This is a genomic window from Shimia sp. (assembly GCF_039969785.1).
GTDB lineage: Bacteria > Pseudomonadota > Alphaproteobacteria > Rhodobacterales > Rhodobacteraceae > Shimia.
On the sequence record NZ_JBDVNC010000051.1, the window covers coordinates 1 to 57,033 of the forward strand.

52 protein-coding genes (1 of these 52 only partly in view) are annotated in these 57,033 nt (G+C 56.4%); 29 read left to right on the forward strand and 23 right to left on the reverse strand.

The genetic code is table 11. From position 1 onward, the window contains the following. Positions 1-301 precede the first annotated feature (301 nt). Positions 302-1,120 (forward strand): hypothetical protein, encoded by an 819-nt coding sequence (locus ABJI08_RS22370; protein WP_348404067.1) that lies wholly within the window; start codon positions 302-304, stop codon positions 1,118-1,120. Between the two features lie 77 nt (positions 1,121-1,197). Beyond that, entirely contained in the window at positions 1,198-1,830 is a 633-nt protein-coding gene (locus tag ABJI08_RS22375; protein WP_348404068.1) for a hypothetical protein, read from the forward strand. 950 nt (positions 1,831-2,780) lie between these two features. Here the strand turns inward: ABJI08_RS22375 and ABJI08_RS22380 are convergent. Further along, positions 2,781-3,647, reverse strand: coding sequence for a LysR substrate-binding domain-containing protein (locus ABJI08_RS22380; protein WP_348404069.1), 867 nt, complete (start codon positions 3,645-3,647; stop codon positions 2,781-2,783). 151 nt (positions 3,648-3,798) lie between these two features. Between ABJI08_RS22380 and ABJI08_RS22385 the strand changes: the two genes are divergently transcribed. The 8 genes from ABJI08_RS22385 to ABJI08_RS22420 are packed head-to-tail and all read left to right on the forward strand — an operon-like array spanning position 3,799 to position 13,286. Further along, positions 3,799-5,007: an aminomethyltransferase family protein gene (locus tag ABJI08_RS22385; protein WP_348404070.1), complete on the forward strand. Its 1,209-nt coding sequence runs from the start codon at positions 3,799-3,801 to the stop codon at positions 5,005-5,007. An 8-nt stretch (positions 5,008-5,015) separates the two neighbouring features. Beyond that, positions 5,016-6,038: a GlxA family transcriptional regulator gene (locus ABJI08_RS22390; protein WP_348404071.1), complete on the forward strand. Its 1,023-nt coding sequence runs from the start codon at positions 5,016-5,018 to the stop codon at positions 6,036-6,038. Continuing rightward, on the forward strand, positions 6,035-6,982 hold the full coding sequence (locus tag ABJI08_RS22395; RefSeq protein WP_348404072.1) for a hypothetical protein: 948 nt from the start codon (positions 6,035-6,037) through the stop codon (positions 6,980-6,982). The genes ABJI08_RS22390 and ABJI08_RS22395 overlap by 4 nt, the downstream gene beginning before the upstream one ends. Then, entirely contained in the window at positions 6,982-8,595 is a 1,614-nt protein-coding gene (locus ABJI08_RS22400) for an AMP-binding protein (RefSeq protein WP_348404073.1), read from the forward strand. Before ABJI08_RS22395 ends, ABJI08_RS22400 begins: the two co-directional genes overlap by 1 nt. After that, entirely contained in the window at positions 8,592-9,383 is a 792-nt protein-coding gene (locus tag ABJI08_RS22405; protein ID WP_348404074.1) for a crotonase/enoyl-CoA hydratase family protein, read from the forward strand. The genes ABJI08_RS22400 and ABJI08_RS22405 overlap by 4 nt, the downstream gene beginning before the upstream one ends. Next, positions 9,376-10,980 (forward strand): AMP-binding protein, encoded by a 1,605-nt coding sequence (locus tag ABJI08_RS22410; RefSeq protein ID WP_348309627.1) that lies wholly within the window; start codon positions 9,376-9,378, stop codon positions 10,978-10,980. Before ABJI08_RS22405 ends, ABJI08_RS22410 begins: the two co-directional genes overlap by 8 nt. Before the next feature lie 15 nt (positions 10,981-10,995). After that, on the forward strand, positions 10,996-12,429 hold the full coding sequence (locus tag ABJI08_RS22415) for an aldehyde dehydrogenase family protein (RefSeq protein ID WP_348404075.1): 1,434 nt from the start codon (positions 10,996-10,998) through the stop codon (positions 12,427-12,429). A gap of 2 nt (positions 12,430-12,431) precedes the next feature. Next, positions 12,432-13,286 (forward strand): crotonase/enoyl-CoA hydratase family protein, encoded by an 855-nt coding sequence (locus tag ABJI08_RS22420; protein WP_348309631.1) that lies wholly within the window; start codon positions 12,432-12,434, stop codon positions 13,284-13,286. A 285-nt stretch (positions 13,287-13,571) separates the two neighbouring features. Here ABJI08_RS22420 and gyrB read toward each other — a convergent pair whose 3' ends face one another. The 6 genes from gyrB to ABJI08_RS22450 all read right to left on the reverse strand — a co-directional run bounded on the left by gyrB (position 13,572) and on the right by ABJI08_RS22450 (position 21,246). Further along, complete coding sequence (gyrB, locus tag ABJI08_RS22425; protein ID WP_348404076.1) at positions 13,572-15,989, reverse strand: DNA topoisomerase (ATP-hydrolyzing) subunit B; 2,418 nt, start codon at positions 15,987-15,989, stop codon at positions 13,572-13,574. Between the two features lie 93 nt (positions 15,990-16,082). Next, positions 16,083-17,189, reverse strand: a complete 1,107-nt coding sequence (recF, locus tag ABJI08_RS22430; RefSeq protein ID WP_348404077.1) for a DNA replication/repair protein RecF — start codon at positions 17,187-17,189, stop codon at positions 16,083-16,085. A gap of 53 nt (positions 17,190-17,242) precedes the next feature. After that, on the reverse strand, positions 17,243-18,361 hold the full coding sequence (gene dnaN / locus ABJI08_RS22435) for a DNA polymerase III subunit beta (protein WP_348404078.1): 1,119 nt from the start codon (positions 18,359-18,361) through the stop codon (positions 17,243-17,245). Positions 18,362-18,654: 293 nt separating this feature from the next. Next, positions 18,655-20,019, reverse strand: a complete 1,365-nt coding sequence (gene dnaA / locus ABJI08_RS22440; protein ID WP_348404079.1) for a chromosomal replication initiator protein DnaA — start codon at positions 20,017-20,019, stop codon at positions 18,655-18,657. A 473-nt stretch (positions 20,020-20,492) separates the two neighbouring features. Then, the gene (rpsT, locus tag ABJI08_RS22445; RefSeq protein ID WP_348404080.1) at positions 20,493-20,756 is read right to left on the reverse strand and encodes a 30S ribosomal protein S20; all 264 of its coding nucleotides are present in this window, start codon (positions 20,754-20,756) and stop codon (positions 20,493-20,495) included. A gap of 349 nt (positions 20,757-21,105) precedes the next feature. Next, positions 21,106-21,246: a hypothetical protein gene (locus tag ABJI08_RS22450; RefSeq protein WP_348404081.1), complete on the reverse strand. Its 141-nt coding sequence runs from the start codon at positions 21,244-21,246 to the stop codon at positions 21,106-21,108. Between the two features lie 200 nt (positions 21,247-21,446). On the opposite strand from ABJI08_RS22450, the gene ABJI08_RS22455 reads away from it, so the two are divergent. Then, the gene (locus ABJI08_RS22455) at positions 21,447-22,916 is read left to right on the forward strand and encodes a winged helix-turn-helix domain-containing protein (protein ID WP_348404153.1); all 1,470 of its coding nucleotides are present in this window, start codon (positions 21,447-21,449) and stop codon (positions 22,914-22,916) included. Positions 22,917-22,986: 70 nt separating this feature from the next. On the opposite strand, the gene ABJI08_RS22460 is transcribed toward ABJI08_RS22455, so the two are convergent. Both ABJI08_RS22460 and mutM read right to left on the reverse strand, forming a co-directional pair. Next, on the reverse strand, positions 22,987-23,763 hold the full coding sequence (locus ABJI08_RS22460) for an enoyl-CoA hydratase (protein WP_348404154.1): 777 nt from the start codon (positions 23,761-23,763) through the stop codon (positions 22,987-22,989). A gap of 63 nt (positions 23,764-23,826) precedes the next feature. Next, positions 23,827-24,678 carry a bifunctional DNA-formamidopyrimidine glycosylase/DNA-(apurinic or apyrimidinic site) lyase gene (mutM, locus tag ABJI08_RS22465; protein WP_348404082.1) on the reverse strand — a complete coding sequence of 284 codons (852 nt, stop codon included), beginning with the start codon at positions 24,676-24,678 and terminating at the stop codon, positions 23,827-23,829. 140 nt (positions 24,679-24,818) lie between these two features. Here mutM and ubiE point away from each other — a divergent pair, with 140 nt between their 5' ends. From ubiE to ABJI08_RS22480, 3 genes are all read left to right on the forward strand, one after another. Next, on the forward strand, positions 24,819-25,571 hold the full coding sequence (gene ubiE / locus ABJI08_RS22470) for a bifunctional demethylmenaquinone methyltransferase/2-methoxy-6-polyprenyl-1,4-benzoquinol methylase UbiE (protein ID WP_348404083.1): 753 nt from the start codon (positions 24,819-24,821) through the stop codon (positions 25,569-25,571). Continuing rightward, positions 25,568-27,100 carry a 2-polyprenylphenol 6-hydroxylase gene (gene ubiB / locus ABJI08_RS22475; protein WP_348404155.1) on the forward strand — a complete coding sequence of 511 codons (1,533 nt, stop codon included), beginning with the start codon at positions 25,568-25,570 and terminating at the stop codon, positions 27,098-27,100. The genes ubiE and ubiB overlap by 4 nt, the downstream gene beginning before the upstream one ends. Before the next feature lie 222 nt (positions 27,101-27,322). Beyond that, entirely contained in the window at positions 27,323-29,260 is a 1,938-nt protein-coding gene (locus ABJI08_RS22480; protein WP_348404084.1) for a DUF3604 domain-containing protein, read from the forward strand. A gap of 70 nt (positions 29,261-29,330) precedes the next feature. On the opposite strand, the gene dapA is transcribed toward ABJI08_RS22480, so the two are convergent. Further along, on the reverse strand, positions 29,331-30,206 hold the full coding sequence (gene dapA, locus ABJI08_RS22485) for a 4-hydroxy-tetrahydrodipicolinate synthase (protein WP_348404085.1): 876 nt from the start codon (positions 30,204-30,206) through the stop codon (positions 29,331-29,333). Positions 30,207-30,367: 161 nt separating this feature from the next. On the opposite strand from dapA, the gene ABJI08_RS22490 reads away from it, so the two are divergent. Beyond that, a complete protein-coding gene (locus ABJI08_RS22490; protein WP_348404086.1) occupies positions 30,368-32,314 on the forward strand; it encodes a lytic transglycosylase domain-containing protein in 1,947 nt (648 codons plus the stop codon). 97 nt (positions 32,315-32,411) lie between these two features. Next, positions 32,412-32,705: an antibiotic biosynthesis monooxygenase gene (locus tag ABJI08_RS22495; RefSeq protein ID WP_348404087.1), complete on the forward strand. Its 294-nt coding sequence runs from the start codon at positions 32,412-32,414 to the stop codon at positions 32,703-32,705. Between the two features lie 21 nt (positions 32,706-32,726). On the opposite strand, the gene ABJI08_RS22500 is transcribed toward ABJI08_RS22495, so the two are convergent. Next, positions 32,727-33,593, reverse strand: a complete 867-nt coding sequence (locus ABJI08_RS22500; RefSeq protein WP_348404088.1) for a DMT family transporter — start codon at positions 33,591-33,593, stop codon at positions 32,727-32,729. Further along, on the reverse strand, positions 33,590-34,267 hold the full coding sequence (gene mnmD / locus ABJI08_RS22505; protein ID WP_348404089.1) for a tRNA (5-methylaminomethyl-2-thiouridine)(34)-methyltransferase MnmD: 678 nt from the start codon (positions 34,265-34,267) through the stop codon (positions 33,590-33,592). Before mnmD ends, ABJI08_RS22500 begins: the two co-directional genes overlap by 4 nt. Positions 34,268-34,327: 60 nt before the next feature. Between mnmD and ABJI08_RS22510 the strand changes: the two genes are divergently transcribed. Further along, positions 34,328-35,362, forward strand: coding sequence for an FAD-binding oxidoreductase (locus tag ABJI08_RS22510; protein WP_348404090.1), 1,035 nt, complete (start codon positions 34,328-34,330; stop codon positions 35,360-35,362). On the opposite strand, the gene ABJI08_RS22515 is transcribed toward ABJI08_RS22510, so the two are convergent. Continuing rightward, positions 35,359-36,162: a MaoC family dehydratase N-terminal domain-containing protein gene (locus ABJI08_RS22515; protein ID WP_348404091.1), complete on the reverse strand. Its 804-nt coding sequence runs from the start codon at positions 36,160-36,162 to the stop codon at positions 35,359-35,361. The two genes, ABJI08_RS22510 and ABJI08_RS22515, sit on opposite strands and share 4 nt — an antisense overlap. Here ABJI08_RS22515 and ABJI08_RS22520 point away from each other — a divergent pair. From ABJI08_RS22520 to ABJI08_RS22535, 4 genes are all read left to right on the forward strand, one after another. Then, positions 36,161-36,607 carry a VOC family protein gene (locus ABJI08_RS22520; protein WP_348404092.1) on the forward strand — a complete coding sequence of 149 codons (447 nt, stop codon included), beginning with the start codon at positions 36,161-36,163 and terminating at the stop codon, positions 36,605-36,607. The two genes, ABJI08_RS22515 and ABJI08_RS22520, sit on opposite strands and share 2 nt — an antisense overlap. 169 nt (positions 36,608-36,776) lie before the next feature. Beyond that, positions 36,777-37,958, forward strand: coding sequence for an acetyl-CoA acetyltransferase (locus ABJI08_RS22525; RefSeq protein WP_348404093.1), 1,182 nt, complete (start codon positions 36,777-36,779; stop codon positions 37,956-37,958). Continuing rightward, complete coding sequence (locus ABJI08_RS22530) at positions 37,955-39,520, forward strand: acyl-CoA synthetase (RefSeq protein WP_348404094.1); 1,566 nt, start codon at positions 37,955-37,957, stop codon at positions 39,518-39,520. Before ABJI08_RS22525 ends, ABJI08_RS22530 begins: the two co-directional genes overlap by 4 nt. A gap of 41 nt (positions 39,521-39,561) precedes the next feature. Then, a complete protein-coding gene (locus ABJI08_RS22535; protein ID WP_348404095.1) occupies positions 39,562-40,353 on the forward strand; it encodes a hypothetical protein in 792 nt (263 codons plus the stop codon). A gap of 47 nt (positions 40,354-40,400) precedes the next feature. On the opposite strand, the gene ABJI08_RS22540 is transcribed toward ABJI08_RS22535, so the two are convergent. After that, complete coding sequence (locus tag ABJI08_RS22540; RefSeq protein ID WP_348404096.1) at positions 40,401-41,054, reverse strand: OmpA family protein; 654 nt, start codon at positions 41,052-41,054, stop codon at positions 40,401-40,403. 160 nt (positions 41,055-41,214) lie between these two features. Continuing rightward, positions 41,215-42,060 carry a bifunctional helix-turn-helix domain-containing protein/methylated-DNA--[protein]-cysteine S-methyltransferase gene (locus ABJI08_RS22545; protein WP_348404097.1) on the reverse strand — a complete coding sequence of 282 codons (846 nt, stop codon included), beginning with the start codon at positions 42,058-42,060 and terminating at the stop codon, positions 41,215-41,217. 192 nt (positions 42,061-42,252) lie between these two features. Here ABJI08_RS22545 and ABJI08_RS22550 point away from each other — a divergent pair, with 192 nt between their 5' ends. Genes ABJI08_RS22550 through ABJI08_RS22560 form a run of 3 tightly spaced genes read left to right on the forward strand, consistent with a single transcriptional unit; the run spans position 42,253 to position 44,726 of the window. Continuing rightward, positions 42,253-43,035, forward strand: coding sequence for an ion transporter (locus ABJI08_RS22550; RefSeq protein ID WP_348404098.1), 783 nt, complete (start codon positions 42,253-42,255; stop codon positions 43,033-43,035). 60 nt (positions 43,036-43,095) lie between these two features. Continuing rightward, a complete protein-coding gene (gene nth, locus ABJI08_RS22555) occupies positions 43,096-43,740 on the forward strand; it encodes an endonuclease III (protein ID WP_348404099.1) in 645 nt (214 codons plus the stop codon). Continuing rightward, on the forward strand, positions 43,737-44,726 hold the full coding sequence (locus ABJI08_RS22560) for an adenosine kinase (protein WP_348404100.1): 990 nt from the start codon (positions 43,737-43,739) through the stop codon (positions 44,724-44,726). Before nth ends, ABJI08_RS22560 begins: the two co-directional genes overlap by 4 nt. An 86-nt stretch (positions 44,727-44,812) precedes the next feature. On the opposite strand, the gene ABJI08_RS22565 is transcribed toward ABJI08_RS22560, so the two are convergent. After that, positions 44,813-45,220 carry a DUF3052 family protein gene (locus tag ABJI08_RS22565; RefSeq protein WP_348404101.1) on the reverse strand — a complete coding sequence of 136 codons (408 nt, stop codon included), beginning with the start codon at positions 45,218-45,220 and terminating at the stop codon, positions 44,813-44,815. Continuing rightward, a complete protein-coding gene (locus ABJI08_RS22570; RefSeq protein ID WP_348404102.1) occupies positions 45,220-46,038 on the reverse strand; it encodes a sulfotransferase family protein in 819 nt (272 codons plus the stop codon). The genes ABJI08_RS22565 and ABJI08_RS22570 overlap by 1 nt, the downstream gene beginning before the upstream one ends. Before the next feature lie 145 nt (positions 46,039-46,183). On the opposite strand from ABJI08_RS22570, the gene ABJI08_RS22575 reads away from it, so the two are divergent. Next, complete coding sequence (locus tag ABJI08_RS22575; protein WP_348404103.1) at positions 46,184-47,761, forward strand: DUF5928 domain-containing protein; 1,578 nt, start codon at positions 46,184-46,186, stop codon at positions 47,759-47,761. 52 nt (positions 47,762-47,813) lie between these two features. Here ABJI08_RS22575 and ABJI08_RS22580 read toward each other — a convergent pair whose 3' ends face one another. Then, positions 47,814-48,746, reverse strand: coding sequence for an ABC transporter ATP-binding protein (locus ABJI08_RS22580; protein WP_348404104.1), 933 nt, complete (start codon positions 48,744-48,746; stop codon positions 47,814-47,816). Between the two features lie 106 nt (positions 48,747-48,852). On the opposite strand from ABJI08_RS22580, the gene ABJI08_RS22585 reads away from it, so the two are divergent. Next, positions 48,853-49,035: a zinc-finger domain-containing protein gene (locus ABJI08_RS22585; RefSeq protein ID WP_348404105.1), complete on the forward strand. Its 183-nt coding sequence runs from the start codon at positions 48,853-48,855 to the stop codon at positions 49,033-49,035. 20 nt (positions 49,036-49,055) lie between these two features. Here ABJI08_RS22585 and ABJI08_RS22590 read toward each other — a convergent pair whose 3' ends face one another. Beyond that, positions 49,056-49,715, reverse strand: coding sequence for a histidine phosphatase family protein (locus ABJI08_RS22590; protein WP_348404106.1), 660 nt, complete (start codon positions 49,713-49,715; stop codon positions 49,056-49,058). 141 nt (positions 49,716-49,856) lie between these two features. On the opposite strand from ABJI08_RS22590, the gene ABJI08_RS22595 reads away from it, so the two are divergent. Beyond that, on the forward strand, positions 49,857-51,053 hold the full coding sequence (locus ABJI08_RS22595) for a hydantoinase/carbamoylase family amidase (protein ID WP_348404107.1): 1,197 nt from the start codon (positions 49,857-49,859) through the stop codon (positions 51,051-51,053). Here the strand turns inward: ABJI08_RS22595 and ABJI08_RS22600 are convergent. Beyond that, on the reverse strand, positions 51,050-51,277 hold the full coding sequence (locus tag ABJI08_RS22600; RefSeq protein ID WP_348404108.1) for a WGR domain-containing protein: 228 nt from the start codon (positions 51,275-51,277) through the stop codon (positions 51,050-51,052). The genes ABJI08_RS22595 and ABJI08_RS22600 overlap by 4 nt on opposite strands. Positions 51,278-51,347: 70 nt before the next feature. After that, entirely contained in the window at positions 51,348-51,629 is a 282-nt protein-coding gene (locus ABJI08_RS22605) for a DUF1330 domain-containing protein (protein ID WP_348404109.1), read from the reverse strand. 62 nt (positions 51,630-51,691) lie between these two features. Here ABJI08_RS22605 and ABJI08_RS22610 point away from each other — a divergent pair, with 62 nt between their 5' ends. Continuing rightward, positions 51,692-52,600: a LysR family transcriptional regulator gene (locus tag ABJI08_RS22610; protein WP_348404110.1), complete on the forward strand. Its 909-nt coding sequence runs from the start codon at positions 51,692-51,694 to the stop codon at positions 52,598-52,600. 325 nt (positions 52,601-52,925) lie between these two features. Here the strand turns inward: ABJI08_RS22610 and ABJI08_RS22615 are convergent, their stop codons facing one another. Further along, positions 52,926-53,630, reverse strand: coding sequence for a response regulator transcription factor (locus ABJI08_RS22615; protein ID WP_348404111.1), 705 nt, complete (start codon positions 53,628-53,630; stop codon positions 52,926-52,928). Between the two features lie 5 nt (positions 53,631-53,635). Further along, positions 53,636-55,552 (reverse strand): PAS-domain containing protein, encoded by a 1,917-nt coding sequence (locus ABJI08_RS22620; RefSeq protein ID WP_348404112.1) that lies wholly within the window; start codon positions 55,550-55,552, stop codon positions 53,636-53,638. 169 nt (positions 55,553-55,721) lie between these two features. On the opposite strand from ABJI08_RS22620, the gene ABJI08_RS22625 reads away from it, so the two are divergent. Beyond that, positions 55,722-57,033, forward strand: partial view of an AMP-binding protein gene (locus ABJI08_RS22625; protein WP_348404113.1) — the 5' portion only. The gene runs 686 nt beyond the window's last position; only the first 1,312 of its 1,998 coding nucleotides appear in the window; it begins with the start codon at positions 55,722-55,724; its stop codon lies off the right edge, out of view.

The following is a 57,033-nucleotide window of genomic DNA, read 5'->3' on the forward strand; positions in this document are numbered from 1 at the left end:
GCGTCGAATGACACTCAAAAATCCCATGTCGATCACTCCAAATCTCCCTGAACAAAAACGTCAGGGCCATGTGTTCACATGGGTCAATTCTCAGTGACAATTTGGGGGGCTACCGGGTCAGTTCTCAATGACATTCAACAGTGGGCCTTTTTCATTTGGCCGCGTTTGTGAATAGTCCGCGCCACTGGGTTGGCTTGCTTGTCCACTCGCATACTTTACCCTTTCCTGATTCTGTTAGTAATACTAACATCAACATCAGATCTTTCGGAGATTTCGAAACAAACCGGTTTGAGAGCCCAAAATGACCGTGCAACAACCACTCGAAGACATTGCCGCTGAAACGAACTGGATCACGTTCGCCAAGAAGCTTCGCACCGCTGTGAATATTCGGGAGGATTACGGCTTCAAAGATCTCGATGGCATTCTCGACAGGGTTGCAGAGCTTCGTGGTCAGGACCGTGCCAGCCTAAGAAATCCGGTCTACGCCGAAAAATGGCTCGAGAAGAACGCACCTGATGTCCATGCAGCGGCACCCGAACACATCGCCATGACGTCCGTACTGAAATTGATCCAACTTGAACGCATGTCGGAGGCTGATACTGCGGACGTTGTTCAAAGTGTATTTGATGGCACGATGACCCGCTTAGGACTCAACAAAAAGATCGAACAAGCAAAACGAGAGACTGATCAGTCTGCGGGCGTTGGGCACGACCGATGGCACAGAAAGCGGGAGTATGAGGATTCTATCAAACGGTATCTTGAAAACAATATTGGCGTCTTGAACAAAGGTGGAAAGACAGTGCTGCGCCCTCGGGATAGATCGAAGCCAGTTCCCTGCGACTTTGAGCTGCTGCGAGGCGGAAAGCCAATTGCGGCAATAGAAATAAAAAGTCACCGGCAGAAAATCACGCGCAAGTTCCAAGTGGAAACTTTGGCGGTAGCGTCCCTTTTGCTCCGGGAGTTTCCAGAGACCTACATAATTGCACCGACCAGCTGGGAACGCTCAATGCCATCGTTGATGGATTTACGCGAACAGCTCAGCTTGCAGAACGTCAAGTTCGCAATCTTTGACGCAGAAATTGCCAACGATCATCCCGAGAAGGCGCTGCAAATACGATAGAGGCGCCGAACTGCATGGCCCGAGACTTATTGTGAAAACCTCGCACATCTGAGCGGACAACTTACACGGTGAGAACGATGGACAAAGAAGAACTCAACGAGATTGCCAAAATATTGGGAGAACCCGGTCCCAATGAAGAGTTATTCTTTGCTCGACGTCGCGCGCTTGGCATTGGAGTTGGTCTCGATGAAAACGGCGAGATAGTGAGTGTAGGAGGGCCGGTCTTTATCGATTTTGAGGCATCCTCGCTGAGCCAAGATAGCTGGCCGATTGAAGCCGGGGTGGCGTGGCTTGACGGGACGAAAGTTGTCGTTGAAAGCAAGCTCATTCAGCCCAGGCCGGATTGGCTGGAAAGTGACTGGAACGCTGAAAGTCAGAACATTCACGGCATTCAGAGATCTGAGCTTGATGATGCATCACCGCCGGACGACGTGGCCAAATGGCTGTTGGAAACAGTTGGAGGCAGGCCATTATTTTCAGACGCGCCTAAATTCGATCAGCGCTGGCTGAATCGTCTACTCAACCAACCAGGCCCAGAGATCTCTGACTTTGACGGAGCGGTCTGGGCCGCGTTTTCAAGTGAAGGCTGCATGGCGCCTGGGCATCTTCACCGGGTCTATCGCAACATGCAAGACCGGCCCTCTTTGCACCGTGCTGGCGCGGATGCCGCCAATTTGGCCTACGCATGGAGAGCGGGGATTTGGAAGTGAGCGAAAACGCAAAACTGCCAAGGGCGAAGACCAGGATGATGAGTTCTTTGGAGATATCGATGACGTGCTACCTTCGGTTGTCGAGAGCCAAGAGAGAAACCAGATTTCTGAGTTGGTCGAAAGAGATCGCCCGTTCGCGTAAGAGGGCGCCAGGAAGCTCTGTATTTTGCGCGATATAGTTCAAGACAAGTTCGGCGCATCAGTCGTCTTTGAACAACATTATCCGCCAAAAATCGACGTGGTTTCATCCTTCGCCGTCCTTCATGGTGAAGAGGACGTCCGGTCGCGGGCAATAATGTTTGTGATGGATGGACTGATCAGAAATCGCACTCCCAGCATACGGCCCGTTGAATTGATCGGCGACGACCCTGTTTGGCCTCAGGATTGATTGGGAGGGCCGGGACGTGATTGACATTCCGATCTGGAAAGAGGGCGCTTCCACTCATGAGAAAGTGGAAATGCTGGAACAGCTGAAATGACCGAAGCCCAACCGCCCTTCCAGTAGAGTGACGTGAGTGGCTCGAAGTCGAAGGCGGCAACATTGACGAATGTCGGCGACACGAAACTCCACGAAGCTGGGATCGAAGGGCAAAGGGCCCGCATCAAGCAGCGGCACTGACACACAGAGGGAGAAGTTATCCATAGTTATCCAGGCGCGGGATAACTTTGGATAACTTCCGTCAAAATACATAGGGCGGCACGAAAAGCCGCCGACCAAGACGTCAATAACGAAAGTCGGCTTCGGGAACTAAAGAATCTAAACTGTAAGGAACGAAACCGACAGCGCCGAAGCTGACATCCGCGCAAAAAAAGCAACGAACGACCGCTTGCCGCCCAACCTGTATGAGCACCCATGTGAGCCCAGCAACTAAATGTAGGTTCGTTTCGGGCTGACTGCCGTCATTTAAAAGTTTCCGTCGGGTACTCTGGTCGCCGTTGGGTGTATGACCTTATCCTGCTTCACTCCAGAGCCAATCCAAGAACGCTTCTGCTCCTGGCGAGAAAGGGGCTTTCTGGAAGACGACATAGTAGCCAGACGTTCTCACCCAAACATCTGACACTCTGACCAGAGTTCCGGCTTCTATTTCCGGGATGACCAGATCATCCCACAAAGCCACCCCCTGGCCGTCAACAACTGCTTGAACTCGGCTGTTGGAGTCCGGGATCGCCAGGCTTGACCGGCTGGGTTCATAAGGAAGCCCAGCCGCATCATGCCAGGCCCGCCAGCCCGCATCGCCAGAGCTATCGCCAAGCAATGGAAGCCTGCGCACAGCATCCTCAATTCCCATCTTCTCAATTTGGTCGGCAACAGCCCGGTTGGCAGTGGGGACTGCAGGACAAGGCATGAGAAGCTCGCTGTTGTAATTCGCCCAGCCGCCGAGCCCCCAAAGGATTGCCAGATCCACTCTGGCAGTCTCCAGCATCTCTATGGAATTGATCGGTTCAATCCTCAAACTGACGCCCGGATTGGCCTCAAAGAAGCGCGTGAGTCGTGGGGAAAGCCATCGGGAAGAAAAGTAGGTCAGCGCGCCAATGTTCACCGTAGCTGAAGAGACGCCACGCAGATCTGAAATTTCCCGGTCAATCTGGCCCAGGGCAGATTGGGATACATGCCACAACCTGCGCCCGGCGTCAGTCAGGGTCAGTTTGGCGTTGCCTCTTTCAAACAGCTGAAACCCAAGATCTCTCTCGAGCTTGTTGATCTTATAGCTGACCGATCCTTTGGACTGATGCACCTCTTTGGCCGCCGCAGTCATCGAGAGCGTGCGGGCGACAACATCAAAGGTCTTCAAGGCGTCATAGGAACGGAAGCGCATCTAACCTGTCTAATATTTTCGAACGGCTTGTGCAATTCATTGGGTTTGCGCCAGTCATATTAGCCGAGATAGGCATCATATAATGCGTGGATACTGTACGCCGCCCGGCAAACACCCGCAGGTGTCTAACAACTCTGAACGGTGAAAAAACATGACAACCGACCTCTCCCACTATCGTTTCGTCGCAAAGGCCCTGCACAACAAGGGTGCGCGCCCACGCGAGTTGGCACGCACCATGCCGGCACATCCATTGAGCTACATGGAGCTGCCTTATGATCCGGAGTACACGCTCTATAATTCGCGCCTGACACCGGAGAAACTTGATACGGCAACAGATGACGAGATGTACTGGGCCGTGCGCACAAATGTCATCTTTCGTCACACCGGTGAATTGCCGCTCGAAATCAGCGGCCCTGACGCCGAAACCCTGCTGAACAAAGTCTTCACCCGCAGCGTCAGCAAAGTGAAGTCTGGACGCTGCTCCTATCAGTTTGCCTGTTATCACGATGGCGGCATGATCACCGATGGGGTGCTGTTGCGGCTTGCGGAAGACAGATTCTGGATGGCGCAGGCGGATGGCGACCTGTTCAGCTGGTACAAGGCGCATGCCCAGGGCCTGGATGTGAAAATCCACGACCCGAATGTTTGGGTCAGCCAAATCCAGGGCCCGCGCTCTCTGGAACTGCTGGCAGCTGTGCTTGACGGGCCAATGCCTGATCCTTTCCGCTACTTTGATTGTGCAGAGGTTTCAATTGCAGGCCAGACTTGCTGGATCAGCCGATCGGGTTTCACCAACGAGTTGGGTTGGGAGGTCTATCTGCTGCCTGATACGGAGATCCCTGCAATCGGCGACAAGATCATGGAGGTCGGCGCGGCATTCGATATCTTGCTGACCGGCACGCCGGTGTTCCGCGCACGGCGTATCGAGGCAGGGCTGCTCAATGCTGGCTCGGATTTCGGAGCGGAGACCACACCGTTCGACGCGGGTCTTGGCGATTTTGTCGAGTTTGACGACCGTGACTTTGTTGGCCGCAAGGCGCTGGAAGCCGCGGACAGATCTTGCCGTACCTGGGGGATGCGTGTGACCGGAGGTGTGGCACAGTTGGGCCGTGTGATGACCATCGATGGCCAGGGAGCCGGCCGAGTTTGCTCATCGGGCTACTCTCCGTATCAAGACTGTGGTGTTTGCATCGTGCGCATGGATGACCCTGCGCAGGGTCCGGGCACGCAGGTCGATGTACTCTGCGCCGATGGATCCACCCAGAGCGGAGAGCTCTGCACCCTGCCTATGTATGACGCCGACCGCCTGATCCCGCGTGGCAAATTGGTGGATATTCCAACCAAACCGAATGCAGCTTAGTGACCTTCATGCCCGGCGTTTCAACAGCACGCATCGGGAGTTGCGAACCAGAGGCGGCTTCGGCCGTCTCCATGCACTTTGCTTTTCTACTGTTGAGGTCGTTCTCTTCCTTGGATCTTTGTGCTGCGCTGGACGTGTTTAATGAAGCTAACCAGTTTGACCAGACGCCCAGATATTCGTGGTCTCTGTTCAGTGAAGACGGAAACGCTGTGTTGGCGTCTAACGGTTTGTCCATGAATGTGGATGGTCCGATGATGCCGGTCAGCAGAAGAGACACGGTGATCGTGCTGGGAGGCAAAGAATACGTCGACGCATCTACTTTGCCAGTTCTGGCTTGGTTGCGAAGTGTTTCCCGGAAAGGTTCGCGCATAGGCGCGGTGGGAAGCGCTGTCTTCACCTTGGCCAAAGCCGGGATAGTTTCAAACGAACCGTTAACTGCTCACTGGAGGTACAGGGGGGCAATTACCGAACATTGCCCAGATTTGGAGTTAGAGCAGAACATCTTCTGTATTGGCGAAAAAAGCCTGACCTGTGCTGGAGGGGCTGCGACCTTGGATATGATGTTGCAGCTGATCGCTGAAAACAGTGGTAGCTGTATAGCCAGCAGGGTGGCAGACAGGCTTGTTTGCGGCTCTTATAGAACTGGGCAAGAAGAGCAGTCGGTTGCTGAATTCCTGCATACCGGAGAGCGAAATGCCAAGCTCGCAAGCGCAATCGGATTTATGCGGTCGAACTTGGAGGAACCTATTCCAGTTCAAGAAATAGCTGCCTCGGTTGGTATTTCCGTGCGGCAGCTTGAACGTCTCTTCAAGGCGCTTTTGTCTACAAGCCCAAAAGCATTCTACAGAAAACTAAGGCTCGAACATGCGCGGCGTTTGCTTCATCAAACATCGTTGCCAATCATCGAAATTTCCATTGCCAGCGGCTTTAGCAGCCAATCCCATTTTTCCAGACTTTTTCGCAGGCACTTCGGCGTCTCACCTCATCAGGATGCTGCAATCTCGTTGGGCAACAGGTCGAGGAATCTATGAAGAGCCGGATTGCGTGCTTCCTTGAGCCAAACCGCCGAAATGTCGACCACTTTTTCTACATCCCGGATGCGCACAGCGCTGAGTCCTGCCCGGCGCGCACGCACAACGTTCTCTGGATAAATCAGGACACCCATGCCCAGCAGCACAAACGTAAAGAACTCATCCCGGAGATATGCGGCCTGCCCGGTCTTTGGGACAAATCCCCGTTCGATGCAAAGATCCCTAACAAGGTTGGTGAACGGAAGCCAAGGCGTGTCACCGATCAGAAAAGTCTCATCACGCAACTCCACCAAATCAATCGTGTCGCGCGAGGCCAGAGGATGATGATCGGGCAGAACGACGGCCAGCCCTTCGCTCGAAATCGGCTGGCAGTTGAGAACTGGCGGCACTTGCCCCATGAAATGCCAGATGAACGCGATATCGACCTGCCTATTCAGAACCAGTTCAATCTGGCGAGGGCTTGGATAGAACCGGACACCGATCTTGACCCTTGGCTGTTGCCGCCGGAAGAACTCTATGGTTTCCGGCAGTTGACCGAGAATGGCAAAATCGGTGTAGGTGATGGAGAGGCTTCCGCGCTGTCCTTCGGCTACATCCCGGGCATTGCTTGCGATCTGATCGACAAGGTCAAAAAGTTCACCAAGGCGTTCGTAAAACGCTTCACCGGCTTTGGTCATTTCTACTGCCTGGGTGGATCTATCCAAAAGCGAAAAACCAAGTTCGGCTTCCAGCGATTGAATGGTCTTGGACAAGGCTGGTTGCGACGTATTCAGAACCTCTGCCGCTTTCCGGAAGCCGCCGCTTTCGACGATGGTTTTGAACACCAAAAATTGGCGCAGGGTGAGATTCAAGGTGATAGCTCCAAGTTATCGCTTGATGACGCATTGATATTATTCAAAGCGATCAGACCGTGCAATGATCTTGCTGTATCAGGGAGCCCTTAATGTATCTGCCAAACCTTTCGACCTCACATTTCCCCGCTCAGGGCGACGCAGAAATTCGCAACATAACTGTTGGCGGCTTGCTGCGGGAAATCGCAGACAGACACGCACTTTCAGTTGCGATGGTTGACGTTTCTGACAATGGGAGTTGCGACCGTCAGTGGACCTATGGCGAACTTCTGGAAGAGGCTGAGCGACTGGCGTTGGCCCTATCCTCCCGCTACGCCCCGGGCGAGCGGATTGTAGTATGGGCGCCCAATATCCCCCAGTGGATATTCATGGAGTATGCCTGCGGCCTGGCGGGGCTGGTTCTGGTTACTGCCAACCCGTCCTTTCAGGCCTCTGAGCTAAAGTATGTGCTGGAACAATCCAACGCAGCCGGCCTGTTTATGGTCGATGAATTCCGTGGCAACCTGATGGTTGAAATCGCGCAGGAAGCAACCGGCGGGAACAAACACCTGCGCGAGATCATAAATCTGGAGGATGCGGGCGCTCTCTACGCCACCGGGGAACGGCCTGCTGTGCTTCCTGAGGTCCAGCCGGATGATGCCGCGCAGATTCAATACACCTCTGGGACAACCGGATTTCCCAAGGGCGCGGTGCTCAGCCACAAGAACCTCGTGAACAACGCCCGGCTCTTTTGCGGACGGGCACAAGTCGGCGCGCACTCCGTTTGGGCCAATTTCATGCCGCTGTTTCACACTGCAGGTTGTGCAACTGGAGCGCTGGGGTGCCTCCAGGCAGCCTGCAAGATGCTGCTGATCAAGCGTTTCAATGCGGATGTCTTTGCCCGGCTGATCGAGGAACAGGGGGTCACAACCTGTTTTGCGGTCCCGACCATGCTGTTCAACCTTCTGGAATCCCTCGAACAAACCCCGCGTGACATGTCTTCGCTGGAGGTCATCACAACCGGTGGCGCTCCTGTGCCGCCTGATCTGGTTCGCCGGGTACGGGACCGCTTGGGGTGTCACTTGCTCAGTGCGTTTGGGCAGACGGAACACAGCCCGATGATCTGCCTGAACCCTGTCGAAGCCACCCTTGAACAGATCGTGGAAACAGCAGGCCAGCCGCTGCCGCAAACGGAGGTTTCAATCCGCTCTCCAGAGGACAATCGCGTGCTCCCAGTCGGCGAAGCGGGTGAGATCTGCGCGCGTTCTTACGCTGTGATGATCGGCTACAACGACAATCCAGCGGCCACCGCCGCCGCAATTGATGACGACGGCTGGCTGCACACCGGCGATCTGGGCACAATGGACGCACAGGGTTTTGTGCGGGTGACAGGCCGGGTCAAGGACATGATCATCCGCGGTGGTGAAAACCATTTCCCGGCCGAGATCGAAGCAGTTCTTGTTACGCACCCGGACGTGGCGCAAGTGGCCGTGGTCGGCCTGCCGGATGAGAAATGGGGGGAAATCATTGCAGCATTCATCTTGTCCGGCACTGCACCGGACGTAGCCGACCTGCGCGCTCATTGTCGCGTTCATCTGTCGGCGCAGAAGACCCCTTCGGTCTGGGTGCAAGTTCCGGAATTCCCCCTGACCGGCTCCGGCAAAGTACAGAAGTTCGCTATCCGGGAACAGTATCTCGCAAGTAGCTATGGGGAGCTGTTGGCATGAGTGTTCGCGTCGAAAAGGATGGTCCGGTCTGGACCATCATTCATTCCCGCCCTGAGGCGCGCAACGCCATGGATCCGGAAAGTGCCACGGCACTCTTTGAGGCCTTTCGATCGTTTGATGCAGACGAAAGCGCCAGGGTTGCCGTGTTCTGGGGGGAAAACGGAGCCTTCTGCGCCGGGTGGGATCTGAAACACGCTGCTTCGCTTGCCGGGGCAGAGGCACTCGACCCATTTGACTTTCCCGACAGTGGGGAACCGCCAATGGCCGCCATGGGCCCAAGCCGACTGGAGCTCTCCAAACCGGTGATTGCGGCTGTTGCAGGGGCGGCAGTGGCCGGGGGCATGGAATTGGCGCTCTGGTGCGATATCCGGGTAATGGAAGAAACGGCCTTTATGGGGATTTACTGCCGCCGCTGGGGCATTCCGCTGATAGACGGAGGTACTGTTCGCCTGCCGCGGCTGGTTGGGGAAGGCCGCGCCACGGACCTGATCCTCACCGGCCGACGTGTAGATGCAGAAGAGGCCTTGCGAATTGGTCTGTGTGAATATGTGGTGCCCGAAGGTGACGCGCGCACAAAGGCCGAAGCCCTGGCCCACGACATCGCTCGCTTCCCCCAAAGCTGCATGCGCGCGGATCGCCGTTCTGTGCGGGTGCAACACGGGTTGCCTTTGCGTGACGCTCTTCGACAGGAATGGAGTGGCAGCAAGGCAGAAGTCACCAAAGGTGTCGAAGGCGCGACCCGTTTCGCCAGCGGCAAGGGACGAGGCGGAGATTTCGGCGATGTATGATCTGAACCTCACGATGTCCTGCGTCCCGGCCCAGTCCGACATGGATACACGCGAGATAACAATTGGAGCGATGCTGCGCGAGATCGCTGAGGCGCGGCCAGCCTCCGGAGCCCTAACGGAGATTCGGCAGGATGGGTCGCCGGGACGGAGCTGGACATATGGCGAACTGCTGGCAGAGGCTGAGAAACTGGCGCGGGCTCTCTCGACCCGGTTCACTCCAGGGGAACGCGTCGTCGTCTGGTCCCCCAACAGCCCGGAATGGGTGCTGATGGAATATGCCTGTGCCTTGGCCGGGCTGGTACTGGTGACCGCAAACCCGGCCTTTCAAGCGCGCGAACTGGAGTATGTCCTGAAGCAATCCGGCGCGGTTGCCTTGTTTCTGGTGGAAGAGTTCCGCGGCAATCCAATGCGCAGTTTCGGGGCGGACGTTGCTGCTGGCATCCCGGCTGTGCGGGAAGTCACTGACATGGAGAGTCCGGCCCTGTTTGCCTTTGGATCCCGCCCAGTCTCTATGCCAAACATTGCTCCGGGCGACGCCGCAATGATCCAGTACACCAGCGGAACTACCGGCTTTCCCAAAGGAGCCGTACTCAGCCACCGCGGACTGGTCAACAATGCCCGTTTCTACGCCACCCGATGCGGAGCGACCGAAAAATCATCCTGGGTCAATGTTATGCCGATGTTTCATACGTCTGGCTGTGGAATGGTCACGCTGGGATGCCTTCAGGCAGGCTGCCGGATGGTATTGATCAGCTTGTTTGACCCGGAAGTGGTTCTGGATCAGCTTGAAGCGTGCCGAGCCGACATCATCCTTGGCGTTCCGACCATGGTGGTGGCGCTTCTGGACGCGCAGGAAATACGCCCGCGCGACCTGTCTGCGCTGAAGGTGGTCAGTTGCGGCGGCTCCATGGTAGCCCCGGAACTGGTCCGCCGGGTGCAAACCCTGATGGGGGCCGGGTTCTCGACACTCTATGGGCAAACCGAACACTGCCCGGTGATCACACAGCACCACCTGTCTGATAGCATTGAGGACATTTGCAACACAGCGGGGCAACCGGTTGCGCAAACCGAGGTCTCGATCCGCAGTGTCGATGATAACAGTGCAGTCGCCATAGGGGATGTCGGAGAGATCTGCGCCCGCGGCCCCTGTGTGTTGCTGGAATACAACGACAATCCCAAGGCCACATCCGAGACGGTGGATGCCGCAGGTTGGCTGCACACCGGCGATCTGGGCCGGATGGACGCGCGCGGATATGTGACCGTCACCGGCCGGGTCAAAGAGATGATCATCCGGGGCGGCGAGAACCACTTCCCTGCGGAAATCGAAAACTGTCTGCTGGAGCACCCTGACGTTGCCGAGGTTGCAGTCGTCGGCTTGCCGGACCCTAAGTGGGGTGAGCTGATCGGCGCATTCATCCGCAGCAGCAAACAGCTCAAGAAGACAGAACTTCACACGCATTGCCGCGCAAACATGTCACCGCAGAAAACCCCGAATGTCTGGGTGCAGGTGGATGAGTTTCCCCTCACCGGTTCCGGCAAGATCCAGAAATTTGTTCTCCGCGACCGCTTTGCCGCTGGAGATTTCCATGAACTCTGACCGAAAGGGAACGCCATGAACATCATGACAAAGCACTACATCAATGGAGATTGGGTTGCCTCGGTTGACGGGAGCGGGATGGCCGTGGTGAACCCCTCGACCGAAGAACAGATAGCCAAAATCTCGCTGGGTGGTCCCGCAGATACCGATGCGGCAGTTGCGGCGGCCAAGGCTGCCTTTCCGGGCTGGGCGGCGACTGAACCCCAGGAGCGTATCGCCGCGTTAGAACGGCTGTTGGAAGCTTACAAAGGGCGCGCGAAGGATACGGCGCAAGCGATCAGCCAGGAAATGGGCGCGCCAATTGCATTGGCAAATACGGCACAGGTGGGCGCCGGCGCTGGCCATCTCAAGAACACCATCCGTGCCGCCAGGTCATTTGCTTTCGAGCACCCTTTGGGAGATCACGCACCCGGTGACATGATCTTCCATGAACCAGTTGGGGTATGCGCACTGATCACCCCCTGGAACTGGCCGATGAACCAGGTGATGCTCAAAGTCGCGCCTGCATTGGCAGCGGGTTGCACGATGGTTCTGAAACCCGCGGAACAGGCGCCGCTCAGCGCCATGCTGCTGGCTGAAATGATTGACGAGGCAGGTTTCCCGCCAGGTGTTTTCAATCTGGTCAATGGCCATGGCGCAGGTGTGGGCAGCGCCCTCACCGCGCATCCGGATGTGGATATGGTCAGCTTCACCGGCTCGACCCGTGCAGGTGTATCGATCAGCAAATCAGCGGCAGACACTGTCAAACGCGTCAGCCTTGAGCTGGGCGGTAAGGGTGCCAATATCATCTTTGCCGATGCCGATGAAAAGGCGGTCACACGCGGCGTGCGCCATTGCTTCAATAATTCCGGCCAGTCTTGCAACGCACCGACCCGGATGCTGGTTGAACGCTCAATCTATGAACAGGCCGTAGAAACCGCGCGTTCAGTTGCAGAAAAAACTGAAGTCGGACCGGCAAACGTTGAAGGTCGACAGATCGGCCCGGTTGTTTCAAAAACCCAGTTCAACAAGATCCAATTCCTGATCAAGCGCGGTTTTGATGAGCGAGCAAGACTGGTTGCGGGCGGACTGGGCCTGCCGGAGGGGTTGGAGCAAGGCTATTTTGTCAGACCTACTGTATTTGCGGACGTCACCCCTGAGATGACTCTTTGGAAGGAGGAAGTCTTTGGCCCGGTTCTGGTCATGACTCCGTTTGATACCGAAGAAGAGGCCATCGCATTGGCCAACGACACGCCCTACGGCCTGACCAACTATGTCCAGACCGCTGATAAGGCCCGTGCACGCCGGGTGGCGCGGCAACTCCGTTCGGGCATGGTCGAAATGAACGGAAAATTCGGCGGTGCCGGATCCCCCTTTGGCGGAATGAAACAGTCCGGAAATGGCCGTGAAGGTGGCGCCTGGGGGTTGGAGGAGTTCCTTGAGGTCAAAGCCGTCAGCGATTGGGAGTGAACATGTCCAAAGTTCTTTATGAGAAAGACGGCCGTATCGGGCGGATCACCCTGAACCGCCCGGACGTGATGAACGCGATTGACGATGATCTGCCGCGCGAACTTGCCGCCGCTGTAGGGCGGGCTGACGCAGACCCTGGCGTGCATGTGATAGTTCTGGCCGGAGCGGGCAAGGCGTTTTGCTCAGGCTATGATCTGGCGCACTACGCCGAAGGCAACGGCCCCAATAAGGTGGTGCAGGAGATGCCCTGGGATCCGATGCAGGACTTCCAGTTCATGTGGGCGAACACCCAGAACTTCATGTCGCTGTTCCGGGCGATGAAACCGGTTGTATGCAAAGTCCATGGTTTCGCCGTTGCTGGCGGGTCAGATATTGCTCTTTGCGCAGATCTGACAATCATGGGAGATTCCGCCCAGATCGGTTACATGCCGACCCGGGTCTGGGGATGCCCGACCACAGCGATGTGGGTTCATCGGCTGGGTCCAGAGAAGGCGAAGCGCATGATGTTCACCGGTGACAAAATCTCTGGCGTTGAGGCCGCGGAGATGGGGCTGATATTGAAATCGGTTCCGGATGATCAATTAGACGATGCAGTTGAGGCTCTGGCCGGGCGTATGGCAACTGTGCCGATCAACCAACTGGCGATGCAGAAGATGGTGATCAATTCCGCCGTAGAGGAGAAGATCAACCAGACTCAGCGCCTGGCGACTGTATTCGACGGCATCACGCGTCATTCCCCGGAGGGTATGAACTTCAAAGCCCGTGTTGAAATGGTTGGCTGGAAACAAGCGGTGGCGGAAAGGGATCAGGGTACGTTCGACTGGACGAGAAACCAGCCTTTTGATTCCGACAAGTGAAGGTTCGCTAACTCTTTGGACAAAAAATTGTTTTCTGCACTGCGGATACCCACTCGGCTGAGTATCCGCAGTGCTATGGGGATCCCTACAGCAGGTGTATCGGATCAGATCCAACGCGAAACGCACTTTTGTCCCCAAGGACAGCTTCTCGCCCTATACTGACGAGTGCTGCGCCCGCTACGTCCTCTAATTTAGGGCTTGCCACGACCCATTTTTCCCCAGGCGTTCACGCCGGAGTGCAAAGTTATGCTCTAAGTGCAAAGTTATACCTGAACCTACAAACTCTTAGAAATCCAGATTTTCCACGCTGAGCGCGTTTTTCTGAATGAATTCGCGGCGTGGTTCGACGACGTCGCCCATGAGCTTGGTGAACAGATCGTCGGCTTCGGCCATATCTTCGACCTTAACCTGTAAGAGCGTGCGCGCGTCCGGGTCCAGAGTTGTTTCCCACAATTGGCCGGGGTTCATTTCGCCCAGACCCTTATAGCGTTGCAGCGTCAGACCTTTTTCGCCTTCGCCCAGAATGGCGGCGAGCAGGTCCAGCGGACCGTGGATGACCTGAGAGCGGTCTTTGCGCACGAGCGTTGCGGCGGTGCCGTAGATTTCCTGCAGGCTTAGCGTGAAGCTACCGGTCTTGCGGGCTTCGCCAGACCGCAGCATGGGGCCGTCCAATGTGCGCACCTCTTCGACGCCACGCAGAATGCGGGCCAGACGAATGCCGTGATCCTGAGTGATCCGTCCCTGCCAACCCTGTTCGTATTCCAGCGCAATCAGGTTCAGTCGAGACGCAACCTTGTCGGCAACGCCCTGAAGGTCTGCATCCACGGCGCCCGGCACAAAGGCACCGGCGATGGCGGCTTGTTCCAGAATGTGGCGCGGATAATGGGTTGGGAAAGCATCAAAAACCCGGTTCAGCTGACGGGCCTCTCCGACGACGCGGGAAAGGTCCTGACCAAGTATTTCTTCACCGGACCCGAGGCGCAACACCGCACCATCGACGCCTTGTTCAACAAGGTAGTCGTCAAGCGCAGCCTGATCCTTGAGATAAACCTCGGATTTACCACGCGCCACTTTGTAGAGGGGCGGCTGAGCAATATAGAGATGTCCTTTTTCAATCAGCTCTGGCATCTGGCGATAAAAGAACGTCAGCAAAAGGGTGCGGATATGCGCGCCGTCTACGTCGGCATCGGTCATAATGACGATTTTATGATAGCGCAGCTTTTCGATGTTGAACTCATCACGTCCAATTCCCGTGCCAAGCGCCATGACAAGGTTGCCGATTTCCTGGCTTCCCAGCATTCGGTCAAACCGCGCGCGTTCCACGTTCAGGATTTTACCACGCAAGGGCAGAATCGCCTGTGTCATCCGGTCCCGCCCTGTTTGCGCAGAGCCACCAGCCGAGTCACCCTCGACAAGGAAGACTTCGGTTTTGGACGGGTCTTTTTCAGAGCAGTCTTTGAGCTTGCCTGCCAGAAAGTTCACATCCATCGCGGTTTTGCGCCGGGTCAGTTCGCGCGCCTTGCGCGCGGCTTCGCGGGCATGGGCGGCTTCGACAATCTTGGTGACAATGATCTTGGCCTGCGCCGGGTTCTCTTCGAACCATTCCGACAGTTTTTCGTTCATCAAACCTTCGACAGCCGGGCGCACCTCAGAGCTGACCAGTTTGTCTTTGGTTTGGGACGAGAATTTGGGATCGGGGACTTTGACGGACAAAACACAGGTCAAACCTTCGCGCGCGTCATCCCCGGTAAAGCTGACCTTTTCCCGTTTGGCGATGCCGCTTGCCTGAGCGTATTTCTGCAAGGTGCGGGTCAGCGCCCCGCGAAATCCAGCCATGTGCGCGCCGCCGTCCCGCTGAGGGATGTTGTTGGTAAACGGCAGAACCGTTTCGTGGTAGCTGTCATTCCACCACATTGCAACTTCGACACCGATATCGTCACGTTCACCTTTGACATAAATCGGCGCCTCCATCATCGGAGTCTTGTGGCGGTCGATATATTTGACGAATTCGTTGACGCCGCCATCATAAAATAGCTCTGAGCGCAGGGGTTCGGCAGGGCGTTCGTCTTCCAGAATGATGCGGACACCCGAATTCAGAAACGCCAGTTCGCGCAGACGTTTTTCCAGCGTATCAAACGAATATTCGAGATTGCTGAACGTGTCTGTTGACCCCAGAAAGCGCACTTCGGTGCCTTTGCGGCCATTGGCATCGCCAACCACCCGCAAATGTTCGGTGGTTTCGCCATGTTCGAACTTGGCATAGTGTTCTTTGCCGTCGCGCCAGACGCGCAGTTCAAGCCAGACCGACAGGGCGTTCACAACCGAAACACCCACACCGTGCAGACCGCCGGAAACCTTATAGGAATTGGAGTCGAATTTACCGCCAGCGTGCAGTTGGGTCATGATGACCTCAGCGGCTGAGACGCCTTCTTCTTCGTGAATGCCGACCGGAATACCACGCCCGTTGTCGCTGACAGAGACGGAACTGTCAGCGTGAATTTTCACGGTCACGGCATCGGCATGACCGGCCAGAGCCTCGTCAATTCCGTTGTCCACGACCTCGTACACCATGTGGTGCAGACCCGAGCCATCGTCGGTGTCTCCGATGTACATGCCGGGGCGTTTGCGGACCGCTTCCAACCCTTTGAGAACTTTAATGGATTCCGCGCCATATTGCTCGGGTGATTGCGCGTCTTCAGACATTCATGTCGTCCTTTTTGATTTTGGTATTTTATACCCATATTCGCAGGGAATGTCACGCGATTGACCGAAAATACCCGTCAGGGCCGGCCCGGCTCAGGAACGCCTGGACACCTCGGAAATACCGTCGGTTTCGGTGACTTCCAGATACTGCGCCCGCGCGCCAAAAGTCTCAAACAATCCGGGTTCCGTACCTGTCATCCAGGCTTGCGTTTTCAACGCGCAAATCTCGTCATAAAGCGACGCTCTGCGGGCGATATCCAGATGGGCCGCGACCTCGTCCAGCAACAAAATGGGCGGTGCGCCAAAGTCCTGAACGAGGGCGCGCGCATTGGCGAGGATCAAAGACACCAGCAGGGCCTTTTGTTCGCCTGTCGAACAGTCGCGCGCGGGCACGCCCTTGGCCTGGTAAACGCCGTAAAGGTCGGTGCGATGCGGCCCGACAAGCGTGCGCCCGGCTGCGATGTCGCGAAAACGGCTTTCGGCCAGTACCTCGCGCAGGTCGTCTTCTGTTTCAGGCAGGCTGCCTTCGGTCTGTGTCAGTTCAAGCACCGCCGTCGGAAAGGCGGTTTCTGCGGCGTTCTGGGCAGCGCTGAGGCGGGTCAGCGCCTCGGCGCGGGCGGTATGAATACGATGCCCCGTTTCGGCCATCTGACGCTCTAGCGCGCTGTACCAGTGCGGATCGCTGACCTGATCCTTGAGCAGCCGGTTTCTTTCGCGCATGGCTTTTTCATAGGCCAGCGACGCCTCGGCATGATCTGGAAAGAAACTAAGAGTCATACGATCCAGAAAGCGGCGGCGTCCCTCGGCCCCTTCGATCCACAATCGATCCATCGCCGGGATCAGCCACAGTACCCGCGAAATTCTGGCAAGAGCAGTCTGAGGTGCGGCCTTGTCGTCTATGCGTACCTGACGCGCGCCACCCTCTTGGGACCGGATATCGATTTCGTGGCTTTGACCGGGGCAGTGCAGCAGCCCTTCCAGCTTCCAGCCCAATGCCTCGGGGCGTCGGGTCATGTCTTCGGCGCTGGCGCGGCGCAGTCCACGACCCGGTGAAAACAGGGATATGGCTTCGAGAATATTGGTTTTTCCGGCCCCGTTTGGGCCAAAGACCGCAACCGGATGCGCATCGCATTCGACAACGGCTTTCTTGTGGGACCGAAAGTGAGACAGGCGGAGACGCGACAGATACAGCTCAGACACACGATTGTCCTTTTGCCGGGTCAGCGCGCATCCAGATCAGGTATGTCAGCGCGTCACACACGCATCGGCATGACAACATAAACCGCGCTGGTGTCGTTGCCTTCGCGCATCAGGGTTGGATCGCCTGCCGAATTGAACAGGAACACGGCGTTTTCGCGATCCACCTGACTTGCAATCTCCAGCAGATATTTGGCGTTGAAACCAATCTCAAGCCGTTCATCGCCATATGCCACGGCAAGCTCTTCTTCGGCGGCACCCGCATCTGGCGCATTGACCGACAGGATCAGTCTGTCTTCGTCCAGCTGCAATTTGACGGCACGCGAACGTTCTGACGACACAGTTGCTACACGGTCGACAGCCTTGGCAAATTCGGACGCGTCCACCTCTAGTTTGCGGGTGTTTCCGACCGGGATCACACGTGTATAATCCGGGAATGTTCCGTCGATAACCTTGGAGGTGAGCGTAATATCTGGGGTCGCGAAGCGGACTTTGGTTTCTGACACCGACACTGCAATCGACATGTCGTCATCGTCCAGAAGTTTGCGCAATTCGCCAACGGTTTTGCGGGGCACAATGACGCCGGGCATCTCGGCAGAGCCTTCTGGCAAGTCCGCATCGATCCGGGCAAGCCGGTGACCATCCGTGGCCACGCAGCGCAGAACGCGACCGCCCTCAGACTCGGACACATGCATGTAGACACCGTTCAGGTAATACCGGGTCTCTTCGGTTGAGATGGCAAATTTCGACTTGTCAAACAAACGCCGCAGAACGGGCGCAGGCGCCGAAAAATTGCTGGAATATTCAGAGGATGCCATCACCGGAAAATCTTCTTTGGGCAATGTCGCCAAAGAAAAGTTAGAGCGACCAGCGTCAACCGTCAGGCGGCCGGACGTCCCGTCATCGGTTAGCGTAACCAGAGCCCCATCTGGCAATTTGCGCACGATTTCGTGCAGCGTGGTGGCCGAAACGGTAGTGGCACCTGCGCGCTCGACCATGGCCGGGGCTTTGTCAACAACTTCGATATCCAGATCGGTTGCACGGAACTGAACCGTATCGCCTTCGGCCTCGATCAGAACGTTGGCAAGGATCGGGATAGTGTTGCGGCGCTCGACAACTGATTGCGCCTGGGAAACGGCCTTGAGCAGAACGCCGCGTTCGATACTAAGTTTCATGTCCTCTTCCCTCATCCATGCCGGGAGGGGCAAGGTAGCGTAATCCCCCGTCGGCTCAAGCTGTTTATTGTTTTTCCGACGCTTTCCCGGGGTCGTCAAGGCGTCGTTGGGGTCCGCAGTGAGCATTGGATGGAATTTTGTAGGAAAACTTGCCAGAAAGTAGAATTCGTGCGTCCTGATCCGGCGGGTTTGGCGGGTATTCCAACAGGTTTGTGCAAATAGGACAAATCTGCCGCAGCCACCCATTGGCTGCAGCCACGTTTCACCGGATCATCGTTTTCAAAATTTTGAGGTCAGGCTTCCAATGACCGGCGTAACAGTTCGAGGTCTTCGGCAATCTGACCGTCCTGAGACCGCAATTCTTCGATCCGTCGAACGCCGTGCATGACGGTTGTATGATCGCGCCCGCCAAACCGACGTCCGATTTCCGGCAAAGACCGCGATGTCAGTTGCTTGCAAAGATACATCGCCACCTGACGCGGGCGCGCAAATGTGCGGACACGTTTGGGGCCGATCATGTCGCTGAGGCGGATATTGTAATGGTCCGCGACCTTGCGTTGAATTTCCTCGACCGAGATTTTACGCTCGGAGGCGCGCAGGACATCTGACAGGCAATCCTGGGTCAATTCCATCGTGATTTCGCGCCCTACCAAAGAGGCAAATGCGAACAGTCGGGTCAGAGCGCCTTCCAGCACGCGCACATTGGTGGAAATGCGATGTGCCAGAAACTCCAGAATGCCATCCTGCATCTGTAGTTCGGGATATTGCGCACGATACGTGTCGACTTTTGCCTGAAGAATGCCTAGGCGCAGTTCATAGTCTGTGGGGTGCAGATCGACGACAAGCCCACATTGCAAACGGCTTTTGATGCGGTCTTCGAGGTCTTTGATTTCGCCCGGCGCACGATCTGCCGAAATGATGATTTGTTTGTTCTGGTCGACCAGCGCGTTGAAGGTGTGGAAGAATTCCTCCTGTGTGCTGTCTTTGCCAGCGATGAACTGAACGTCGTCCACCATCAGAACATCAACCGAGCGGAAAAGCTCTTTGAAGTCCATCATACGGCGGTCGCGTAATGCCTGCACAAACCGATACATGAATTGTTCTGCGGACAGGTACAGCACATTCAGGTCCGGCCGGCGCGCCTGAAGCTCCCATGCGATTGCGTGCATCAGGTGGGTTTTGCCCAAACCGACGCCACCATAAAGAAATAGGGGGTTAAATGTCACCGGGCCGCCCTCTGCCACACGGCGTGCGGCGGCGTTTGCCAACTCGTTTGGTTTGCCGACAACAAAGCGGTCAAACGTAAAGCGTGCATCCAGCGGGGCGCCGGCGATCTCAGTTTCACGGCTGTCTTCGGATTTCGATGCTTTGGGAGCGGCAGTTTTCATTGACGGTTTAGAAGGGCGTACTGACAGGTTGGCGGGCACTTTGAAAGTCACGCGCTGTACAGTTTTTCCGACCTTTGCCAGCTTGTGCAAAATCAGGTCACCATAGTTTTGCGATACGTAGTTCCCAATAAAATTCGTTGGGACATGAAAAGTGGCGACACCGTCGGAGAGCTCCGAAAACTCTATGGGTTCAATCCAGGTTTTGTAGTTATTCTGCCCGACCGTTTTGAGTAAGTCTTGTTGAAGCGCGCCCCATTGTTCTTGTGTCATCTGTCCCCATATTCCTTCAGCGGTGCTTTGCCGGACTGTGCCCGATCATTCCTGTCCTTCACGATCCACAACGCCCAAGGCAGCAGAACATTCAAGTTCCAGCGAACAGCATTACCACCCGACCAGATTCCCCAATCCGATCAGTCGCTTTTCGATTGCGCATTTGCGCAGCAAATTAGGAACAGTTTCGAACCAATTGACCACATGGCAGACACATCCAATCATGCGCAAATGCACCCGGATATGGTGTCCGATATGGCCTGCCGGCCATCGCGGTATTGGTATCTGTTCCCCCCAAGGCGAAGTGACTCGCAAGACTGAAAATAGCAAGTTGGTCGGCGTCACGGCAACCGAACTTCGAACTTGACTCGGGGAAACTTCGAAAAGAATCTCTTAGTCCGTTTTAGGGGGCACAAAATAGAAAAGGCGCTGCCTAATGCAGCGCCTTTTCTTTCAGTCACTTGGACCTGAATTCAGGCCAGAGATTTGACGCGTGATGAAAGACGCGACATTTTCCGGGCTGCTGTATTTTTGTGGTAAACGCCTTTGGTGACGCCGCGCATCAATTCTGGCTGAGCGGCGCGCAGTGCTGCGGTTGCTGCCTCTTTGTCGCCCGAAGCGATGGCTTCTTCGACGGTGCGCAATGTGGTGCGGATGCGCGAACGGCGCGCTTTGTTGACGGCCAAACGGCGCTCGTTCTGACGGGCGCGTTTTTTCGCTTGGGGTGAATTTGCCATGAATCTTAGACCCTTACTTGGTTCGGTTCGTTAAAATGCGTGCCACGTCCCGAGCGGGCCTCTCGCGGATGGAGAGAATCGATTCAAGCCTGAGCGGGCTGCACGCGCATGTATGACGGCGGCATATAGCGGCTTTGGCGCAGGTTGCCAAGGCGATTCTAAAGCCGGATCAAGACCAATATCTGGAACGTCGGCATCGCATCGGTATTGTGTCCGTATTGCATCGGTTGTGATTCAAGTGTTCCGAATCCGATCTGACCCGCCTGCCTTTGCCTCGACTGATATTCGTGTTGGCGCGGGTTGGACAGAACCCCTTGGCGTTCTTTCAATGGTTTTCGACAGGGATGAGTCACAGCAGGCCTTCAAAGCTGGATGTATCGGATTTCTTCTGCGTCTCGGTGTAGCTCCAGAAAAATGCTGCAATCCGGGCGACCCACATACCGAAGGAAAAGGAAGGAGCAGTTTTGGCGGCTTTAACAGTGTCTGACATGGGAACCTCGCAATTATTGACGTTTCATGTTCTAAATCTACTGGATGGCGCTAGTGCGCGCTTGAACGGCAGCTTGTCAAACGCTTGCCATTTTCTTGAATTCTGTTGTCCAGAGGTTGTGCTTCTTGATTTTCGCGTTCGACGACATCCGAATAGACACTGATTGTCAGGAGTTGACCCGGAAAGGTGAATTGGTCCCTTTGCAACCGCAGGTCTTCGACTTTCTGCGATTCCTCGTGGAGAACAGAGAGCGCGTCGTGTCCAAAGATGATCTGATTGAGGAAATCTGGGACGGTCGGGCAATATCGGACGGTTCATTGAACGCGCGTGTGAATGCTGCACGAAAGGCGGTTGGCGATTCCGGTAGCCGGCAGGAGTTAATCAAGACCATTCCCCGCAAGGGGTTTCGTTTCGTTGCACCCGTTACCGAAAATGCGAATGCAGAAGCCCCTGTTGAGCCAAACGTAAAAGAGGCGACCGACAAAGGGCCATCTTTGACGGTGTTGCCGTTTGCCAATCTGAGTGCTGATGATGGGCAGGCATTTCTTGCGGACGGCCTGACCGAAGACGTCGTCACGGCGTTATCCAAGCTTCGCGGGTTCTTTGTAACGGATCGTTCCACGACTTTTGCGCTGAAGGCGCAGGAAATTGATCTGCGTGAAATTGCGGCAGAGTTGGGGGTGCGTTATGTCTTGCAGGGCAGCGTTAGATCATCAGGGCAACGCATTCGTGTAACGGCCAGCTTGGTAAATGCGGAGTCTGGCGCGCAGTTGTGGAGCGAACGTTACGACCGCGATCTGACGGATATTTTTGAAATTCAGGACGAACTGACCGAAAGCCTTGTTGCGCATCTCTCGCCCGAGTTGTTTGCGGCCGAGCATGCACGTCTGCGGCGGCGCCCTCCGGCAAGTCTGGATGCCTGGGAATGCTTCGTGGATGCATTACATCATTACGGAAAGCAGTCTCAGGACGGCAGCCGAACGGCCATTGACGCCCTGGAACGGGCCATAGAGCTTGATCCGCTTTACGCTCAGGCGCTGGGACTTTACGCGACCATTCTGGCCTGGCGGGTTATTCAGGGCTGGGAGCCCAAGGAGCCGACACTGGACATGGCACGCGCAGCGTCGGATCGTGCCTTGTTGGCAGATACCAATGATCCCTGGGCTTCGATCGGGCGCGGATACGTGTCAATTGTCGCGCGGGAAGGCGATGCCGCAATCATGAATTATGGGCATGCAGTAGATTTGAGTCCCAACTTTGCTTATGCACGGGCGCTGCTTGGGGTTTCAAATGGTTATGCTGGCAACGCGGATATTGCGCGGACGCATATTCAAAAAGCCATCGCGCTGAGCCCACGCGACACGTTCATCGACAAATTCTACCTTTATCTGGCCATAGCAGAATTTCAGGCAGAAAATTACCATGAAGCTGCCCGAGCCGCGCAAAAAGCAATTCAGCTAAAACCCGGTCATCCCAGTTCACACCTGTTCCGGGCGGCGTCCTATGGTGCTGCACAGGAACAGGGGCCAGCGGAAGCGGCCGCCAAGGATTTTCTCGCGCTGGTGCCGCATGCACGCGCGTCAGAAATACAAAACTCGGTCTTGTATTATCAGGAGGCTGATCGCCAAAGAGTGGCCGACGGGCTGCGCCGGGCTGGCGTGCCAGAGTAAGGCCCGACGCCCTGCCGGATTTCGCTTTTTTGACCTGAAAGCATCCCTTGGAGTGAATTCCGGGCGCGCCTTACTTGTCCCGGAACTGGGCTTCGCGCTTTTCCATAAAGGCGGCCATGCCTTCTTTTTGGTCTTCGGTCGCGAACAGGGCGTGAAACACACTGCGTTCAAACAACAGACCCTCGGTCAGCGAGCTTTCAAAGCTGCGATTGACGGCTTCTTTGGCGGTGCGCGATGCGATCAGAGATTTTTCGGCAATCTTGTGTGCCGCGCTCAGCGCTTCGTCGATCAGCTTTTTGTTGGGCACAACGCGGCTGACCAATCCAGCGCGTTCTGCTTCGGCGGCGTCCATGAAACGACCGGTCAGGTTCATATCCATCGATTTGGATTTGCCCACTGCGCGGGTCAGACGCTGGCTGCCGCCCAATCCGGCAATAACACCCAGATTGATTTCCGGCTGACCAAACTTGGCCGATTCAGACGCGATAATGAAATCGCACGCCATCGCCAGTTCGCAACCACCGCCCAGCGCATAGCCTGATACAGCGGCGATCACCGGTTTGCGGATACGCTGGATGCCATCCCCAAAGGCGGCAAAGAGATTCGCAGCACTGACTTCGGCAAATGTCATCGCGGACATTTCTTTGATGTCGGCGCCAGCGGCAAATGCTTTTTCCGATCCGGTGAGCACAACACACCGCACCTTGTCGTTGGCATCGGCGTCTTGCAAAGCCCGCAGCAGTTCACTCAGCAGCTGTTGGTTCAGAGCATTCAGCGCGTCCGGGCGATTCAGCTTGATAAGGGCGACGTGGTCTTCGATTTCGACGTTGATCGTCTCAAAAGCCATGGCTTTGCTTTCCATTGTTCCGGTCAGAAGTGATTCCTTACCATTTGCGGTGGCTGGATCAAGTTATCTTTGGCATTGCGCGCAATAGTAGGATGAGCGTCCTGATTGAGTGATTCGGCAAATTGTGCCCGTGCAGGCCGGAGTTCTGCAGGGTTCATCTTCGCGTCCGTAGACATCAAAAGAGTGTTGAAAATAACCAAGTTCGCCGTCTGCCTGTCGAAAATCCCTGAGTGATGATCCGCCCGCGGCAATGGCGTCCTGCAGGACTTTTCGGATAATCGGAACAAGAGATTTGATGCGGGCCTCTGAAATGGCTCCTGCCTTACGTTTAGGCGAAATTCCTGCACGAAACAGCGCTTCGCAGACATAGATATTGCCCAGACCGGCGATGATTCTCTGATCCAGAAGCGCGGACTTGATCGGTGTGTTGCGCCCCATGAGGCGGTCGCGCAGGTAGGTTTCGTCAAAGCCGTTGCCCAATGGCTCGGGGCCGAGTTTCGCGAGCAGGGGATGGGTTTCGATCTGATCAATGGGGCGCAGATCCATGGCGCCAAAGCGACGCGGGTCATTGAACGTGACGCGCGCGCCATTGTTCATATCAAAGACCACATGGTCGTGTTTTTCCGCCTTGGGATGGTCATGTGTGAACTGACCCAGCGGATCGCCGGACACCGTCATGCGCCCGGACATGCCCAGATGGATCAACAGCGTTTCGCCGGTGGACAGGTCCACAAGGATATATTTGGAGCGGCGCCGCAGCGCCTCGACACGGGCGCCGGTCAGGCGGGCGGCTATGTTTTCGGGAAACGGCCAGCGCAGATCGGGGCGGTTCACCTGAGCGTGGATGATGATTGCGCCTTGCATTGCGGGTTCCAGACCGCGGCGGACGGTTTCGACTTCGGGCAGTTCGGGCATGGTGTATTTGGTTCACACAATTGGGTGGCAGGGGCGCGGTTTGGCGAGTGTGCACACAAAGGTTCCCACACGCAATCGCCGCATTGTGCGTCGCCGGGCACACATATAAGAAGAGTCCGAAGCAACGGACGGCTACAGCCATGAGCGATCAGACCAGTAAAACCACGCATTTCGGATTTGATACGGTGCCGGAGGCTGAAAAAGCCGGGCGGGTTCAGGGTGTTTTCAATTCGGTCGCGTCAAAATATGACGTGATGAACGACGTGATGTCGATGGGAATTCACCGGGTCTGGAAAGACGCAATGATGGACTGGCTGGCGCCAAGACCCGGGCAAAAACTGTTGGATGTGGCCGGTGGCACGGGCGACATTTCCTTTCGGTTCCTGAAGCGCGCAGGCCAGGGGCACGCGACGGTTCTGGATTTGACCGAACCCATGCTGGTCGAAGGGCGCAAGCGCGCCGAGGCGGATCAGATGGCGGAAAGTCTGGACTGGGTTGTGGGCGACGCGATGTCGTTGCCGTTTGAGAACAACACCTTTGATGTCTACACAATCAGCTTTGGCATTCGCAATGTGACGCGCCCTCAGGAAGCGTTGAACGAGGCGTACCGTGTGTTGAAACCGGGTGGGCGTCTGATGGTTCTGGAATTCAGCCAGATCCCAAATGACATGATGCAAAAGGCCTATGACCTGTATTCCTTTAACGTCATCCCGCGTATGGGTCAGGCGATCGCCAATGATCGCGACAGTTATCAGTATCTGGTCGAATCGATCCGCAATTTCCCGGATCAGGACACGTTTCTGGATATGGTGCGCACCGCAGGCTTTGGAAATGCGAAATACCGGAACCTGACGCTGGGTATTGCGGCACTTCATTCGGGTTGGAAGCTGTGAGAGGTCCACACAATCTATTGCGGCTGATCCGCACTGGCGCCACGCTGGAACGGACCGGCGCGATGAAAGTGGTGATGGATGCGTTTGATACGCCGCCGTTGGTACGGATGGCGGCGCGTGGTTTGGTCTGGCCGTTTCAATGGATGGGCTATCGCGGTGATCCCAAGGTGCCGCCGGTGCCGCGCGCGCTGACGGCGCTGGGCCCGGCTTATATCAAGTTTGGACAGGTTCTTTCGACCCGCCCTGACGTGGTGGGCAATGATCTGGCCACCGAATTGCGGGTGTTGCAGGACAAGCTTCCGCCATTTGATCTGGCTGTGGCCAAGCAATCGTTCGAAGACGAGCTGGGTGTTTCTGTAAGCTCGGTCTTTTCAGAGTTTTCCGAGCCAGTGGCAGCGGCGTCGATTGCACAGGTGCATCGGGCCCGATTGGCGGAAACCGGCGAAGAGGTTGCGGTCAAAGTGCTGCGACCTGGCATTGAAAAAGCGTTCCGCAAAGACGTTGACGCGTTCTACTTTGCCGCTGACTGTATCGAGTTCCTGTCGCCAGCCTCGCGCCGGTTGCGTCCCCGCGATGTGATCGAACACTTTGATGGTGTGGTAACAGGAGAGCTGGACCTGCGTCTGGAATCCGCCTCGGCCAGCGAATTTGCTGCCAATACGGGCGACGATGCCGGGTTTCAGGTGCCGTCTGTGCAGTGGGAGTATTCCAGCCGCCGTGTGATGACGCTGGGTTGGGCAGAAGGCGACCCGCTGGGCGACAATGATGCGCTGGACGCGGCGGGGCATGATCGCCACGCGCTGGGCAATCGGGTGCTGGAACTGTTCCTGAGCCATGCGTTGCGCGACGGATATTTCCACGCCGACATGCATCAGGGCAACCTGAAGGTGGCCCCGAATGGTGACATCATCGCCTATGATTTCGGGATCATGGGGCATATCGATGAATACACACGTCGGGTGTATGCGGAGATTCTGTTTGGGTTCATTCAGCGCGATTATCAGCGTGTCGCCGAGGTGCATTTCGAGGCGGGGTATGTGCCCGCCAACCGGGATGTCGACGAATTCGCACGCGCCCTGCGCGCTGTGGGTGAGCCGATCTTTGGCATGGATGCCACGCGGATTTCGATGGGTCGGTTGCTGAACTATCTGTTCGAAGTGACCGAGCGGTTCGGCATGGAAACTCGCACCGAGCTGATCCTATTGCAACGCACCATGGTAGTGGTCGAGGGTGTGGCGCGGTCGCTGGACCCTGAGGTTAATATCTGGGACGTGGCGAAGCCTGTGGTTGCCAGCTACATCCAGCAAAGTATCGGTCCGCGCGCGCTTGGGCGTGATTTGTTGAAAACGGCGCGGGTGCTGGTGCGCTTTGGTCCGCGTTTGCCGGGTCTGGTCGAAGAAGTTCTGATCCGTCAGGCAACACCAGAGGTCGCGGTTAAGCCTCGTCGGTGGTCCAGCGCTGTTATTGGCGGTGTTGTTGGCGCTGTTTTGGGCGGTGGCGCGGTATTAGCCATACTTTCGCTGAGTTGATCGCCACGGCCTGTCATTGGCAAGACGCGATGCATTTCCGTTAAAAACCAGGGGCTGTGACAGGGCCGCAAGCTGGCTGGGTGGCTGGCTTTGGCAGACGCATACATTTTAGCTGACATATTAACCCTTTTTGCTTTGGCGAAATCGATTCTCGGGTCTAGGGTCAACACATAGGTAATTCCCTATACGTTTTTGAATAGTCAATTTTCAGGAGGGTTGTTTATGTCATCAGTTAAGTTTTGTAGCTTGGTTGTAGCCGCAATTGTTGCAGCAAGCGGAACGTTGAATGCTCAGGAATATCAAGCCGATGAAGGGCAACTGAACAGCCTGTTTCCTGAGGGGAAACCGTATTCCCCCTATGCAGATCGCTCGTTCCCGGAGCGCCCGTTATGGGGCGATAGTCACCTGCATACGGCGTTGTCGATGGATGCCGGGGGCTTTGGCAACCGGCTGGGGCTGGATGCGGCATATCGGTTTGCCAAGGGTGAACAGGTTACGGCGTCGTCCGGACAACAAGTGCGTTTGTCTCGCCCGCTGGACTGGTTGGCGATCACGGATCATTCCGATGGTATGGGTATGGTTCAGGACATTTTGTCAGCCTCGCCCAACGTTACGAGTTACGAACAGGGCGCGCGCTGGTCCAAAGGGATGCGCGCAGGTGGTCAGGATGCTGTAGATGCAGCGCTGGATCTGATTGGAACGTTTTCGCAGGGCGAGGTCGATCCAGAGATGTTTGCCCAGTATTCACCGGGCTCGCGAAACTATGCGAATGTCTGGGATAATGTGATCAACGCGGCTGAAACGCATAACAACCCGGGTCAGTTTACGGCCTTTATCGGGTTTGAATGGACGGCTTTGGTGGCGGGTGGCAACATGCACCGCAACGTGATTTTCCGCGACGGCCCGGATCGGGCGCGTCAGGTGGTGCCCTATACAACACAAGCCCCGGTCGGAAGCACAGACCCGCTGGATTTGTACAAGTATCTTGAGGCTTACGAAGAAAAGACCAATGGCGCCACGATGACATTTGCCCATAACGGGAACTTGTCCAACGGCATCATGTTCCCGATGGATGCGCAATATACGGGTAAGGCGCTGGATGCGCATTATGTTGAACAACGTGCCAAGTGGGAGCGCATGTACGAGGTCACGCAGATCAAGGGCGATGGCGAAACTCATCCGTTTCTGTCACCGGATGACGCATTTGCCGATTATGGCACATGGGATGTTGGCAACCTCGACCTGAGCGAGGCCAAAACCGAAGAGATGCTGGCGGCAGAATACGCTCGGGAAGCGCTGAAAATCGGCATGGTGCTGGAAGAAAAGCTGGGCACGAATCCTTACAAGTTTGGCATGATTGGCGCGACGGATTCTCATACGTCGCTGGCGACAGCCGAGGAAGAGAACTTCTTTGGCAAACATGCGGGGTATGAGCCGTCTGCAGAGCGTCTGAGCCATCCGTTCATGAAGAACGAAAACGGCGAGCTGTTTTCGTGGCAGCAAGTGGCGTCTGGTTTGGCGGCTGTTTGGGCCAAGGACAATACACGCGCCTCTTTGTTTGACGCGATGGACCGCAAAGAAGTGTATGGCACAACCGGGCCACGTATGACGGTTCGGTTCTTTGGTGGTTATGATTTTGCCCAATCAGATTTGCGCACCAGAGAGGTTTCGGCGGTTGGATACCTCAAGGGCGTGCCAATGGGTGGTGATTTGACGGCTGCGCCCGAGGGCAAAGCACCGACATTCCTTGTGGCGGCGCTGCGCGACCCGATTGGCGCCAATCTGGACCGGGTTCAGATCGTCAAGGGTTGGGTGAACGCAGACGGGACAACCGGTGAAAAGGTGTTTGACGTGGCGTGGTCTGACGATCGCGAGGCGGATGGGAATGGCGACATCCCGGCGGTTGGCAGCACGGTCGATGTGGCAAGCGCGACCTGGACCAACACAATTGGCGCGGCTGAGTTGCTGGCGGTCTGGGAAGACCCGGAATTTGATGCCAGCCAGCGGGCTTTCTACTATGCGCGGGTTTTGGAAATTCCGACCCCGCCCTGGTACCTGTATGACGTTGTGCGTTTGGGATCTGAGATGCCTCAGGGCGCACCAACAGAGCAGCAAGAGCGCGCCTATACGTCGCCGATCTGGTTCACGCCCGAGGGCTGATATCGGAAGCAGCACCAAAAAAAGGCCCCGGGTCAAACCGGGGCCTTTTCTATTGGGTATTTCAAATGGCTTAGGACAGCAGGCCCGCGTGACGCAATGCTGCGTCGATCTGGGTCTTGGTGCTGTCGTTCAGGCCAGTCAGTGGCAGGCGTACTTCTTCGCCGCACAGGCCCAGACGTGACATGGCGTATTTGGCACCAACCAGACCCGGCTCGACAAAGATCGCTTCGTGCAGCGGCATCAAACGGTCCTGATAGTCGAGCGCCTTGGCAAAGTCGCCCGCCAATGTGGCCGCCTGAAACTCTGCACACAAACGAGGCGCCACGTTGGCTGTGACCGAAATACAGCCTTGGCCGCCATGGGCATTGAACCCAAGCGCCGTGGCATCTTCGCCGGACAGCTGGATGAATTCTTTGCCACAGGCAGCGCGTTGCTGGCTGACGCGGGCCAGATCGGCAGTTGCGTCTTTGACACCGACAATGCGTGGCAGCCTGGCCAGTTCACCCATCGTTTCCGGCGTCATATCAACGATAGAACGCGCAGGAATGTTGTAGATGATGATCGGCAAATTGCAGCAATCATGCACAGCCGTGAAATGCGCAATCAAACCGCGTTGTGTGGGTTTGTTGTAATACGGTGTGACCACCAGAATAGCCGACGCGCCGACTTTTTCAGCGTGCTGTGCCAGACGGATGGATTCCAACGTGTTGTTGGACCCGGCGCCTGCAATCACAGGGACGCGGCCTGCGGCGGCGCGCACAACTTCTTCGACCACGGCTTCGTGCTCGGTATGTGTCAACGTCGGGCTTTCACCGGTGGTTCCTACGGGAACAAAACCATTGGTGCCTTCGCCGATATGCCACTCGACCAGCTTCTTGAGCGTTTCCAAATCCAGCTCGCCGTTCGTGAACGGCGTGACGAGTGCGGGGTATGACCCTTTAAACATGGCACGCTCCTTTTTCTGCGTAGCTGGGCGGAATTGCCCGGTATGAAATCGCGCGGACACTAGCGGTAAGTCGCCGCCTTGCCAAGAATGTGAATTGAAGGCAGGCTACGGCACGATTTATTGTTTGGTTCTATCCGTTTTTGATTTGGAAATTGCAAGGCATGTTACGTCTTCTTCTGGCACTATTGGTTGCGGTTGGCGTCGCTTTTCCCGTTTTCGCGCAGGAAAACGTGAAAACTCGGGCTGCGATGGAGGCTGTGCGTGCGCAGGATTGGCAAACTGCGGCGGCGGCGGTGGATGGGTCTGTGGCCCGCGATATTGTCGAATGGCACCGGTTGCGCGCCGGGCTGGGCACGCCGGCGGAAGTTTTGGCATTTCTGGAACGTCGCAGGGATTGGCCGGGGTTGGCATATTTGCGCAAACAGTCCGAGAAGGTCTTTGCCGGGGCGACATACCGCGAAAAGCGGGCCTTTTTTGATTACGGCGCGCCCCAAACCGCGGTTGGCGCATTGGCGCATGCGGACATACTGATCCAGGAGGGCGAACAAGGTGCTGCCGAAGCAGATATCGTTCTTGCCTGGCGAACGATGTCGGTTGATGTGGCCACGCATGCGCAGTTTCTCACGCGGTATGGAGAGGTGCTTAAACCGCACCACTCCGCGCGGTTGGACGCCATGCTGTGGAAGGGTTGGAAGGGCAATTCGGAACGCATGTATGCGCTGGTGCCGGTCGGTTGGGTTCAGTTGGCACAGGCACGGTTGGGGCTGCGCGATCAGGTTGACGGCGTCGACGGGCTGATTGGTGCGGTGCCTGAGGCGCTGCAAGGTGATCCGGGGTTGGCTTATGAACGGTTTGTCTGGCGTCATCGCAAGGGCCGCAATGAGGACGCCATCGCGCTTTTGCTTGAGCGCAGCAAGGCAGGCACGCTGGGCGAGCCAGCCGAATGGGCTGCGCGGCGTCGATCATTGGTGCGCAGTCAGATGCGGGCCGGGAATTATCAGGCCGCTTATGATGTGGCCGCGTCACATGGCATGGCCCCGGATTCGGGCTATGGCTTTTCCGATTGCGAATGGTTGGCCGGGTATCTGGCGGTGCGATTCCTGAACAAGCCCGAACAGGCGGCGGTGCATTTTGTGCGCTTTGCACAATCGGTTGAAACGCCCATTTCACTGGGGCGGGCGGGTTATTGGATGGGCCGGGCTTATGCTGCGATGGGCGACGCCGAAACCGCGCAAAAGGCCTATGCCGCTGGTGGACAACATCAGACGAGCTTTTACGGATTGCTTGCCGCTGAACAGGCCGGGTCCGCGTGGGATGTTTCGTTAAGAGGCGACGAAGTTTTTCCGGACTGGCGGAAAGCAGACTGGGCGCAGAGTAGCGTGCACGAAGCCGCGCGCATGTTTCTGGATGCGGGCGAATTGAGTCTGGCAGAGCAGTTCTGGGTGCATCTGAGCGAAAGCCAGACCCGGGAAGGGCTGGGTCAGATGGGCACAATGGTTCTGGAGCTTGGGGCGCCGCATATCGGGGTGATGCTGGGCAAAAAGATGGTGCGGCGTGGGATTACCCTGCCGGGCCCGTATTACGCGCTGCATTCGCTGAAGAATATGGAATTGCCGGTGCCGACCGAGCTGTCTCTGGCCATTGCGCGCCGCGAGAGCGAATTTGATCCGGTTGTGGTCAGTCACGCCGGTGCACGTGGATTGATGCAGTTGATGCCCGGTACGGCCCGTCAGGTGGCTGCGGCGACAGGTGAGGTTTATTCGCATGCATGGCTGACATCGGACCCGGATTACAACGCGCGGTTAGGAAGCGCGTATCTGGCTGGTTTGGGACGGCAGTTTGACGGTAATATCATCATGGTCTCTGCAGGATACAACGCAGGACCGGGCAGACCTGTGCGTTGGATGGATACTAATGGTGATCCGCGCGGGGGCAGTGTTGAAGACATGGTGGACTGGATCGAGATGATCCCGTTCAATGAGACCCGCAATTATGTGATGCGCGTTTCTGAGAGCCTGCCGGTGTATCGCGCGCGCCTGGGAAAAGACCCGCATCCGGTGCCATTCGGGCAGGAAATCGTCGGGAAAACGGTGTTGCCGCTGAACTAGGCGGCCAAAGCACTCAAACTGTGCTAGACTGATCCAAAGACAACCGAGCTGATGAGGCCGGATCCATACAGGCGCCCCGTTCCAAGGAGGTGGGCGCATGATAATACGCATATTTCAGGTTGTGACGCATCCCGGCAAGGAAGATGAGTTTGCCCGGTTTTTTCACGACACGGCGATTCCTATGATGAAGGAAACAGATGGTGTTGTTTCGGTTTTGCCCGGTGCACCCCGTCCGGGCAGCCCCCGAGAGTTCTGTTTTGTCATGGTGTGGCGGGATTTGGAGTCTCTGAAGGCTTTTGCCGGAGATGATTATCGCCACCCCCACATTGATCCGGCAGAGGCTGATCTGGTCGAGTTCCGCAGTATCAGACACTATGATCTGGTCGAATGACCCTGTTGAGATGTGCGTGGTCTAGCTGCTTTGTCGTTCGCGCCATAATGTGAAAAGCCCGGCGCAGACCACAATTGCCGCGCCAATTGCCACGTTGCTGCGCAGGGTTTCGCCAAACGCCAAAACGCCCAGCGTGACGGCAAACGGCAGTTGCAGATAGGCAAATGGCTGCACGGCGCTGGCCTCTGCCAGTTCGTATGTTTTGATCAATAGCCAGTGGCCCAGCACGCCGGTGCAACACAGCAACGACATCCACAGCCAGTCAGACCCTGACATGGGTTCCCAATGGAACACGCCGATGGCGGTCATCACGACACATCCCATAGTTCCGGTATAGAAAAAGCTGACCTCGGCTGTGTCACGACGGGCGACATAGCGCGTCAGCAGGCCATAAAGTGCGAACATGCCAGCTGCAACAAGCGGTACGATAGCAACCGGGGAAAACACGGCGCTGCCGGGTTGCAGGATGATCAGAACCCCAACCGCACCCAAACCAATCGCGACCCACCGTCTCCAACCCACGCGCTCGCCCAAAACCGGGCCGGACAGGGCGGCAATGATCAGCGGATAGCAAACGAAAATCGCGTGGCTGTCTGTCAGGCCAAGCAAGGTGAACGACACAACGGTCACACAGATTTCCAGCGCCAGCAAAACTCCGCGAAACACCTGAAGCCAGACAAAACCGCTTTTTGCAGCGCGGCGCAATCCACCCGCCCGCCGCGCCGAAAGAACCACAACAAAAGTCGCGAAAAACCAGTACCGGATCATCACCACAAGGTAGGTGTTGTATTCGCCCGCCAAATGCCGCGAAATCCCGTCCTGCATGGCAAACACAAACGTGGTCATGCACATCAACAGGATGCCCAGTCTGGTGTTGGATTGGCTCATGGCGCGGGCTTTCGCGCAGTTGTCATGTGACGCTTGCGCCCGAAACCGGGAATGCGCGTGACTTCGAACCCGGCGGTCTCAAGATTGCGACGGACAAACCCAGCGGCGGTATAAGTCGCGGCCGTGCCGCCCGGGGTCGTGTGGGCTGCGACCTGGGTGATCAGGTCGCTATCCCAGAGCTCCGGATTTTTGGCTGGCGAAAACCCATCCAGAAACCACGCGTCCGCGGCAAAGCTTTGATCGCAGAGCGTGTGGCGTGCATCGCCATGGATCACCTGCGCCTGAATGCCATCGAGCGTGATCAGAGACTGGTCCTCTGCCCATGCTGTGACCAGACGCGCGGCATATGCGGCCAGTTCGGGAAAGGCCGACAGTGCGAGCTCCATTTCGGCAGCAGTCATGGGGAACGCTTCAAAGCTAGTAAAGTGCAGCGGGGTGGTCTGACCGGATGTGTCCCACGCCATCCACGAGGTCAACAGGTTCAACCCGGTTCCGAACCCTAGCTCGCCAATGTGAAAACCGGGGGCAAACCGATCCGGCAAATCATTCCCCGCCAGAAACACATGCCGTGTTTCCGCCAGCCCGTTTTCAAGGCTGAAATAGGGGTCATCAAACCGGGTCGAAACGGGAATCGCCCCGTCACGCCAGTCCAGATCTGCGCGCTGGTCGCTCATGTGTGGATGCCTTATGGAAGGTCAGAAGTGCAGGATTGGACGACCCGGGGTGATTTGGCAATGGTGGATGTAAGCGTAATGGGGGCCGGGGTGTTCGGGCTAAGCGTGGCTTATGCCTGTGCCAAACAAGGCGCGCGCGTTCGGGTGATTGATCCGGGCGGCATCGGGGCCGGGTCCAGCGGCGGTTTGGTCGGTGCGCTGGCACCGCATGCGCCCGAGCAGTGGAACGAAAAGAAAGCGTTTCAGTTTGACAGTCTGATCATGGCAGAGACGTTTTGGGTCGAAGTAGAGACGATCGGCGGCGTTTCGGCGGGATATGACCGCACTGGTCGTTTGCAACCCGTGATGAATGAACGCGGGCTGGAATTGGCGTATGCGCGGGGCAACACCGCCAAAGAGCTGTGGCAGGGCAAAGCGGATTGGCAAGTGGTATCCGCGCAAGATGGCGGCGACTGGGCACCGCAGTCGCCAACAGGCTATTTGATTCACGACACCTTGTCGGCGCGTATGAACCCAAGAAGCGCGGCGGCCGCTTTGGCGGCGGCTGTGGTCGCGCTTGGTGGTGAGATAACCGATGCTGGTGCGGCGCAAGGCAAGGTGGTTTGGGCGACCGGTTGGCGCGGGTTGATGGATTTGTCCGCCGAATTGGGGCGCGTGGTTGGCAATGGTGAAAAGGGGCAGTCAGCGCTTTTGCGCGTGGCCCGCCCGGATATGCCTCAGATTTTTGCAGATGGTGTGCATGTCGTGCCGCACGCGGATGGAACGGTAGCAATCGGTTCGACCACCGAGCGGGATTTTGACGACCCGTCTTCGACAGATACTCAGCTTGATACGGTGCTGGAGCGCGCCTGTGCAGCCGTTCCGGCGCTGCGCGGTGCCGAGGTGATTGAACGTTGGGCCGGGGTGCGCCCGCGTACCAAAAGCCGCGCGCCCATGTTGGGTGCGCATCCAACGCGTGTTGGGGAATTCATTGCCAATGGCGGTTTCAAAATCGGGTTTGGCATGGCGCCCAAAGTCGGACAGGTTATGACCGATCTGGTTTTGGCGGGCCGAAACGATATTCCTGCGGATTTTCAGCCGGAAGCCTCTCTTTAGCGCGCCTGCGCGGTCATGCACTGGCGTCCATCCGGTCCACGCACCCAGCAGGTGCCATCATCTGCCCAACAGAAAGCCGCGTTTTCAAAATGCATCAGTGGCGCGGTTGCACGAAATGAGAATTCTGACAAAGTTCCCAGTTTTTCCTGCGCCATCAACATCAGCATTTGCGCCAAAAGCGGACCGTGCACGACCAGCCCGCCGTAGCCTTCGACATCGCGCGCATAGTCGAGGTCATAGTGGATGCGATGCCCGTTGAATGTCAGCGCGGAATATCGAAACAACAGCGTGCTGTCGAAACAACGCGAAAAGCTGTCTGTCTCATCGGTTCGCGCGGTTGGGGGTGGCGTCTGTGCAACGCTTGGATCAGGGTCGTTGCGATAAACCAGTTCCTGAAACTCGCGGATCGCCACTTGGCCCTGCTGTGTGATCTCGTGGCGCAAGGTCACAAATCCAAGCGGGCCGGTTCGACCTTGTTTGTGACTGGAATTGACAAGTGTGGTTGTTTTCTGGGCGGTCGTCCCAGCGCGCAGCGGATGCAGGAACTGCACCTTGCCAGCGGCCCACATGCGTCGGGGCAGCCCCATGTCGGGTATGAGGCCGCCCACTTTGGGATGACCATCACACCCCAATTGGGCCGGTGGCTGTGCGTCCCAGAAATAGAGCTGGTGAAACAAGGGCAATAAACTATCGCCCGCCTGAACCTGATCGTGTCGTCCCAGTGCGGCCAAAAACGCATTGGCGCGGGCGGGGTCCAACGGATCGCTTTGACGATGGCAAAGGGTTGCGTCATCCTGCATGTCAGCCACGCTAGGTGGCAAAGCGGAAGAGGACAAGACAGATATGCCCAGGGTGAATGCGTTGGATCATTTAGTTCTGACTGTGGCCAGCATTGAGGCCACGATAGCGTTTTATCAGAGTGTCCTTGGCATGACGGCTGAGGTGTTTGAACCGGCGGACGGAACCCAACGCTGGGCTTTGACGTTTGGTGCGCAAAAGATCAACCTGCATCAAGCGGGGGCCGAATTTGAACCCAAGGCAGCGCGGGCCATACCGGGCTCTGCCGATCTGTGTTTTTTGAGCGAAACAAGTCTGACGGCGTGGCAGGCGCATTTTGACAGCCTGAATGTTCTGGTCGAAGAGGGGCCGGTGGCGCGCACCGGGGCAACCGGACCGATCTGTTCGTTGTATATTCGAGACCCGGACGGGAATTTGCTGGAGGTCAGCACCCCGATGGAGCAATGACAATGATCCGAATTGCGGAATTGCGACGCTTAGGATTGGAGATGCCGCAATATCAGGAACGTGTGCGGATCGTGTCCGGCGGGCCGCTGTAGGGCGAAGTGAGGCGAATAAAAGCGACGTGCCCGATTTGGAACGGATGGGCCAGCAAATGATAAAACGGGATAATGTCATGACACAGGATCAAAATAACGCGGTTATCGTCGGTTGGGCACACAGCCCTTTTGGCAAATTGGACGCGGAAGGCATCGAAGCGCTGTTTGCAAGCGTTGGGACGGACGCGCTGAACCATGCGGGTGTGGACGCCGGGGATGTGGATCTGGTGACTGTTGGCGTGTTGAATTCCGGGTTTTCAAAACAGGGGTTTGAGGCAGGGCTGGTGTCGGTGGCGGTGCCGGGGCTTGAGAACACGCCCGCATTGCGTACCGAAAACGCATGCGCCACAGGGTCTGCCGCGCTATATACGGCAATCGATGCGATTGAAGCAGGCCGCGCACGAATTGCCCTGGTGATCGGTGCCGAAAAGATGACCGCAACTCCAACATCGGACGTCGGGGACATTTTGCTGTCCGCAGCGTATCGCAAGGAAGAAGACGGGCTGCCCGCAGGGTTCGCCGGGATATTTGGCCAGATCGCTGACAGCTATTTTCAGAAATACGGCGACAAATCCACAGAACTGGCGATGATCGCCGCCAAGAACCACGCCAACGGTATGGGCAACCCGTTTGCCCATATGCGCAAGGATTTCGGCGTCGACTTCTGTAACACGATCTCGGACAAAAACCCGCGCGTGGCGGGACCTTTGCGGCGCACCGATTGTAGCCTGATTTCCGATGGTGGCGCGGCTTTGGTGGTCACGGATCGTGCAACCGCACTAGGGCTGGCGCGAGCCATCGCATTTCGCGCGCGTGCGCATAAAAATGATGTTTTTCCATTGTCGCGTCGCGATATGACCGCCTTTGATGGTGCGCGGCGGGCTTGGGATGATGCAAAGGAAACGGCCGGTGTCACGCTGGATGACCTTGCGCTTGTGGAAACGCATGACTGTTTCACCTTGGCTGAGATGATCGAATACGAAGCCATGGGGCTGACGAAACCGGGCGAAGGCTGGAAAGCCATTCGCGAGGGCGTGACCCGGAAAGATGGCAAGCTGCCTGTGAACCCGTCTGGCGGCTTAAAATCCAAGGGCCATCCCATCGGTGCGACGGGTGTGTCGATGCATGTGCTGGCGGCGATGCAGTTGATGGGCGATGCCGGTGATATGCAAATCGCAGATGCCAACCTTGCCGGAGTGTTCAACATGGGCGGCGCAGCTGTCACAAACTATGTGTCCATTATGGAGCGTGTGAAATGACCATTACGCCTGTTTCCACGCGCACGATGAACCTAGCGCATCTGGTCGAACAACAGGCCCGGCGGCTGGGCGAAAAACCTGCCTTTGTCTGGGGTGATCAGCTTTGGACATGGGCGGAAATGGATGCCCGCGTCAAATCGATGGCTGGCGTTCTGGTGGCGCACGGGATTGAAAAAGGCGACCGTGTTCTGGTTCAGTCGCGCAACAGCAATCAGCTTTTTGAAAGCATGTTTGCCTGTTTCAGGCTGGGCGCGATCTGGGTGCCTGCCAATTTTCGCGGCGCTCCGGATGATCTGGCGTGGATGGCGGAACTCTCTGGGGCCAAGCTGTTGCTATGCGATGCGGCATTCCCGGAACATGCCGCTGTCGCAGGCCCCTACACATGCCTTGCCATCGGTAAGGCCGAGTTTGCGCCGGACATCGATGATCTCATGGCAGAACAAACAGTTACGCCCGCACTTGCGCCGGTTGATCGCGATGATCCGTGCTGGTTTTTCTTTACGTCGGGCACGTCCGGGCGACCCAAGGCCTCGGTGTTGACGCATGGACAGCTTGGCTTTGTGATTATCAATCACCTGTGCGACCTGGTGCCCGGCACGACACACAAGGACGCTTCGCTTGTCGTGGCCCCCCTGTCGCACGGTGCAGGTATGCATCAGCTTATGATGGCCGCGCGCGGCGCACCGACGATCCTGACCTCGGCCCAGACATTTGACACAGCCGAGATTTGGTCATTGGTCGAGCAGTGGCGTGTCACCAATATCTTTACCGTGCCAACCATCCTGAAAATGCTTGTTGAGGCGCCTGAGGTGACTTTGCATGATCACAGCTCGCTGCGCTATGTGATCTATGCGGGCGCACCGATGTACCGGACGGATCAGATCAAGGCGCTGGATGTGCTTGGCCCGGTTCTGGTGCAATATTTCGGTTTAGGCGAGGTGACGGGCAACATCACCGTTTTGCCGCCCTCGGAGCATTCATCCGCTGAAGACGCGCGTATTGGGACATGTGGTTTTCCGCGCACAGGCATGCAGGTTGAAATTCAGGCCGATGACGGCACCCAGTGCGCTTTGGGCGAAACGGGTGAAATCTGTGTGACCGGTCCCGCTGTGTTTGCTGGTTATTGGCAGAACCCCGAAGCAAACGACACGAGCTTTCGCGGTGGTATGTTCCGCACTGGTGATTTGGGTCACATGGATGAGCAGGGGTATCTGTATATCACTGGTCGCCAGTCCGATATGTACATCTCGGGCGGATCGAACATTTATCCGCGTGAAATCGAAGAGAAACTATTGCTTTGTCCCGGCGTCTCTGAGGCTGCGGTGTTTGGCATGCCAGATGATAAGTGGGGCGAAATCGGCGTCGCGGTTGTGTCTCTTCATGCGGGTGCCGAAGTGGCAGCGGACGAAGTAGCAGACTTTCTGCAAGATAAGATCGCGTCCTATAAGATGCCAAAAACATTCCACGTCTGGGATGAAATTCCGAAATCCGGCTATGGCAAAATGGCCAAACGGCTGGTGCGCGCTGAACTGGAGCGTCGGCTGGCCGACGACACGACATGATGCGACATGTCGTTCACCCCGGGCCTGTGCGGGACACGCGTATGGATTTGGCGCCTTGCCAGGGCCGCGCCATTGAAGTGACTTTAGAAGCGGGCATGCCTTTGGAAGACGCTGTGGCACAGGCTCTGGCTCCGTTGGAGCTGGACAGCGCGTGGGTGGAAATCGTCAACGCCGAGGTCGAATGCCTGACCTATGTCATTCCCGCAGTTGCGCCTGATACAACACATGTGGCGTGGTATTCGGACACGCACAGTTTCGACAAGGGCCGGATTGACCATCTTGGGATGATTGTGGGCCGTCATGGTGATGCGTCTTTTCTGCATGGGCATGGCACATGGGCGCCCGAGGGTCGGGCCGCTGCAATGGGTCACATCCTTGCGCCACAGACGCGTCTGGGGACGCCTGTCACAGCGCGCGGGATTGGCCTTGTGGGGGCGCGATTTGATCGGCGTGCTGATGAAGAGACAAATTTCGATCTGTTCCATGTTGATCAAATGACGTCCACTGGCGGATCCTATGCCGCCTTGCGACTGTTGCCCAATCAGGATTTCGCCACGGGGCTGGATGCCGCTTGCGCTGCGTTGGGTTGGCAAGCCGCGCGTGTACATGGGATCGGCAGCGTGAACACGCCCCGGTTCGAAGATGGCCGGGTGCTTGAGAGTCTGCCAACGGAGTTTCTGATCACCGACGCCATTGCCGGAAAGAACGGGCCGGGGCCAGAGATTGTCGTCGTTGGAACAGACGGTACAGATATTCGAACGGGGCGCTTGTCGCGCAATGAGAACGCGGTCCTTGTGACTGCTGAGTTGGTACTCAGCCGGCTAACCGGCTGAGCTGACATCAAAGACAACACGCAACGCGCACGTCAATCCACGTTGGATCAGGCCGGATTGGGCAGGATCACAATTTCCACGCGGCGGTTCTGACGGCGTCCTGCGTCGTTCAGGTTTGAGGCCAATGGTTGATCTTCGCCCCGCCCGATGGACTGAATACGGGAGAACGGCACGCCACCCTCCATCAGCACGTCAGACACAGCGTTGGCGCGGCGTTCAGACAGGGTTTGATTGTGTTCAGCCGATCCGGTGTTATCGGTGTGGCCCAGAACCTGAACCGAGCTGTCAGGGTATTTGTTCAGGCTGGTTGCGACCTTTGTCAGATCATCGCGCAGCGCGGCGTTGACTGCATAGCTGTCCACTTCAAACAGGATATCCTGAGGCATGGTCAGGATCAGACGATCACCGGTGTTTTCGATGTGCACGTCGTCATCCAGCTGCTGGCGCAGCTCGGCTTCCTGCTTGTCCAGATTGTGACCGATCACAGCGCCGACACCAGCGCCAATTGCGGCACCTGCCAGCGCATTGTTGCTTGTGGCCGCTGCAGCTCCGGCACCCAGTATGCCGCCAATAATCGCGCCGGATTTCGTGTTGCGATACTCTTGGCGCTCTTCCTGACTGCCCGAAACATAGCCGGGGTCGGTGCAGGCGGTCAGCGCCAGTGCGGATACCGCACAGATTGAAAGTGTGATTCTGGTCATCTCGTTGCCTCAGGTATTGGGTCGTTTTTTTGGACAATATAGCTGATCCGGGTCCGGTGCCCAAGGGCGCGCCACCCCAAATCGGCGGTTCGACGCCGAAATCACACTTGTTTTGCAACCGGATTGACCTGTTTCACAAGGGGTTCTGATCACAATTGGGTCAGGCCTGAGCGCGGGCGGATTCATACGCCAGCAAGGCCCGTTTGACCGGCAGGCCCCAGTGATACCCCCCGAGCCCGCCAGATTTGCGCATGGCGCGGTGGCACGGGATGAGCCAGCTGACCGGGTTGCGCCCCACGGCGGTGCCCACGGCCCGCACAGCACGGGGCGAGCCGACGGTGCGGGCGATTTCGGAGTAGGTTGAGACCTGACCGGACGGGATACGCATCAACGCCTCCCAGACTTTGATCTGAAGCGCCGAGCCGATCATATAGATTGGCACTTTGCCCAGATCGTTACATTCGGAATTATAGGCGGCCAAAACCCATGGCCGCAAAAACAGGGGGTCTTCGACAAAATTTGCCTTGGGCCAGCGCGACGTCAGGTCCTGCATTGCGTCCTCTGTGCCGGTTTCGGATGCGAATCCAATGCCGCAAATCCCCTTGTCCGTTCCCATCACCAGCGACAGGCCAAATGGGCTGTCAAACCAGCCCCAGTAAATCGTCAGACCCTCGCCGCGCTTGGCGAATTCGCCGGGGCTCATCGCCTCCCAGCGGAGGAACAGATCATGTAACCGGCCAGACCCGGACAATCCCACCGCGTCAGAGGTTTCCAGCGTCGTGAAATGGTCGTGCAACAAGGCTTTGGCGTGCCCCAGAGCAAGGTATTGCTGAAATTTTTTTGGCGACACGCCAGCCCATTTGGTGAACAGGCGCTGAAAATGAGCCGGACTCATATCCATCGCGCGCGACAACTCCTCTAACGAAAGCGGATCTTCGTTCTGGTCGATCAGCTCGATCGCGCGACGCATGATATTGAAATGATAGCCCTGTTGCATGTCGGACATCGTTTCTCTCCTCAACTCTTGTGCCCCGAGATTATGCGCCGCGCCGATCATTCGCGACCCGTTTCTTGTGCAAAAATCCGCATCAGTCCATGTCATGCCCGCGCACGGGCCATTCGCAACTTGCAAGCCGTCCCGCGCGGCCCATATGAAGGTGGATGATCAGAGAATTTTCAAAACCCGAGTGATTTCCTAATGAGTTTGCGTGACCGTCTGGGCGTCTTTATTGAACGCCCCCTGTTTAGAAATGCCATTCTGGGCGTTATTTTGTTCAATGCGGTCATATTGGGGCTGGAAACGTCGCAAACCGTGATGGCGGCGGCCGGGCCGCTTTTGATTGCGCTGGACATGCTTTGTCTTGCGATTTTTGTGTTGGAAATCGTGGCAAAAATATATGTCCGACGCTTGCGCTTTTTCTCGGACGGCTGGAACATTTTTGACTTTGTGATCGTGGGCATTGCCTTATTTCCCGCAGCGCAGGGGCTGTCTGTTTTGCGGGCTTTGCGAATCCTGCGATTGTTGCGGGTGGTGTCGGTTGCACCGTCCTTGCGCCGCGTGATTGAGGGGTTGATCAACGCCTTGCCCGGCATGGGGTCCGTGTTTTTGTTGATGACGCTGATCTTTTACATTGGCGCGGTGATGGCCACCAAGCTGTTTGGCGCGGCTTTTCCTGACTGGTTCGGCACCTTGGGGCGGTCGGGGTATTCGCTGTTTCAGATCATGACCCTGGAAAGTTGGTCCATGGGGATCGTGCGCCCGGTGATGGAGACCTACGCCTATGCCTGGGTGTTTTTTGTTCCGTTCATCTTGTTGACCACTTTTATTGTTCTGAATCTGGTGGTTGGTCTGGTGGTAAATTCGATGCAGGACGCGCATCACGTCGAAGCAGACGAGCGCACGGATACCTACCGCGACGAAGTGCTGGCGCGGCTGATCGAGATTGAAACAGCTCTCAAAGACCAGCAGCAAAAGAAGTAGCGGTTTGCGAACGGGGAGTGCGGTCTTGCCTGATACGGCAACGCGGTGCATTAGAGGGTCATGGCAAAGCAACTCGATTTTCATACCATCCGCGAGATTTTCACCCGGTTTCAGGCGGCTGAGGCTGAACCCAAAGGTGAGCTAGATCACGTCAACGCCTATACGTTGGTTGTTGCGGTCGCATTGTCGGCGCAAGCAACTGATGTGGGGGTGAACAAGGCCACTAACGCGTTATTCAAGATCGTCGATACACCGCAAAAGATGCTCGACCTCGGAGAAGAGGCATTAATCGATCACATCAAGACCATTGGGCTTTATCGAAACAAGGCCAAGAACGTGATGAAGATGTCGAAGATTCTGGTTGAGCAGTATGACGGCGAAGTGCCCAATTCACGCGCCGCGCTGGAAAGCCTGCCGGGGGTGGGTCGCAAGACTGCCAATGTGGTGCTGAATATGTGGTGGCAGCACCCGGTTCAGGCCGTGGACACCCATATTTTCCGGTTTGGCAATCGTTCGGGTGTATGCCCCGGCAAAGACGTGGTCGCGGTTGAGCGCGCCATTGAAGACAATATTCCTGTGGAGTTTCAACACCACGCCCATCACTGGATGATCCTGCACGGACGGTATGTTTGCAAAGCGCGCAAACCTGTTTGCGGCAACTGCCTGATCCGGGATCTCTGTATGTTTGAGGACAAAAATCTGTGAGCACTACATATCAAGTTGTCGGTATCGGCAACGCCGTCGTGGATGTCATTTCCCAATCGGATGACTCGTTTCTGGACCTGATGGGTATCCAGAAAGGAGTTATGCAGCTTGTTGAACGCGAACGTGGCGAAATGCTGTATGCCGGGATGACAAACCGGACGCAGGCGCCGGGCGGATCTGTGGCCAACACGATTGCCGGGTTGGGGTCGATGGGTCTGAAGACCGGCTTTATTGGCCGGGTGCAGGACGACGCGCTGGGGCGGTTTTATGCGTCATCCATGCAATCGGAAGGCACCGATTTTGTGAACACGCCTGTGGCGGGTGGCGATTTGCCAACGTCGCGGTCGATGATCTTTGTCTCTCCGGACGGAGAGCGGTCGATGAACACCTATCTTGGTATTTCTTCCGAAGTCGGCCCGGAAGACGTGTCAGACGATATTGCCGGGCACGCGACCCTGCTGTTTCTGGAGGGGTATCTTTATGACAAGCCCAAAGGAAAGCAGGCATTCGAGCGGGCGGCCAAGCTGTGCCGTCAGGGCGGAGGCAAAGCCGGTATCGCGCTGAGTGATCCGTTTTGCGTGGATCGTCATCGCGAAGATTTCCGCCGTCTGGTGTGTGACCTAGATTTTGTGATCGGCAATCAACACGAATGGGAATCGCTGTATCAAACCGATTTGTCTTCGGCGCTGGAGCAGGCTGCCAATGATAGCGGGCTGATTGTCTGCACCCGGTCCGGACATGATGTCGTTATCGTGCAAGGTGATGAAAAGGCGTCTGTGCCGGTCAACGAGATTGTACCGGTAGACGCGACCGGGGCCGGTGATCAGTTTGCGGCCGGGTTCCTGTACGGTGTGGCAACGGGGCAAAGCCTTGAAACGTCCGGTCGTATGGGCTGCATCGCGGCTGCCGAGGTGATCAGCCATTACGGCGCGCGTCCAGAGGTGGATGTCAAACAGCTGTTTCGCCGCGAAGGACTGATCGGGTAAACGATCAATCGCTTAGTCAGCTATTATGCAAGGTGCCGGTCCATCCAGGGATGTGATCGGCGCCTGTTCATTTAAAGCGGGAAATGTCAGGTGCGCAGTTCTTTGCGGATCACCAGCTTTAGGCCGGACCAGATATCGCTGACGGCGCAAACCTTTACGTCGACCAGCCCCATCGGCAAAGCGATGGCCCTGACGGTGTCTTCGGTGATTTCACTGGGCAGTTTGGATGCCTTTTTCGGCCAGCTTACCCAGATCATGCCGTCTTGGGCGATCAGGTGCCGTGCATTTGTGAGCGCCGTTTCAAGCGGCGCGCATTTGTCGGCAAAAACATGCAAGACCTCGGTCTCTGCGACAAGATCAGAACCCCATGACAGTTCGGGCGCACCGTCCCCAAGAAGATCGCGATAGGCCGCTGGCGGATTGATGGCAACCGCCCGCATACCGGGTTTCAACCCGAGCTTTTGCCACAGCGGTTTGCCTGAATATCCGGCCATCAGTTGCCCAGCTTGGCGTGCACCTCGTCCAGATCAATCTCGCCGATTGGCATCTTGTTGGCTGGATTTTCAAAATCGTATTTGAACAGGCGGAAATCGCTTTTGTAAATTTCGTACACCAGATGCATCGACAGATCGTCGAAATAATCCTCGACCGGGTGGGCGCGTTTAGGGCCGTGGCCTTCGGATTCATTGAATCGCGGGATTGTTGCAAGATCAACGTCGTGTCGCGTTTCGACGTTGTCCAATACCTGTTGCATGCCGTCGTTGAAGGTTTCGGTCCAGACGATCTGATCATAGGAACCGCCATTCACGATAAATGTCGACACATGCCCCGAAGTTGCGGACCAGTGAATGTCGGGGTCCATAGGGCGGCGCCAACGAATGGTATCACGGGCAAATAGCAAAAAGCGGCGAAAGCTTTGAATCTGGTCAAATTCTTGTTTCCCGTCATCGCCGCCAACTTCGATTCCATATTTCTGAATAAGCATCGGAACGAGATTGCCGCGATAGCGTTTGCCATTGCGTTGAATGCCACAGATTTTGTCAAAGAAAGATGACAGGATGCGGGTATAAGGATTGCGCACGCAAGTGAATGTGTACGCGCTGTGATTTCGCACATTGTCCGTGATTGGCCGGTGACTTTCTTCAAGCGCCCATTTGTGCATTCCAGACTTTGCGTCGTGGATATCGCCATCGAAAAATGCGCCATGGTCTGAATAGAACATGATTTGTCCGATGGTCGAGCAGGCACATTTTGGGACCACGCGATACAATACACTCTCGCTCTCGGTCATCCAGGTTCCGGGAAAGCCCATATAATCTGTCTCCGTTTATGGCATGACTCTTGTGAGCCACTTTCGCCATCAACACAAAAAAAGCAAATAATGTCTGTTTATTCAACGCGTGTTCATCATTAAATGGGTAAACAATCAATCAATAAACAGGGTTACGGTTTCGGGAATGGCAAAAATCGCTTACATTTTGCTGTGCCACAAGGACCCAGAGGCCATTATTAATCAGGCCAAACGTCTTACGGCCACAGGTGACTGCATCTCGATTCACTTTGATGCGCGTGCCAAGCCCGCGCATTTTCGCATGATTGAAGATGCGCTTAAGGACAATGAGAACGTTGCATTTGCCAAAAAGCGGATAAAATGCGGTTGGGGAGAGTGGTCGCTGATACAGGCCACGTTGTATGCCGTAGAGGCCGCAATACAGAGTTTTCCAAGGGCGACACATTTCTACATGCTTTCCGGGGATTGCATGGTGATCAAGTCGTCCCAGTACATTCATGACTTTCTGGATGATAACGATGTCGATTTCATCGAGAGCTTTGACTATTTTGAAAGCGATTGGATCAAGACGGGATGGAAGGAAGAACGCCTGATCTATCGCCACTGGTTCAACGAGCGGACACAAAAACGCCGGTTCTATGCGTCATTCAATTTGCAGCGGCGGTTTGGGCTGACCCGGGAAATTCCTTCAGATTTGCAAATCATGATTGGCAGTCAATGGTGGTGCCTGCGTCGTCAGACCGTTGAGGCCGTGCTGCATTTCACAGAACAGCGTAAGGATGTGATGCGGTTTTTTCGCACCACGTGGATTCCGGATGAGACGTTTTTCCAGACCATCGTCCGGCATCTGGTGCCATCCAAGGAAATCCGCACAAGAACACTCACGTTTTTGATGTTCTCGGACTATGGGATGCCGCTAACGTTTTATAACGATCAGTATGATCTGCTGCTCAGTCAGGACTATTTGTTTGCACGCAAAATCAGCCCAGAGGCGTTGGAGTTGAAAGAGCGGTTGGGGCGTCTTTATGCCGAAAAAGAAGTTCAGTTCCAAATCTCTGCCGAAGGGCCAAGCCTGTTTAAGTTCCTGACCAGCCGAGGACGTGACGGCAAACGATTTGCCAGCCGGTTCTGGGAAACCGAGTCGACTTTGGGGCGAGATCGCGAGCTTATGATTCTGGTGTGCAAAAAATGGCATGTTTCCAAGCGTTTGCTGCACAGGATTCAGCGACAAACTGATATTCCGGCGATTGCCTATTTGTTTAACGAAGAAAGCACGCCGCTTCCGGATTTGGGTGGTATCCAGTCGACATTGGAAAAACGTACCCGTCACCGGCGCGCCTTGATGCGCATGTTGTTTGACTATTACGACACCAACCGGCTGATTATCTGTCTTGATCCCTCAGCGATGGATCTGATGCAGGACTTTTTCGGAGACCGATCCACCACACGGATGTTGGAAGTTCAGTGCGCCTTTACGGATGAATATCTGATTGGGCATGCGACCCGGATCGGGCTGGCTGGCGATCGTACACCGCACGAAACGCTTGAACGCCTGTTGCCGACAATCCGGCGCGACATTCTGAATGAAGGCGACCGTATTCTGGATGCTGGATTTACGAATGTCGGGCGCATTCGCGAAGGCGACGATTTGGGTGAGCAAGTTCCATCGGTGATGCAGTTTTTGTCTGTCTCCGAAGATGTCGCAACGCGTATTGTTGATACAGAACATCTGTTTGCGGACTAAACCCGTCTGTGAACCCGGCAAGTTTCGCAAAATTCTTGGCAACGCCGGTGTGTCAGGTCGACCGGGTCAGGTTCAGAAAGACGTCTTCCAGGTCGGCTTGTTCCGTTTTGACGTCCCGAATGGATATTCCCGCTTCGCGCACCGCGCGCAGCACATCCTCGGCGGTGGTTTGTCGCGCGTGATAGGACAGGGCAAGGGTTCCGTCCGGACGACGCTCGACCTCGATCCCCGGCGCTTGTGGCAACGATGATGGTGGTTCGCTTGGGTCAATCATCATGCATTTGGCATCCATCTTACCCAATAGGTTCGCGGTGCTGTCGCACACGACAAGCGATCCCTGATTGATAATCGCGATCTGGTCACACATTTCTTCGGCTTCTTCGAGATAGTGCGTTGTCAGGATGATGGTCATGCCCTGTTCGGCGTTCAGCTTTCGGATATTGGTCCAAAGCATCTGACGCAGTTCAATGTCGACGCCGGCGGTTGGTTCGTCCAGCACCAGAACACGGGGTGCGTGCACCAAGGCCTTGCCCAGTAACAAACGACGGCGCATGCCGCCCGACAGCGTGCGGGCATAGGCCTCGGCCTTGTCGCTGAGGCCGATCATCTCGAGAATTTCGTCGCTTTGCCGTTGTGCCCTGGGAACGCCGTACAGCCCGGCCTGCACTTCAAGAGCGCCGCGGGGGGTGAAAAAGGGATCAAGGTTGAGTTCCTGAGGCATCACGCCAATGGCTGCACGAGACTGGCGCGGATTGGTGTCCTGATCAAACCCCCAGATGCGCACATTGCCGGAGGTCTTTGTCACCAGTCCGGCCATGATATTGATCATGGTGGATTTTCCGGCACCATTTGGGCCAAGAAGCCCGAAAATTGACCCTGCCGGGATGTCGAGGTCGATGCCTTTGAGCGCATGTTTGACAGGTTCGTGCCGCCCGCCCTTGTAGGTCTTGGTCAGTCCCGTGATTTCGATGGCGCTCTGCGTCATAGCTGCACTTGCTCCCGGCTGCACTATCCCTCATATTCGGACCTAACCAAACCGGCCCGGAACAACAACCGGGTGTAACGGCGTTTCAATCAGAGGACTGCCAGAAATGACCATTCAAGCGCCCGAAACCCAGATCGTTGACTCTTATCGTGTGGCCTGTGACGGCGGCGAAGGCGCGCTTGGCCATCCGCGTGTCTGGCTGCAGATCCCCAGTGATCGTGGCTGGGTCGAGTGCAGCTATTGTGACTGCAAATACGTGCACAAGGATCATGTCGGCGAAGCCGCCTGAACCAGTTCCTAACAGTTTAGTCAGAGATGGGTCCGTGCGTGGTGACGCTCGGGGGTGTCCAGATGTGCAACGTTGTTGAATTGGGTGAGCAGGGGGCGACCAAGCACCATCTGCCAGCGATGCACCGACGTGTTCATGATTGCGAGGCACATCTGTGACCACCCAACGACGTCCAGCGCAAGTGTCTGGCGCAGAACAGCCCCGATCAGCCCGCCGGACGTGACCACCATGGCGCGCCCTTGCCCGTCGGCAATCTCTTTCATGACGTCCTGAATGCGGTTGGAAAAGTCAGCATGGCTTTCTGGTGCGCCCTCAATGTCACCCCGCTCCCAAGCGCTCAGCACGGTTGGAAGATGGCTGATAAACCCTTCCCGCTCGGTTGGCACTTCAAGACCGTGTTGCTGTTCCATCAGCTGTGACAGGTTGAAATAGGCAAATTCGTTCAGGCGTGGATCGTGGATCATCTGCGACGGGTCGGCAATGCCCATGCTGGTTGCAGTTTCAACGTGACGCCGCATTGTGCCGGTATAAACGCGCTGAAACCGATCCTGTGTTTCGCTCATGTACCCCCCAAGCCACTGCGCCTGTTGATGACCAAGCGGGGACAGCTTGTCATAGCTTTCTTCATCGCGCGCGGTGGTGTTGGCTTGTCCATGGCGGATGAGGGTGATGTGGGGCATGGGATGAAACCTTAAAAACCAATATGTTCTGATTAGGTCAGAGCGGCCTAAAGGAAAAGAGGCGACGCAAAGTTTCCTGCAATGTGATTGCGCAGGGCAATGTTGGCGGTATTCTGAAGCTGAGTTTCTTGGAGGCGCGCAATGATCAACCCTGATCGGTTTTTGTCTGACTTGCATACATTGCGGTCCTTTGGTGCCTCGGGTGTGGGTAAGGGCGTGATCCGCCCGGCGTTTTCAGATGCGGACATCGCGGCGCGTGAATGGTTGATGCAGCAGATGGCCGAGGCCGGGCTGACGGTGCAGGTGGACCCGGTTGGATCCGTCTGGGGGCTGGCACAGGCGCCGTCGCTTTTGCTGGGCTCTCATACCGACAGTCAGCCAGAAGGCGGTTGGCTGGATGGTGCGCTGGGCGTGATCGCCGCGTTAGAGATTGCGCGGTCTGCACAACAAGACCGCGGCGCGCCGGTTTCAGTTGTGTCTTTTCAGGACGAAGAGGGCCGCTTTGGTGTGACTACCGGCAGCACGGTCTGGTCCGGTACGGTTTCATTGGACACGGCGGATCATTTCCTGGATCGCGAGGGGGTTTCGTTTTCTCAGGCCCGCCAGAATATGGCGCATCTGGCTGGTGATTGGGTCGATCCGCGCCAGTTCACTGGCTTCATCGAAATGCATATCGAACAGGGGCCATGGCTGGACGCGGCCGGGGATACAATTGGCGTTGTCACGGATATTGTGGGCATCCGGGATATGCGCGTGACATTGACGGGGGAACAAAACCACGCAGGCACAACACCGATGCACATGCGCAAGGACGCGTTTCAGGCGCTTTCAGCGTTCAATACGCGCCTGAGCCTTGCCTTTGAAGGGGTGGTTGCGCCGGCGACAGTGTGGACAATCGGGCAGGTGAACCTGCACCCGAATGCGAGCTCGATTGTGCCCGGCAAGGTGACGTTTTCAATGCAATGGCGGGACAGTTCCACCGGGCGTCTGGCCGAAATGGACAAGATTATCCGGCAGGTGGCCATGGATGTGGCCAGAGAGCATGGGATGGTTTTGAATTTCGGTGATATGCTTGGGCTGGAACCGGTGGCGATGGATACGCGCCTGCGCCACGCGTTGACCGAAGCGGCCGAAACAAACGCGCCGGGTCAGTGGCGCGAGATGCCTTCGGGCGCGTTGCATGATGCAACAAACGTCGCACAGCAGATGCCGGTCGCGATGCTGTTTGTGCCGTCAATTGGCGGGATTAGTCACGCATTTGAGGAAGACACAGACGAGGCGGATCTGGTTGTCGGCTTGCAGGTTCTCGCTGATGCGGTTGCGCGGCTGACAAACTAATCGCGCAGATAACCGCGTTTCTGCGCGCGCAATCTGTACAGGTCGGCCGCATTTGACGCCTCTCTGAGATTGCCGAAAATGTGGATTTTCGTTTGACCATTGCCGCCCGAAATACCCCATTCCCGCATGACGGACACTTCCTCAAAAAGGTTCATGGCAATTTCCACGCGATAGTATCGCGGGCGCGTTTTCTGCGACGGTTTGTATAGAATGCAGATGGCCATGACCCAACCCTATTGCACGCGGAATCGCGATGCAACAGGGCAGGGAATTGTTGTCATATACGAGACTGTTTCAGCCCAACAGCACGATATCGGATGCTCCGGCGGAGCGGCGCAGATCATGTGTTTGTGCCAGTTCAGGGTCGTTGATCCACCCCAAAGCGCTTTCGCGATCCGGAAAGGACAGGATGGCGGCCACGTCGGGCAAATCGGGTGCGCCATCCAATACGATTGTATCAGCGCTGCCTTGTTCGACTTTCCCACCGTGGCGCGCCAGGGCAGGTCCGGCTTTCTCACGATATTGAGCCAGCGCTTCGGGGTTTGTTACGGTCAGTTTGGCATAGGCGAAAACCATTTTTTATCTCCTGGATTGATGTCTGCCCTCAACCTAGATCGCAATGCGGCTTGCGAAAACGCGTGTATCTGCAAGCTGGATGTGCGTATATGCATGTCATGAAGGCGGATTGGGAAGACCTGAAAACAGTGCTCCATCTTGTGCGGGGCGGTTCGCTGGCTGCGGCTGGTGCCTTGTTGGGTGTGAACTACACAACGGTTTCACGTCGTATCACGCGGATTGAGGCGACGCTGGAAACCATTTTGTTCGAACGGCTGGCCGATGGGTATCGACCCACCGAAGCCGGTTTGCGTGTGGCTGAATTTGCCTCTGAGATGGAGACGCAAGAGCTGGCGTTGCTGCGTGATTTGCAGGGGCGTGATCAACGGTTGCGCGGCAAGCTGGTGATCACGGCGCCGCAGTTGTTGATTGGTCCCTATCTGTCGCCGGTGATCGAACGGTTTTCGGCGTTGCATCCGGATGTAGAACTGGTGCTGAAGGCGTCAAACGAACTGGTCGACCTGACCCGTCGAGAGGCTGATCTGGCGGTGCGGATTTCGCGTAGTCCGGGTGATAGTTTGACCGGCCTGCGTGTGGCCACGCAGTTATCCGCCGGATTTGGTGTGCAGCGCTGGGTGGATCGCGCCGCCGAAGGGTCTGACGCTGTTATTGATTGGGTGGTTTACGAGGCGTTTTCGCATGTGCCCAAGGCCGCCAAGCAAGCCTTTCCAAACTCGCGCGTTGTGCTGATCTGCGATGATATGGCCGCGATGGTTGGGGCCGCGGTTGCGGGTTTGGGTGTGGTGCGTATGCCGCTGTTTCTGGGCCGCGCGACCCCGGGGCTGGTGCAGATTCCGGTGCTGGAACCGCAACCCTATGCGGATATCTGGGTTGTCGGGCACCCGGATGTGTGGCCGTCCGGCAAGGTTTCCGCTTTTCGCGACGTTCTGGTGCCAGAGTTCCGGCGCAGACGGCATGAGTTTGTTGTCTGAAAGCAAAAAATATCCCGCAGCCGATATTTTGGTCTGCGGGAAGTTGGGAGTGTCCCGTGAGGTAATCCGAGGCCATTTTGATGCGGCTAAAACCGCTGACTGTGTCGCCTGACCTTCGTTGCCTTCTGCGCGCTTTTCTCCCATCAAAGCGCTGGTTCTGCCCGACCGGTACTTGCCGTTGAAATGCACTATACCCTATTTTGCGGAACAACGCTACATTTAGTATTCTAGCAAGCAAGTCGCCCAACCTGTGCGTTGTTTTCAGCTACAAAAAGCGACCTCAACCCTGGTCACACGGCATTTGCGGTTGGATAAAAGGTTGATTTCAATCCCAGCGGACATCGCCCAGAAAGATATAGCCCGCGCCATAAATCGTCTTGATCAGTTGCGGGTTTTTCGGGTCTTCCTTCAGTTTGGTGCGCAATCGTGAAATGCGGACATCCATGGCGCGGTCAAAGCTTTCACCTGCGCCGCCACCAAGCGATTCCTGCATGTGCGCGCGGCTGATCAGGCGCTTTGGGCTGTCCAGAAACAGACGCAGAACCTCGCCCTCGGCATGGCTAAAGGTGGTTTCTTCACCTTCGTCATTTGTCAGAGTGTATCGGTCAAAATACGCGGTCCAACCGTTGAAATGCGCGGTATTCGCGACATTTGTTGCGGTGCCGCGATCTTTGCGCAGGCGCGCACGGACACGCGCCACAACCTCGGCCGGGTCGAAAGGTTTGATGATGTAATCGTCTGCCCCAAGGTCCAGCCCGGTCACGCGATCCTGAACCTGAGCGCGGCCGGAGATGATAATAACCGCAGCCCCCAGTTCCAGCGCCAACCGGTGAACAAGGGTCAACCCGTCTTTGTCGGGTAAACCCAGATCAACAAGACAGACTTCGGGTGTCGTGGTCTTGAGCGCGGCTTCAAATTCTGTTGCGCGCGCAAAGCTCATGGTGCGAAACCCGGCATCTTCCAGCGCGTCGGCCAGAATGAAGCGGATTTCGGGTTCGTCGTCCAGAATTGTGACAAGCGGGGCTGTCATATCTTTTACCTCGGGTGCAAAAATTGATCGAGCTGCTCGGCCGAAAACGGCTTGGACAGAACCGGGGCGCGGGCCGCGCCTTGGATATACAGCGGATGGGATTGGGGCAATGATGTCATCAAATAAGACGGCATCGTTTCATTTGTCAGGTCGCGGATCAGGTCAACACCCGTGGCGTCCCCTTCGAGCATGATGTCGGACAGGACCAGCTTAATCTCGGGCAATTGCGCAATCAGATCGCGCGCCTCTTGAACGCTGGCGGCCTCGATCACTGTGTGTTTCATGTCGGTCAGCATATCGCGGATCATCCCGCGTAAATCGGGATTGTCTTCGACCAAAAGGGCCAGACCGGGCGTGACATGTTTTGCAGCCCGGCGCAGGGGCAGGCGCACAGTGACCTGACCCCCGGTTGGTGTGTTGGCAATCCGCACATCGCCCCCGGCCAGCTTGGTCATGTCATAGACCATCGCCAGCCCAAGCCCCGAGCCTTCGGAGCCTTTGGTGGTGAAAAACGGGTCCAGCGCGTGTTTAAGCGACTCTTCGGTAAAACCCGGCCCGGTGTCGCGGACTGTGAATTGCACCCATGTTTCCTGAACCAGTTCGGCCAGCAACAGGATAGTGCCGTCCTTGCCACAAGCATCGCGGGCGTTTAGCAGCAGGTTGACCAGCGTGTCTTGCAACATTGCGGGGTCCAGCATCAGCAAGCCGTCTGAAATGGATTCCTCAATGACAAGGCTGGCGTGGCCTTCCAATGTTGGCGTCGCGAGGGTTTGCAGATCGGCGATGAAAGCGCCCATATCTGTGGGCACAAGTTTGGGTGCGCGGTGAATGGTTACGTCAGCCAGCCGATTGAGCAGATTACCACCACGGTGCGCCGCGCCCAAAGTAGCCTCGATCAACGCGCGGGCGTCATCAGGCAACTCCATCTTTTGCAGTTTGCTTTGTGTGCCAAGGATGATGGTCAGCAGGTTGGAAAAATCATGCGCCAGACCGCTGGTCATCAGGGCAGCAATTTCACGCCGCCGGGTTTGTTGCAACGCGACACGTGTCTGGGTTTCTTCGGTGATGTCCATCGACAGAATATAGACACCGCGCAAATCACCTTTGTTCCCGTCAGGCGTAAACGCGACCCGGATGCGCCGTGTGCTTGGGTGTTCGTTGAATTCGAAAACCGACGGCTTGCCTTTGAATGCGGCGTCCAGATAGGGGCGGATCGAGCGAAAAGCGTCCTCGCCCAAAGCGCGCCCAATGTGCATCCCAACGATATTGCTGGGCCGTCCGGGAATGACGGAGGACAGGCGCCGGTTGGAATAGGTATAAAGCCGGTCCGGTCCGACATGCGCGATATGCGCGGGCATCATTTCGGCGGTCAATCGCATACGGGCTTCGGATTGGGTCAGCTGTCGTTTGACCTCCTCCAGCGCGTTCACGGTTGATTCCAGCTCGCGGTTTGTGGCGGAAAGCTCTTCGGCGTGCAGCAAAAGCTGATCAGAAAGCTCTTCTGATCGTCCGCGCAACAAAGCCTCCTGGCGTTTGGTTGAGGTGATGTCGGTGTACACTGCCACCCATCCGCCCTCGGGCAAGGGCGAGCCTTCGACGCTGATCCAACGCCCGTCCGTGGCCCTCTTGCGTTCAAAGTAATGCGGCTCAAATGCCAGCGCTCTTTCAACGCGCTCCTGAACAAAGCTGTCGCGTTCCGCTTTGGGAACGTAGCCGTATTCGCCATTGTCGATCAGAAAATGAATGGTCTCGGCGAAATCCGCACCGGGTTCAGTGAGGTGGGTCGGAATGGAAAACATTTCGCGAAAGCGCATGTTGGCGACAACAAGTTTCAGGTCGCTGTCATAGATCGACAAAGCCTGTTTGATAAGGTTCAACCCGGCGATTGTCATGGCTTGTGTTGTGCCGAAAACCCGCTCCATTGTCGTCTCCTTCCTCCTATCGCTAGCACCGTGATCCGGGCAGGCAAAGCCCGAAATGCGTCTTGTTACAATTCGTAAGGTTTGGGAAATGTTCAGGAAAAAGTTGACCCACAGTTTTAAACACGCACCTTGGAAGGTGGAGAATCGCTTCGGCGGTCCTGATCCGTAAATGCGGATCAAACGGGAGGGAAGAATTTTGGCAAAGTCGTCACAGGCGACCGGAGGACTTGGGTCCGTTCCGGCGCTGTTACAGCGGAACGCCACCTTGTTTGCAGACAAGGACGCATACCGGGAAAAAGAATTTGGAATCTGGCAACGCTGGACCTGGGCTGAGACCGCGAAGGAAATCGAAGCTCTGGCTTTGGGGTTTATCAACCTTGGCGTCCAGGAGGGTGATTTTGTAGCCGTTATCGGACGCAACCGTCCGTATTTTTATTGGGCTATGGTTGCCGCTCAGTCTGCGGGCGCAATTCCGGTTCCGGTTTACCACGACAGCGCATCGGATGAGATGGAGTATATTCTGAGCCATTGTGGCGCGAAATATGCTGTGGTCGAGGATCAGGAGCAGGTCGACAAGATCATCGACATTCAGGAGCACCTGCATCAGTTCGAACACATGATCTATGTCGATCCCCGTGGGATGCGCAAATATGATCACCATCAGCTGCACCGCTATTCCGACATTCAGGAACAGGGGCGGGCGTCGTACTACGAATGGATCGATGATCTGAACGCGCGCCGCGACAAGCTGAACTACGACAGCACTTGTGTGATGCTTTATACCAGCGGCACGACCGGCAAGCCCAAGGGCGTGGTGTTGTCCAACCGCAATGTGATCGAGAGCGCCAAGAACAGCTCTGAGTTTGATAATCTGAGCGCCGGTGAGGAAATTCTTGCCTATCTGCCGATGGCTTGGGTCGGGGATTTCATCTTTTCGATTGGTCAGGCGTATTGGACCGGGTTTTGTGTGAACTGCCCGGAATCTGCCGACACGATGATGACGGATTTGCGCGAAATTGGTCCAACCTATTACTTTGCGCCGCCGCGCGTGTTCGAAACCCAGTTGACCAATGTGATGATCCGCATGGAAGACGCCGGAAACTTTAAACGCCGCATGTTCCATCACTTTATGGGGCACGCCAAAAAGGTAGGTGGCGACATTCTGGATGGCAAGCCGGTGGGTTTCATGGATCGCATGAAATACGCGCTGGGCAACGCATTGGTTTTTGGCCCGCTGAAAGACACGCTGGGATTTGGCCGTGTTCGGGTCGGATACACGGCTGGCGAGGCGATTGGCCCGGAGATTTTTGAGTTTTACCGCTCGCTTGGGATCAACCTGAAACAGCTTTACGGTCAGACCGAAGCGACCGTGTTCATCACCGCGCAGCCTGACGGCGAAGTGCGGGCGGATACGGTGGGCGTGCCCAGCCCGGATGTGGAAATCAGGATTGCCGACAATGGCGAGATTTTCTATCGGTCGC

Bases quoted from the DNA above. Each gene is read 5' to 3' on its own strand.
- ABJI08_RS22370 (WP_348404067.1), top strand. From the start codon at position 302: ATGACCGTGCAACAACCACTCGAAGACATTGCCGCTGAAACGAACTGG.
- ABJI08_RS22375 (WP_348404068.1), top strand. From the start codon at position 1,198: ATGGACAAAGAAGAACTCAACGAGATTGCCAAAATATTGGGAGAACCC.
- ABJI08_RS22380 (WP_348404069.1), bottom strand. From the start codon at position 3,647: ATGCGCTTCCGTTCCTATGACGCCTTGAAGACCTTTGATGTTGTCGCC.
- ABJI08_RS22385 (WP_348404070.1), top strand. From the start codon at position 3,799: ATGACAACCGACCTCTCCCACTATCGTTTCGTCGCAAAGGCCCTGCAC.
- ABJI08_RS22390 (WP_348404071.1), top strand. From the start codon at position 5,016: ATGCCCGGCGTTTCAACAGCACGCATCGGGAGTTGCGAACCAGAGGCG.
- ABJI08_RS22395 (WP_348404072.1), top strand. From the start codon at position 6,035: ATGAAGAGCCGGATTGCGTGCTTCCTTGAGCCAAACCGCCGAAATGTC.
- ABJI08_RS22400 (WP_348404073.1), top strand. From the start codon at position 6,982: ATGTATCTGCCAAACCTTTCGACCTCACATTTCCCCGCTCAGGGCGAC.
- ABJI08_RS22405 (WP_348404074.1), top strand. From the start codon at position 8,592: ATGAGTGTTCGCGTCGAAAAGGATGGTCCGGTCTGGACCATCATTCAT.
- ABJI08_RS22410 (WP_348309627.1), top strand. From the start codon at position 9,376: ATGTATGATCTGAACCTCACGATGTCCTGCGTCCCGGCCCAGTCCGAC.
- ABJI08_RS22415 (WP_348404075.1), top strand. From the start codon at position 10,996: ATGAACATCATGACAAAGCACTACATCAATGGAGATTGGGTTGCCTCG.
- ABJI08_RS22420 (WP_348309631.1), top strand. From the start codon at position 12,432: ATGTCCAAAGTTCTTTATGAGAAAGACGGCCGTATCGGGCGGATCACC.
- gyrB (WP_348404076.1), bottom strand. From the start codon at position 15,989: ATGTCTGAAGACGCGCAATCACCCGAGCAATATGGCGCGGAATCCATT.
- dnaN (WP_348404078.1), bottom strand. From the start codon at position 18,361: ATGAAACTTAGTATCGAACGCGGCGTTCTGCTCAAGGCCGTTTCCCAG.
- dnaA (WP_348404079.1), bottom strand. From the start codon at position 20,019: ATGACACAAGAACAATGGGGCGCGCTTCAACAAGACTTACTCAAAACG.
- rpsT (WP_348404080.1), bottom strand. From the start codon at position 20,756: ATGGCAAATTCACCCCAAGCGAAAAAACGCGCCCGTCAGAACGAGCGC.
- ABJI08_RS22450 (WP_348404081.1), bottom strand. From the start codon at position 21,246: ATGTCAGACACTGTTAAAGCCGCCAAAACTGCTCCTTCCTTTTCCTTC.
- ABJI08_RS22460 (WP_348404154.1), bottom strand. From the start codon at position 23,763: ATGGCTTTTGAGACGATCAACGTCGAAATCGAAGACCACGTCGCCCTT.
- mutM (WP_348404082.1), bottom strand. From the start codon at position 24,678: ATGCCCGAACTGCCCGAAGTCGAAACCGTCCGCCGCGGTCTGGAACCC.
- ubiE (WP_348404083.1), top strand. From the start codon at position 24,819: ATGAGCGATCAGACCAGTAAAACCACGCATTTCGGATTTGATACGGTG.
- ABJI08_RS22480 (WP_348404084.1), top strand. From the start codon at position 27,323: ATGTCATCAGTTAAGTTTTGTAGCTTGGTTGTAGCCGCAATTGTTGCA.
- dapA (WP_348404085.1), bottom strand. From the start codon at position 30,206: ATGTTTAAAGGGTCATACCCCGCACTCGTCACGCCGTTCACGAACGGC.
- ABJI08_RS22490 (WP_348404086.1), top strand. From the start codon at position 30,368: ATGTTACGTCTTCTTCTGGCACTATTGGTTGCGGTTGGCGTCGCTTTT.
- ABJI08_RS22495 (WP_348404087.1), top strand. From the start codon at position 32,412: ATGATAATACGCATATTTCAGGTTGTGACGCATCCCGGCAAGGAAGAT.
- ABJI08_RS22500 (WP_348404088.1), bottom strand. From the start codon at position 33,593: ATGAGCCAATCCAACACCAGACTGGGCATCCTGTTGATGTGCATGACC.
- mnmD (WP_348404089.1), bottom strand. From the start codon at position 34,267: ATGAGCGACCAGCGCGCAGATCTGGACTGGCGTGACGGGGCGATTCCC.
- ABJI08_RS22510 (WP_348404090.1), top strand. From the start codon at position 34,328: ATGGTGGATGTAAGCGTAATGGGGGCCGGGGTGTTCGGGCTAAGCGTG.
- ABJI08_RS22520 (WP_348404092.1), top strand. From the start codon at position 36,161: ATGTCAGCCACGCTAGGTGGCAAAGCGGAAGAGGACAAGACAGATATG.
- ABJI08_RS22515 (WP_348404091.1), bottom strand. From the start codon at position 36,162: ATGCAGGATGACGCAACCCTTTGCCATCGTCAAAGCGATCCGTTGGAC.
- ABJI08_RS22525 (WP_348404093.1), top strand. From the start codon at position 36,777: ATGACACAGGATCAAAATAACGCGGTTATCGTCGGTTGGGCACACAGC.
- ABJI08_RS22530 (WP_348404094.1), top strand. From the start codon at position 37,955: ATGACCATTACGCCTGTTTCCACGCGCACGATGAACCTAGCGCATCTG.
- ABJI08_RS22535 (WP_348404095.1), top strand. From the start codon at position 39,562: ATGGATTTGGCGCCTTGCCAGGGCCGCGCCATTGAAGTGACTTTAGAA.
- ABJI08_RS22540 (WP_348404096.1), bottom strand. From the start codon at position 41,054: ATGACCAGAATCACACTTTCAATCTGTGCGGTATCCGCACTGGCGCTG.
- ABJI08_RS22545 (WP_348404097.1), bottom strand. From the start codon at position 42,060: ATGTCCGACATGCAACAGGGCTATCATTTCAATATCATGCGTCGCGCG.
- ABJI08_RS22550 (WP_348404098.1), top strand. From the start codon at position 42,253: ATGAGTTTGCGTGACCGTCTGGGCGTCTTTATTGAACGCCCCCTGTTT.
- nth (WP_348404099.1), top strand. From the start codon at position 43,096: ATGGCAAAGCAACTCGATTTTCATACCATCCGCGAGATTTTCACCCGG.
- ABJI08_RS22565 (WP_348404101.1), bottom strand. From the start codon at position 45,220: ATGGCCGGATATTCAGGCAAACCGCTGTGGCAAAAGCTCGGGTTGAAA.
- ABJI08_RS22570 (WP_348404102.1), bottom strand. From the start codon at position 46,038: ATGGGCTTTCCCGGAACCTGGATGACCGAGAGCGAGAGTGTATTGTAT.
- ABJI08_RS22575 (WP_348404103.1), top strand. From the start codon at position 46,184: ATGGCAAAAATCGCTTACATTTTGCTGTGCCACAAGGACCCAGAGGCC.
- ABJI08_RS22580 (WP_348404104.1), bottom strand. From the start codon at position 48,746: ATGACGCAGAGCGCCATCGAAATCACGGGACTGACCAAGACCTACAAG.
- ABJI08_RS22585 (WP_348404105.1), top strand. From the start codon at position 48,853: ATGACCATTCAAGCGCCCGAAACCCAGATCGTTGACTCTTATCGTGTG.
- ABJI08_RS22590 (WP_348404106.1), bottom strand. From the start codon at position 49,715: ATGCCCCACATCACCCTCATCCGCCATGGACAAGCCAACACCACCGCG.
- ABJI08_RS22595 (WP_348404107.1), top strand. From the start codon at position 49,857: ATGATCAACCCTGATCGGTTTTTGTCTGACTTGCATACATTGCGGTCC.
- ABJI08_RS22600 (WP_348404108.1), bottom strand. From the start codon at position 51,277: ATGGCCATCTGCATTCTATACAAACCGTCGCAGAAAACGCGCCCGCGA.
- ABJI08_RS22605 (WP_348404109.1), bottom strand. From the start codon at position 51,629: ATGGTTTTCGCCTATGCCAAACTGACCGTAACAAACCCCGAAGCGCTG.
- ABJI08_RS22615 (WP_348404111.1), bottom strand. From the start codon at position 53,630: ATGACAGCCCCGCTTGTCACAATTCTGGACGACGAACCCGAAATCCGC.
- ABJI08_RS22620 (WP_348404112.1), bottom strand. From the start codon at position 55,552: ATGGAGCGGGTTTTCGGCACAACACAAGCCATGACAATCGCCGGGTTG.